The sequence below is a fragment of the Pseudomonas sp. FG86 genome, assembly GCF_057808775.1.
In genome coordinates this window covers 230,687-272,629 of sequence record NZ_JBMDIS010000001.1, presented here as the reverse complement: position 1 = coordinate 272,629, position 41,943 = coordinate 230,687, and the positions used below count along the sequence as shown (strand labels likewise).

Below are 41,943 nucleotides of genomic sequence, written 5' to 3'. Positions count from 1 at the left end.
GCTGGTTTTGCAGCAGTGGCTTTAACAGCTGGCTTAGCGGCTGGTTTTGCAGCAGTGGCTTTAACAGCTGGCTTGGCGGCTGGTTTTGCAGCAACGGTTTTGGCAGCTGGCTTGGCGGCTGGTTTTGCAGCAGTGGCTTTAACAGCTGGCTTAGCGGCTGGTTTTGCAGCAGCGGTTTTAGCAGCTGGCTTGGCGGCTGGTTTTGCAGCAGCAGTTTTAGCAGCTGGCTTGGCGGCTGGTTTTACAGCAGCGGTTTTAGCCACTGGCTTGGCAGCCCCTTTAGTCGGCGCCTTCGCTGCAACAGCTTTGCTCGCCGGTTTTTTCGCCGCGCTGGTCGCTACAGCTTTTGCAGGGGTACGAGCGCCGAGCACTTTAGATACAGCTTCCTTCACACGACCAACGCCCTGGGCCAATTTCAGGCTTTCTTGAGCATCTTTTTTGAGTTGGGAAATGTAGGTGCGGGTTTCGGCTTGGCGATCCTTGAGGGCGTCCAGCAGGTCCTCAAGTTCTTTGACAGCGTCTTTGGCTTTGGCTTGTGCCTTGGCCTTGCCGGCAGTGGCGGCGTCTTGCAGTTTGGTGCGGGATTTGTGCAGCTTCTCTTGCGCTTTACCGCGTTGTTTTTCCAGTTTGGCGAGCAGTTTTTCTGCATCGGCCAACGCTTGGGAACATGCGCTTTCCAGATGTTCGAGCAGGCTGCCCGAAAGTTGTTGGAGTAAATGCAACGGGGTATTTACAGGCTTCTGTTTGGCCGACATGGTTTACCTCCTGGCTGACGTGGGTGCGGCTCATACTAGCCCTCTGCTCTTACCGCCGCTAGGGCATGTTGACAGTATCCTTTGCCTTGCGTTGCACCGTGCGAAAATTCTTATCGATATAACGAAAGACCACGCCACTTTTTACCTCATCACACTGGCATAATCCGTCGCACTTTCGGCGGGAGACATGCGTATGTCGCGTTACCTTTTTCTTGTGCTTGGCTTGGTGCTTGGCGGGGCCAATGCAAGCGAGCAGTCGCCGCCCAAAACCTCACCCCAGGACCAGCACGACCTCGCGTACAGCCTGGGCGCCAGCCTCGGCGAACGGCTGCGCCAGGAGGTCCCCGACCTGCAGATCCAGGCGCTGGTCGAGGGCCTCAAGCAAGCGTATCAAGGCAAGCCACTGGCACTGGATAACGCACGCATCGAACAGATTCTGGCCCAGCACGAAGAACAGAGTGAAGCCGACACACAGGTTCCAAAAAGTGAAAAGGCGCTGGCGGCGGAACAGCAATTTTTAACCAAGGAAAAATCGGCAACCGGTGTGCGCGAATTGGCGGATGGCATCCTGCTCACAGAGCTGACGCCCGGCAATGGCAACAAACCATTGGCCAGCGATGAGGTGCAAGTGAAATACGTGGGGCGTTTACCCGATGGTACGGTGTTCGATCAGAGCACCCAGCCTCAATGGTTCCGCCTGGACAGTGTGATCGACGGCTGGCGCAGTGCGTTGCAACAGATGCCTATCGGCGCGAAATGGCGACTGGTGATCCCCTCGGCACAAGCGTATGGCGCCGACGGGGCCGGCGAATTGATCCCGCCTTACACACCGTTGGTATTCGAGATCGAGTTGCTCGGTACTCGCCACTGACCCAATAAAAAACGGTGCGCCATGCGCACCGTTTTTTTATCTCGCCAGCAAAGGTCAGGCCTGGGTGGCCGTCTCTTCCTTATGGGCGTTGTGGAGTACTTCGATCAGGCAATCTTCCAGTTCGAAACGTTCATGGAGCAGGCCACCCAACTCCTTGAATTTCTCGGCAACACATTGGCCGGCATCACACAGATCGGTGAACGCCAGCAATTTCTCAGTGATGACATCAATGCGCGGGTAAAGAGTCTCGGCCAGTTCCAGCCCACGCTGATCATCGAAGGCTTCCGCCTCTTTGGTCAGCTGCTCATAGACACCGAAATGGCCAGCCGACGCGTAGTCCACCAACACGCCACAGAATTCCTGCAACGGCTTGCGATTCTCAGCCAGAGACTCAGGCTTGGCGCCAAGAGCATCAAAGGCCCGAACCAGTTCGTGACGTGCTTTCAACCAGCTGTCGATCAGCTTGTGCACCCCACCCCAGCGTTCCTGAGCATTCTGACAACTTTCCAGCATGATGATCTCTCTTCCCTATTGGGGGCGCTGCCGCGCTGTGCCCGCGCAACACTTCAAGGATAAAGCGGCGGCCGGACAAGGCAGCATCTGGCTAACAGTTTCATAACGCCTGCGGGCCAGATTATGCCCGCATGACTATGGCTTCAAGGTACGCAGGAGAGAAAGTTCATACAAGTGTTTAATCCCGTCCTACAGCTTTTGAGCTGTTTTCAGTGCCTTGCCAAGCTTAAACGCTGACTGAACAACAGCCGCGAAAACTGCACGCCTCCCAGGATCAGCATCGCCACGAAGAACAACAGGCTCCACTCCGGAAGGCTTAGGTCGAACAGGGTCCAGTTTATCTCCATGCAATCGACGGTGCCTTTGAACACCGAGCGCACCGCATCCTCAAGCGACAGGTTTTCAATCATGTCCTGTGCGCTGGGCCAACAATCGGGGGCTTGATCCGGCACGCTGTTCTGCAGCAGCACCTGGCGTACGGCGGCAGTCGCGCCGAGCACGGCACAGCTCATGCTTGCCAACCCGTAAAGGAAGACGCCAGAGCGCTTGGGGTTATGAATGGCAGCACTCAGGTTGATCAGCGTAAAGACCGCTAAAAATAGCCGCTGCACCTGGCACAGGAAGCAGGGCCGAAGCAGCGCGCCATATTCCAGATAGAACGATGCGCTCAACGTCAGCGCACCTGCCATGAACGCCAGCAAAAACAGGGAGCGTGAGGGGGCCAAAGACATTGTCGATCCGTAACGCAAGAGATAGGCCGTTACGGTAGAGGAAAGGCCCGAGCCCTTTCAATACACGCTAGAGCAGACGATTCCGCGAAAACGTAGGGACATCCCGTCAGAACGCGAAGGGCATCACCTAGGAATACGTAGGAACACATTACGAGCCCCATTAAACCGAGGCCATTGGCAAAATTGAAGCGTTGGCTACCAGACAATTCCGAGCCAACGCTCACTCTTTTTCCTACCTCAAACCCGCGCCGGTACCGGCAATGGAGAGGCCAGCAGGCGACTGTCCAGCAGACCCAGGCCTTCCTGGAACAGCTGGTTGCTGCGCTCAGTGTCGCCTAATTGGGCCAGCAGTCGCGCCAACTCGGCGCAGGCTTCGGGATTGCGCTGCACCTGCAGGCTGCCTTCCAGGTAGTCCCGTGCCTTGCCCCACAGGCTGTTCTGCAAGCACAGGCGACCCAGGGTCAACAGCAGGCTGGCGTCACCGGAGTGGTCCTTGAGCCAGCCTTCGGCAAACTTCAGTTGCCGCGCCGGGTCACTGCCTCGCAGCAGGCCGTATAACCGAATCAGATGGCTATCGTAGCTGCGCTTGATCGCACCCCGCAGCACTTCCTCGGCCTTGGCATCCGCGCCTAACTGACGCAGTTGCTCAGCGTAGGCCAACACCAGCTGCGGCTCCTGACGCTGGGCAGAGGTCAGTTGCTGCCAGGCCCGTTCAAGGGACTGCAAACCGGCTTCGCCCTGCTCTTCCCGCTGGGCCGCCAGGCTCAGGTTTTCACCCCAGGCGCGACGCTCCAGCTCGGCCAGTTCACCAGGGGGCAAGACTTTGTCTTTGCGCAACTCGGGCAATAGTCGAATGACCGACGACCAGTCGCCCCGCTGCTGATGCAGGCGCTGCAATTGACGCAGTACCTGGGCGTTATGGGGATGGCGCTCATGCATCGCCTGCAGGGTCACCAGGGCGCCCTCGGTATCGCCGCGGTCCGTCTGCAATTGCGCATGGCTCAAGGCAACCGCCAACTCGGCTTGAGGCTGACGCTCCAGGGCGCGCTCGAGCAAGCTGTCCGACTCTTCGTAGCGCCCCTGCTCATTGGCCGCACGGGCCGCGCCGAGGTAATACAGCAACGGTTGACGCTCGGCTTCGGCAGCCCGGTGCAGGTGGCGCTCGGCACTGGCCCAGCGCCCTTCGGCGAGGTCCATCTGGCCCTGTTCGATCGCAATTTGTACGCGACGGCTGCGGTTACGGCGCGACCATGGGTTGACCACGCCCCCGGAGGTGGTCACCAGGCTCAGCAACACGCGGAGCAGGTAGATCGCCAGGACGATGACAAACACCGCCACCAGGGTGGCCCACAGGCTCGATTCGTAATGCAGCACATGGGGATAGGTAATCAGCACGTAGCCAGTATGTTTCGAGATGCCCACGGCCAGTGCCAGGGCGATCGCAATCGCCAGCACCAGGATCACATAGAAACGCTTCATCGGCTCTACTCCTGGGTCGCCGGCGTGCCAGCCGAAGCCTTGGCTTCGTCAGCAGACAGATGACGACGCTCGAGATACGCCTGCACGGCCGCCAGGCTCGCGGCCAGGTCCGGTGTCACCACCGAGACGGCCTTGGGCTCAAGCTCGGCGATCCGTGCCAGCATCGCCTTGCTCTGGGGGTTGTCCTGGTTGAAGTTGTCCTGCAACACGCTACGCGCTTCACCCAGCGAACGGCTGTACACCGCCGACTCGCCATTGAGCGCGGCCCATTGAGCTTGCTCCAGGGCCAGGCTCAGGGCCAGACGCACCTGGTTCAAGCCTTGGCCGGCCAGCAGCGGGCGAATGTTGTCATCGGGGTTGAAATCGATGCGGAAGTAACGGGAAATCTGTTCCCACCATTGGCTCCAACGGTTGTCAGTGTCCGTGGTTGGACGCCCTTGGGAAGCCGGCTCCGTAAGCTGGTATTCCGGCGCAATCGCCGCCAGCTGCACGACCTGATCGCGCAACGCCGCCAATTGCAGATACAACCCGGTACGGTCCGGCTGCTCGGTGCTGCGCAGCGCGGCCAGGCTCTTGGCCAGTTGCTCGCGGGCAGCGTAGGACCCCGGATCATTCTGCTCGCGCAGGATCTCATCGGCGCCCTGGACCAGCGACTGAGCACTGTTGATATCCTGCAAGGCCGACAGTCGCAAACTCGCCAGACGGATCAGATGCTCGGCTTCAGCCAGGCGCCAGTCCTTGCGGCTGGCCCCCAGCACGGTTTCCAGGCGTTGGTTCAGGCGCTGCTGATCACCTTGCAACTGGGCCACCAGGCGGCGACGCTCCTCCAGCTCATCAGCGCCCGGCAACTGTGCCAGGCGTGCCGCCAACTGTTGCTGGCCTTGCTTGAGAGACTGGGACTGGTCATCAAGGGTCTGCACCTGGCCCAATTGATGCTGGCTGCTGGCTTGCAGGGCACGGACCTGCCAGATCCCCCAACCGCCAGCGGCAACACCCGCGGCGCCCAGCAGCAGGGCAACGATTGCCAGGCCATTGCCACGGCGTGGCGCGGCGACCGGTGTCTCGACCGGCGCATCAAGCGCGGGCTGAGTTTCATCTTTAGGCAAGGCTGTATCGCTCACGTATCCGTCCTTTGCGTATCAGAGAGTGGGGGCGGGATGTTTTTATAAGACAAAGCCGCCTAACGCCACTAACAAAGCCGCAGCACTCGCGCCGCGACAATCCACAACATTTTCTGCCCCAGCGTCCCGCGCCATCTCATAGACTCGCGGGCTGGGTACGAACAACGGCAGTCGGGCCACCTGCGGCCAATCGGGTCCGGCCAGGGCTTGCAGATGCAAGAAACCCTGCCCACTGCTGACCACCAGGCCGTTCAAGCGTTCCAACTGGATGCGCTGCATCAGTACCCCGGCGTCGTAGGCCGGCAGGAAGCGGCGATACAACTCCAGATAGTCGACACTAGCACCTTGCTCGCGCAAACGCTCAGCCAGCAGTTCTCGACCGCCCTCCCCCCGCAGGATCAACACCCGTGCCCCAGGCCGTGCAATAGCCTCGCGCAAGGCGGGTAAGGCGAGCAAGGCTTCGCTGTCATCACCGGTGGGCGGATAGTGAACGTCAAGGCCCTGGTCAGCCAGCACCTGGGCGGTCGCCGCGCCAACGCTGAACCACGGTAATTGCGGCCAGCGTCGCTCCAGCTGTTGCAAACCCAGGCGCGCAGCCGGTTTGCTCACCACGATCACTGCGCAATAACGGCCCAGGTCGCGGAAAACCGCCTGTTGTGCGGGCGTGACCGGCAACGCCTCGATCTCCAGCAAGGGCAGGCTGCTGCTGAAAATGCCGGCTTCGGACAACGACGCCGCCAGGGCCTTCGACTCCTCGACAGGCCGCGTCAGCAGCACACGCCAGCCGGTCACTGCGGACCGGCCTCGCCATAGACTTTTTGCAGAATGGCGCCAGCGCCTTTTTCCAGCAGCTCTTCAGCCACCTGGATACCCAGGGCGCTCGCATCACGCCGTGGCCCGCGCATCTCGGCGGTGAGCAGGGTGCCACCGGCCGGATCCCCAACCAGGCCACGCAGCCACAGAGTGTCACCTTCGAGCACGGCGTAGCAGGCGATCGGCACCTGACAGCCACCGTTGAGGTGCTTGTTCAGGGCGCGCTCGGCCGTGACGCGCACTTCGGTGTCGTGGTGATCGAGGGGTTTGAGCAACGCGTGGATTTCGCTGTCTGCCGTGCGGCACTCAATACCTACCGCACCCTGGCCGCCAGCGGGCAAGCTGTCTTCAACGCTGATCGTTGACGTAATACGGTCTTCGAAGCCAAGGCGGATAAGCCCGGCCGCAGCGAGGATAATCGCGTCATATTCGCCGGCATCCAGCTTGGCCAGGCGCGTGTTGACGTTGCCGCGCAGAAAGCGGATCTGCAGGTCTGGACGACGGGTCAACAACTGCGCCTGGCGACGCAGGCTCGAAGTGCCGACGATGCTGCCCAAAGGCAGCTCATCCAGAGATGCATAGGTATTGGAAACGAACGCATCGCGCGGGTCTTCGCGCTCGCAGATGCAAAAAAGGCCCAGGCCTTCGGGGAAGTCCATGGGCACATCTTTCATCGAATGCACGGCGATGTCGGCTTCATTTTCCAGCAGCGCGGTCTCCAGCTCCTTGACGAACAGGCCCTTACCGCCAATCTTCGACAGCGGCGAGTCCAGCAGCTTGTCGCCGCGACTCACCATGGGCACCAAGGATACCTTGAGACCTGAATGGGCCTCTTCAAGGCGAGCTTTGACGTATTCGGCCTGCCACAAGGCCAGGGCGCTTTTACGAGTGGCGATGCGGATTTCGCGAGAGGACATGGATCAATCCGTACTGAATAGATACGGCAGATAATAACAGCTCAAGCAAATACGCTTTGATTTGAATCAGCAAGTGCGGGGCCTCCCTGGCCGCATCACACCGGGATAAGCACTGCAGTCCACGCTACAGCCCTTGGGCTAAAGCTGCTGCATCATCTTGCGCACGCCGGCGACATGGCGTCGGCTGACGATCAAGGCATCGCCATTGAGCCCTTTCAGGAACAGCTGGAAGTGCCCCAGGGGCGTACGTTGCAGGCGCTCGATTCGTTCGCGGGCCACCAACGCATTGCGGTGGATTCGCACAAAGCGGTCGCCAAACTCATCTTCAAGAGCCTTGAGCGGCTCATCGAGCAGGACTTCACCGGCTTCATGGCGCAGCGTCACGTACTTGTGATCGGCAATGAAGTACACCACCTGGCTCAGGGGGATCAGCTCGATACCCTTGCGCGTACGCGCACTGATATGGCTGCGCGGCCCGTTGCCACTCTGGGCGGCAGGTTGAGTCAGGGCAGCGAGTTGGACCCGGTTAGGGCGCTCGGCCTTTTTCAATGCCTTGAGCAACGCGTCGCCAGTCGCCGGCTTGACCAGGAAACTGACACCACTGGCTTCCAACGCTTCCGCGGAAAACTCTTCCTGGGCAGCGCACAACACCACCGACGGAGGTGATTCTCTCTCACTCAGGCGGGCGGCGACCTGCAGGCCATCAAGGCCGGGCATGCGGATATCGAGCAGCACCACATCCGGCTTGAGGCTATCGATCAACGTCAACGCCTCCTCCCCGTTGGTGGCGCTCGGTTCAAGGACTGTATAACCCTCGAGTTCACTGACCAGGCGGCTCAGTCGCTCGCGGGCTTGGGGTTCGTCATCAACGATCAGGACATTCATATTGCGCTGGATTCCTGCGTGAGTCTCGCACAAGGATAGCGTAGACAGGTGCGGTGACTTGCGTCACAGCGATCCACGCTAAGACTAGCGCGAGCGGCAAAAAGTGCCCTGAGAGCGGCACGCATATTTACCCGGACCTGTTCAATAGCGCCCAAAACCTGCTGCCCTTGGGCATAGTCGTAGGGTTTGCTGATACACAATCCGAATACCCCCCTTTTTAATGGATAGTCTGGGTTATGACCGCATCACCCGACTTTGGTGCATTCACACACTATCAGTCCAACTGTAGACGCTCGCTGAGACGACATTACTCAATCGTCAAATATCGTTTCAACAAGCACCTGGCCCCAGTCTCTTCCCGGACGCGCTCGGCGGCAAGGCACTTAGCCATCCTTCGCGCAAATAAAAATGCCGGCCACCCACAGCACCGCCTCCACGAGCAACCCTGTTATTATCGGCGGCACACCTCCACGCCTCTTTTAAGCAGATCACGAGCGAATCCATGAGCACCGACAAGACCAACCAGTCCTGGGGCGGCCGCTTCAGTGAACCCGTCGACGCCTTCGTCGCCCGCTTCACCGCCTCCGTCACCTTCGACCAGCGCCTGTACCGCCACGACATCATGGGCTCGATCGCCCACGCCACGATGCTGGCCAAGGTCGGCGTGCTGACCGACGCCGAGCGCGACAGCATCATCGACGGCCTGACCACCATTCGCGGTGAGATCGAAGCCGGTACGTTCGACTGGCGCGTCGACCTGGAAGACGTGCACATGAATATCGAGGCCCGCCTCACCGACCGCATCGGCGTGACCGGCAAGAAACTGCACACCGGGCGCAGCCGCAATGACCAGGTGGCCACCGATATCCGCCTGTGGCTGCGCGATGAAATCGACCTGATCCTGGCCGAAATAACTCGCCTGCAGAAAGGCTTGCTGGAACAGGCCGAGCGCGAATCGGACACCATCATGCCCGGTTTCACCCACCTGCAAACCGCCCAGCCTGTCACCTTCGGCCACCACTTGCTGGCCTGGTTCGAAATGCTCAGCCGCGACTACGAGCGCCTGGTGGATTGCCGCAAGCGCGCCAACCGCATGCCCTTGGGTAGCGCCGCGCTGGCCGGCACCACCTACCCGATCGACCGCGAATACACCGCACAACTGCTGGGCTTCGATGCCGTGGGCGGCAACTCCCTGGACGGCGTGTCGGACCGCGATTTCGCCATCGAATTCTGCGCCGCCGCCAGTATCGCGATGATGCACCTGTCGCGTTTCTCCGAAGAACTGGTGTTGTGGACCAGCGCGCAATTCCAGTTCATCGACCTGCCGGATCGCTTCTGCACCGGTAGCTCGATCATGCCGCAAAAGAAAAACCCCGACGTGCCCGAGCTGGTGCGTGGCAAGAGCGGCCGCGTATTCGGCGCACTGATGGGCCTGCTGACCCTGATGAAAGGCCAGCCCTTGGCCTACAACAAGGACAACCAGGAAGACAAGGAACCGCTGTTCGACGCCGCCGACACCCTACGTGATTCGCTGCGTGCCTTTGCCGACATGATCCCCGCGATCAAGCCCAAGCACGCGATCATGCGTGAAGCGGCCCTGCGTGGGTTCTCCACCGCGACGGACCTGGCGGACTACCTGGTACGCCGTGGCCTGCCGTTCCGCGACTGCCACGAAATCGTCGGCCATGCCGTGAAATACGGCGTGGACACCGGCAAGGACCTGGCGGAAATGAGCCTGGAAGAACTGCGCCAGTTCAGCGACCAGATCGAGCAGGACGTGTTTGCCGTGCTGACCCTGGAAGGCTCGGTGAATGCCCGTAACCACGTGGGCGGCACCGCACCGGCGCAGGTGAAGGCAGCCGTCGCGCGCGGCCAGGCCCTCCTCGCCAGCCGCTGAAAAATGAGGGAGGGGGCAACCCCCTCCCACACTGGATCACTTTTTGGCCGCAACCATCGCCATGAACGCCGGCATCGCGGCTTCCCTGTCCGCCGCCACCTTCTGCGCATTGGGCATGGCATGCAGCCGCTCCAGCAACACTTTGGCCGCCGGGAGTTCAGCCAACAGGTCCAGGCCAAACAACTTCTCGCCCACGGCACAGGCGAGGTTCACGCTATACATGAAATACAGATCCGCAATCGTAAAGCTCTCCCCTGCCACATAAGGCGCGAACTTGCCGTGCCGACCTAAAGAACCGATCCCCAGCAGCAACTCAGCCTTGGATTTCTCCTTGATAGCGTCCGGCACCTGCATGCCGAAAAACGCCTCGGCGAAACACGCGCGGGCGGGCAGTTCGATGTACAGCTCGATTTCCCGGCACAACGCCAGCACCTGGGCACGCTGAAAAGGATCAGCAGGCAGCAGCGAACGGCCCTCCTGGGTTTGCTCGATGTATTCGAGGATCACGCTGGTTTCATTGACGAAACCCTGCTTCACCCCCAGTACCGGCACCTTGCCTCGCGGACTGACGGCAAGCGCCTCAGGGGTTTGCCCGGCGTAAAAAGGCACCTCTTCGAACGGTAGCCCCTTCTCCAGCAGCGCCAGTTTCACCATGTTGTAGTAGTTACTGACCGAAAATCCGTAAAGCTTGAGCATCGCAAAGCCTCCAGGCCGTGTGCGGGGTTGGCCGCAAGAGTTATAGATGCCCGGGCCCGCCCTGACCAGCAGCATCACCGGCCTGAATGGAGTTAGACTGGCGCCCTTTCCTTGAGGAGCCTGCCATGAGCGAGCCGACCGATATCGACAGCGACGAAGAAGCGTTCACCGAAAGTACACTGATCGAAGCCATCGAGAATCAGATCGAAAGCGACACTCCGCCTGCCGCCAAGGCCACGTTCAACAAGCTGACCCTGGTAGGTTACGAGCGCGAGGAGATTCTGAATCTCATGGCCCATGTGCTGGCGGTTGAAATCGACCAGATGCTCGACGAAGACCGTGCATTCGATACCCAATGGTATGAGACAGCCCTGCGGGCGCTGCCGGAATTGCCGCCGGAAAACGACTGAAGCCCCCCTCTGCGTGGCCGGGAAGCCTGCTTCCTCGCCACAAATCTGCGGCATATCAATACCCATGACTTTCTCACTGGACAGCCTGCCAAAGTGCGTTCACCTTATGGCCTGCTAGCCTCTAATAAATTCTTAGAAAGTCTGGAGTCCTTATGTCGTATACCCCTGAGTTGGTTGCCGAACTGGAAATCCTTGCACTCTTCAACCTGGGCAGCTCCCAGGAAGGTCTGAAAGTCCACCAGACTGCCGCTCCCACTGCCATCGCCGCGGCCAAACGCCTGTTCGAGAAAAAGCTGATCGACCAGCCGGACGGAGGCTATCTGACCAGCCTTGGCCGAGACGCCGCCGAGCAAGCGCAAACCCTGCTGACGATCTTGAGCACCGCGACAAGCAAAGAAGCCGCCTGACACCTGATACCGCCCATGGAGTCCGCCCCTTGCGGATTCCGAGGGCGCTGCTGTGGACGCGAGAAAATTCTGACGTCAAAAAACATTTCCCTCTAAACCTCCTACGCTTCTGACTGTAAACTCCTACACGGCCGCCCATGTTGGGCCTTGCGAGCCACCGAGTTTGACATGACCCGCACCCATGAAATCCGCCCCGACCTGGACGAAGGCATCGACCGCAAGGTGCTGGCTCAGCTGCGCGCGCGCTTCATGGCCCTCAACGAAGGCCGCATGGCCCGCGCCATCGAGGGGCTAACGCCGCGCCAGCAAAGCGTACTGACACTGTTGCCGCTGTTTTTCCACGTCAATCACCCGCTCCTGCCAGGCTATGTGTCGGGCAGTACACCGGCCGGGCTGTCGAACTTCGAGCCTGATGCCCAGGCCCTGACCGAAGCCCAGCGCCTGACCCGTTCATTCTCCTACAAGCCGCGCCATGGCAACCCGCCCCGTCCGATCCATGGCCTGTTCCTGATGGGCAGCCTCGGCACCCTGGCCCAGGCAGACCAGAGCGATATGGATGTGTGGGTGTGCCACGCCGCCGACCTGGACGAAAGCGAACTGGCCGAGCTGCGCAAGAAATGCCAGTTGCTGGAGGCCTGGGCCTTGAGCATGGGCGCCGAGGCACATTTTTTCCTGATTGAGCCGACGCGCTTCGTACTGGGTGAGCGCGACACCCAACTGAGCTCCGACGACTGCGGCACCACCCAGCATTACCTGCTGCTGGACGAGTTCTACCGCACCGCCATCTGGCTGGCTGGCCGTACACCGATCTGGTGGCTGGTGCCCGTCTACGAAGAAAACCGCTACGCCGAATTCACCCACACGCTGATCTCCAAGCGCTTTATACGCGCCGATGAAACCCTTGACCTAGGCCACCTGGCACGCATCCCTCCGGGCGAATTCATCGGCGCCGGGTTGTGGCAGCTGTTCAAAGGCATCGAGTCGCCCTACAAGTCAGTGCTCAAGCTGCTGCTGACCGAGGTTTATGCCAGCGAGCACCCAAACGTGCAGTGCCTGAGCCTGCGCTTCAAGCAGGCGGTGTTCGCCAACCAGATGGATCTGGATGAGCTGGACCCTTACATCGTGGTCTATCGCCGCATCGAGGAATACCTCAAGGTCCGCAACGAACCGGAGCGCCTGGAGCTGGTAAGGCGAGCGCTGTATTTAAAGGTCAACCGCAAGCTCAGCGCTGGCCAGCGTAGCTCTAGCTGGCAGCACCTGTTGCTGGAGCGCCTGGCCCAGGAGTGGGGCTGGAACCCGCGCCAATTGGCCCTGCTGGACAGCCGCAGCCAATGGAAAGTGCGCCAGGTCGCTTCCGAGCGTCGCGCATTGGTCAGTGAGCTGAACTACAGCTATCGCTTCCTGACGCAATTCGCCCGCAGCGAACAGACAGTCAGCCTGATCAATAAGCGTGACCTCAATGTGCTCGGCCGCCGCCTATATGCTGCGTTCGAGCGTAAAGCCGGCAAAGTCGAGTTCATCAACCCCGGCATCGCCCCGGACCTGGCCGAAGACACCCTGACCCTGGTGCAATCGCCCAACCGCAAAGAGCCGGGCCAGCACCATTGGGGGCTGTACAACGGCAACCTCACCGCCCTGGAATGGGAGCACTTTGCGCCGATCAAGCGCAGCCGCGATTTGCTGGAAATGCTGACCTGGTGCCACCGCAACGGCGTGATCGACAGCAGCACTCGCCTGGCGCTGCACCCGGGCACCAGCGACATGACCGAGTTCGAGCTATTCAACCTGCTGGGCAGCCTGCAGCAGAGCATTGCCCTGCCCTTGCCCAGCGTCGCTGAAGAACGCCTGTTACGCTCAGCGGTGCCCGAAGAGGTATTGCTGTTGATCAACGTCGGCGTCGACCCGCTCAAGCATCACCGCGACCTGAATATCCTGATGACCACCGAGCGCACCGACTCCCTGAGCTACGCCGGTGTGCGCGACAACCTGGTGCTGACCCTCGACCAGGTCACCCTCAATAGCTGGAACGAGGTGATGGTCAGCCGCTACGACGGCCCCCATGCTCTGCTCGATTGCCTGCGCGACTACCTCAACCAGCTGCCATCGGATCACCTGCCGCGGCTACGGGTGCGCTGCTTCTGTCACAACCGTGCGCAGTTCATTGCCCAGCGCGTAGAAGAAATCTTCGACACGGCGCAGAACCTGCTGCTGGGGCAGGGCAATCACCGCTACTTGCTCCAGGTGCAACAGCACTATCACGTGATGGAGTTGATGCCCGGCCAGGCCACCCACGTATCACTGGCGACCCAGGATGCACTGATCGCCTACCTCAGCGAAGAACTGGCCAGCTACAGCCCGCTGCACCTGGATGCCATGGCCCTGGAGGACCACGACCTGGCGCTGCTTTTGCCCATGGGTATGGCCGATTGCGTGCAAGTGTTCTACCGGGTCAATGAAGGCTTCGCCGAGCTGTATGTGCTGGATGAGTTCAACGCGCTCTGGCAGCAGCGCCTGCCGTTTCATGACGAGCAGAGCCTGTTGGCACCGCTGCAGCGCTTCCTGCAATCGATCATCTATCGCCGGGACGCGCTGTCGCCGCTGGACCCACAGGAGCCGCTGGGCGCGGTGCAAACCCTGTACTACCAACTATTACCGTCAGGCAATAACCGTGCACGCGGCATAGAGCCTCGGCCACCACCACAAAATCCGGCCAACAAGCCGTTTTATGACGTGCAGGCGATTATCGGCAAGGCGGCGCCGGGCCAAGTGGGGATTACCCTGTACTGCAATCAGCGGGAGTTTTCCGAACTGGAATTTGGCGACCAGCTGTTTGCAGTGGTCGCCCAGGAGATCGTCGGGCAGCGTCGCGAAACCGAGCGCTACCGCTGCTATATCACTGATCTGGACCTGTCGGGTCTGATCGGTGATGTGCAAAGCCCGAGCAATTTGTACCTGCGCTACAAGGCCGAGCTGGAGCAAGCGCTCAATGAAGCACTGAACCAGATTTAAAGCGAGAAAGCGCCGCCGTCTTTGGGCTGGCCTTCCACTTTGAGCAACTTGAGCTTGAGAGTCTTGCCGCCGGGAGCCGGCCAGTCGATATGCTGGCCCACTTGCAAGCCAAGCAACGCACTGCCTACCGGTGCCAGGATCGAAATCTTGCCTTCGTCGGCGTTGGCATCCTTGGGGTAAACCAGAGTCAGGTGATAGTCCTTTCCGCTGCTTTGCTCGCGGCAATGCACGCTGGAGTTCATGGTCACGACATTCGCAGGCACTTCATCGTGGCCAACCACTTCTTCGGCGCGGTCGAGTTCGTGTTGAAGGGCTTCGACACCCGGCGAGTCCTCGCCTACACGGTCGATCAGTTGCTCAAGACGCTGCACGTCGAGACGGGTAAGAATGATGGAAGGTGCGGTCATGATTCAGGCAGACTCCTTTTTTCTGCACAAAAAAGCAAAACCCCGCCAGGAAAAGGCGGGGTTCTCACGGACCTCGATGAGTTGAGGTGTACCCGGACACTACCACAGCACCGTAAATAAACAAGACGGGGTCAAGGCGCTGCCTTGCGCTGCTCGGCCTGGGCCACGATCACCCGCCGCCGCTGATCGTCGGCAGAGCGCCATTCACGGATGTCTTCCACATGGCGGAAACAGCCAAGGCAAACTTTCTCCTCGTCCAGCCGACACAAACTGATACAAGGTGACGGCACGGCCGGGCTCACATTGCTGAACAGCGGCTTCGGCGGACGTACAGGTGCAGGCTCGGTCACGATCAGTTCTCGTCGGGGTTCAGCTCATCGAAACTCAACTCGATGCCCGCCTGCTCCTGCGTGAGGCGCGCAAGCATTTCGCTGAGCAGCTCATCGCTGGTATCGCACTGCCAATTGCGGTCTTCTTCGTTGTACTCGAAGTGAAAACCACCGGAACGCGCCGCCAGCCACAGTTGGCGCAACGGTTCCTGGCGACTGAAGATCAGTTGAGTGCCGTTCTCGAACTTGACGGTCAGCACCCCGGCCGAGTTTTCCAGGTCCACATCCAGGCCGCTGTCGTCGAAAATATCTTCCAGCGCCTGCTGGGTCGAATCCACCAGGTCGTGAAAACGGGCTTCGGTCAAACTCATTGTGGCAACCTCAAAAGTGTCTGGTTTTGCTCGAGCGGCGCACGATACGGGCGAGCCCCGCCGATTGCAAAGGATACCGATTTCATCACAACTGACGGCATGAAATATCCCCCGCCAGCGTAGCCCGTTTCTCAACCCACTCAGCAAAGCCCCGCCGGACGGGTATTCCAGCGCATAGGCAAGCTGGCAGGTGGTCGGTATACTCGGGCGCAATTAATGCATATTCAAGGATTTCGCCATGAAGCGCCTGATCTCTTCCCTTGCTGCGCTCGTCGCGGTCGCCTGCCTCGTTAGTGCCTGTGGTCAAAAAGGCCCGCTGTACCTGCCTGATGACAGCAAAGACCCGAATGAACAGGCGCAATCGTCGCAAAAAGCGCACAAGCACGACACTTACTAAGGGTAAATCATGGACGCTTTTAACTACCGGGACGGCGAGCTGTTCGCGGAGGGCGTGGCGCTGTCCGCGATTGCCGAACGCTTTGGCACCCCGACCTATGTGTACTCGCGCGCGCACATCGAAGCGCAATACCGCTCGTTCACCGATCCGCTGGACGGCGTGCCGCACTTGGTGTGCTATGCGGTGAAGGCCAACTCCAACCTCGGTGTACTCAATGTCCTGGCGCGCCTGGGCGCTGGTTTCGACATCGTGTCCCGTGGCGAATTGGAACGTGTTCTGGCCGCAGGCGGCCAGGCTGACAAGATTGTGTTCTCCGGCGTCGGCAAGAGCCGCGAAGACATGCGTCGTGCCCTGGAAGTCGGCGTGCATTGCTTCAACGTCGAATCCACCGACGAGCTGGAGCGCCTGCAGGTCGTCGCCGCCGAAATGGGCGTTCGCGCGCCGATCTCACTGCGCGTCAACCCGGACGTCGATGCCGGCACCCACCCGTACATTTCCACCGGTCTCAAAGAGAACAAGTTCGGCATCGCCATCGCCGACGCCGAGGACGTGTACATCCGTGCCGCCCAACTGCCGAACCTGGAAGTACTGGGCGTCGACTGCCATATCGGCTCGCAACTGACCAGCCTGCCCCCGTTCCTTGATGCCCTGGACCGCCTGCTGGCGCTGACCGATCGCCTGGCCGAGTGCGGCATCTACCTGCGCCACATCGACCTCGGTGGCGGCGTGGGTGTGCGTTATCGCGATGAAGAGCCTCCGCTGATTGCCGACTACATTGCCGCCGTGCGTGAACATATCGGCGGCCGCGACCTGGCGCTGTTGTTCGAACCAGGCCGCTATATCGTGGCCAACGCCGGCGTGCTGCTGACCCAGGTCGAGTACCTCAAGCACACCGAGCACAAGGATTTTGCGATCGTCGATGCCGCGATGAACGACCTGATCCGCCCGGCGCTGTACCAGGCCTGGATGGATGTCACCGCCGTAACGCCTCGCGACAGTGAAGCCCGCGCCTATGACATCGTCGGCCCGATCTGCGAAACCGGCGACTTCCTGGCCAAGGATCGTCAACTGGCCCTGGAAGAAGGCGACCTGCTGGCCATTCATTCGGCCGGTGCCTACGGGTTTGTCATGAGTTCCAACTACAACACCCGCGGGCGTACCGCCGAGGTGCTGGTGGACGGTGATCAAGCGTTTGAAGTGCGTCGCCGCGAGACGGTAGCCGAGTTGTATGCTGGCGAAAGCCTGCTGCCGGAGTAAGCCATGCTGCTGCGTTTTACCAAGATGCACGGACTGGGCAATGACTTCATGGTCCTTGACCTGGTCAGCCAGCACGCGCACATCCTGCCCAAGCACGCTAAACAGTGGGGCGACCGTCATACCGGCATCGGCTTCGACCAGTTGCTGATCGTTGAGGCGCCGAGCAACCCGGAGGTGGATTTCCGTTACCGGATCTTTAACTCCGACGGCTCCGAGGTGGAACAATGCGGTAACGGCGCCCGCTGCTTCGCGCGCTTTGTGCTGGACAAGCGCCTGACCGCCAAGCGGCAGATTCGCGTCGAGACCAAGAGCGGCGTGATCGAACTGGATGTCCGCAGCGACGGCCAGATCAGCGTCAACATGGGTGCACCGCGCCTGGTGCCGGCGGACATTCCGTTCCAGGCCAGCGAGCAGGCTACGAGTTACACGCTGGACGTTGAAGGCAAGGCCGTCGACATCGCCGCAGTGTCCATGGGCAACCCCCATGCAGTACTGCGGGTCAACGACATCAACAATGCCCCCGTGCATGAACTGGGGCCGAAGATCGAACACCACCCGCGCTTTCCGGCACGGGTCAATGTGGGCTTCCTGCAGGTGATCGACCGTTCCCGCGCGCAATTGCGTGTGTGGGAACGCGGCGCCGGCGAAACCCAGGCCTGCGGCACCGGCGCCTGCGCCGCTGCCGTAGCCGCAATCAGCCAGGGGTGGATGGATTCGCCGCTGCTGATCGACCTGCCAGGTGGACGCCTGTCCATCGAATGGGCAGGTCCCGGCCACCCGGTGATGATGACCGGGCCGGCCACGCGCGTATACGAAGGACAGGTCCGTCTATGAGTGAGCCAAGCAAATGACCGATAAGCCTCAAGTACCCGCACAAGCATCCCCGAGCGAAAGCCTGGAGGCCGCCGCTGTCGCGGCGTACCTTGAGGCTCATCCGGACTTCTTCGTTGAGCATGAAGAACTGTTGCCGGCCTTGCGCATCCCCCACCAGCGCGGCGATACCGTGTCACTGGTGGAGCGGCAGATGAAGATCCTGCGCGAGCGCAACATAGAAATGCGCCATCGGCTCTCGCACCTGATGGACGTGGCCCGCGATAACGACCGCCTGTTCGACAAGACCCGCCGCCTGATCCTGACCCTGATGGACGCCACCAGCCTGGAAGAAACGGTGATCGCCGTGGAAGACAGCCTGCGCCAGGATTTCCAGGTGCCCTTTGTCAGCTTGATCCTCTTCAGCGACAACCCGATGCCGGTGGGACGCTGGGTCAGCGGCAGCGAAGCACAGACCGCGATCGGCGGCCTGCTCTCCGAAGGCAAGACCATCAGCGGCACCTTGCGCGAGCACGAACTGGACTTCCTGTTTGGCGCTGAACAACGCCAACAGATCGGCTCCACCGCCGTCGTGGCCCTCAGCCACCAGGGCCTGCACGGCGTACTGGCCATCGCCAGCCGTGATCCTGCGCACTACAAGAGCTCGGTGGGCACCCTGTTCCTGACCTACATCGCCGAAGTCCTGGGCCGCGTGTTGCCGCGTTTCACTACCGCCCTGCGCGCGGTGCGCTAGCCATGGAACGGCAACTGGACGCCTACTGCGCTCACCTGCGCAGCGAGCGCCAGGTGTCGCCCCACACCCTGGAAGCCTACCGACGGGACCTGAACAAGGTCCTGGCCTACTGCGAGAAACACCAGATCGCCAGCTGGAAAGCCCTGGATATCCAGGGCCTGCGCAGCCTGATCGCGCGCCTGCACCAGCAAGGCCAATCCTCACGCAGCCTGGCCCGGTTGCTGTCGGCGGTGCGCGGCCTCTACCACTACCTCAACCGCGAAGGCCTGTGCGATCACGACCCAGCCAACGGCCTGGCCCCACCCAAGGGCGAGCGGCGCCTGCCCAAGACCCTCGACACCGACCGAGCCCTGCAACTGCTCGACGGCGCGGTCGAGGACGACTTCCTGGCCCATCGCGACCAGGCGATCCTCGAACTGTTCTATTCTTCGGGCCTGCGCCTATCGGAGCTGACGGGGCTGAACCTCAACCAACTGGACCTGGCGGACGGCCTCGTGCAAGTGCTCGGCAAAGGCAGCAAGACCCGCGTGTTGCCAGTGGGCAGGAAGGCCCGGGAAGCCCTGCAACTGTGGTTGCCGCTGCGCGCCCTCACCAACCCGGCCGATGATGCGGTGTTTGTCAGCCAGCAAGGTCGGCGCCTGGGGCCACGGGCCATCCAGGTACGGGTCAAGGCGGCGGGCGAACGCGAACTGGGGCAAAACCTGCACCCGCATATGCTGCGGCACTCCTTCGCCAGCCATCTGCTGGAATCATCCCAGGACCTGCGCGCAGTACAGGAACTGCTCGGCCACTCCGATATCAAGACCACGCAGATCTACACCCACCTGGACTTCCAACACCTGGCAACGGTGTATGACAGTGCCCATCCACGGGCCAAACGTATCAAGGGCGGCGACTCATGAGTATCAAGCTGATCACTTTCGACCTGGACGACACCCTCTGGGACAACGTCCCCGTCATCGTCAGCGCCGAGGCGTCAATGCGCGAATGGCTGGCCACCCATGCCTCCAAGGTCGGCGACTTGCCCCTGGAGCACTTCGCCAGCCTGCGCCAGCAAGTGCTGCAACGTCATCCCGAACTCAAGCACCGCATCAGCGTCCTGCGCCATCGAGTGTTGATGCATGCGTTTGAAGAGGCCGGTTATCCACAGCCTCAGGCCACCGAAATGGCCGATGTGTGTTTCGAAGCGTTCATTCACGCCCGCCATCAGCTCACGCCCTTCCCCGAAGCCGAGCCGATGCTGCAAGCGCTGCGCCAGCACTTTCTGCTGGGTGTGATCACTAATGGCAATGCCGATGTGCAGCGTGTGGGCCTGGCGGACTACTTCCACTTTGCGCTGCGTGCCGAAGATATTGGGATCGCCAAGCCGGATGCGCGCTTGTTTCAGGAAGCGCTGCAGCGCGGCGGAGTGGATGCCAGTGCGGCGGTGCATGTTGGCGATCACCCCGGGGACGACATTGCCGGGGCGCAGCAGGCGGGGCTGCGGGCGGTGTGGTTCAACCCCAACGCCAAGGCATGGGAAGCAGATAAACGCCCCGACGCGGAGATTCGTAGCCTCACGGAGCTGCCGGAATTACTCCGCAAGTGGCAGTAGCACTGGAGATCCAAATGTGGGAGGGGCAAGCCCCCTCCCACATTTGGATCTCCACAAAGCTCAAATAAATCAGCAAGCATGAAAAAGCCCGCAGCGACGGCGGGCTTTTTCATACAGGCATGCGGCGGGCCTTAGATAGGCCGGCTGCCATACTTGTTGTCAGGCTTCTTGGGCGGATCTGCAACCACGTTGGGCTCGACTTCAACCACCTTGCCGCCTTTAGCGAGGAACTCTTCCATCGCGCGGGCCAGCGCATCGCGTTCTTTGTTCTTGGCTTCAACGCTCGGCAATTCGTCTACCGAAACAGCAGCCTTCGCCTTGCCCTTGGCAGCCGGAACAGGAACATCGTCACCGCCATCGTCGTCGGCAACGTCTTCCGCCGCCGCTTCAAGGCCTTCTTCGGTGTCGTCTTCGTCACCTACTTCCAGTTCGTCGTTTTCCAGATCATCGTCGCTCATGTTCTACCTCATGACTTGCGAAAAGCAGATTAGTTATAGCCCAGCCTCACCCTCTGTCGAGGTCGCCGGAAAAAAATCAACATCCACCGGATAACCAGTGGCTTATGCCCCATCACCGTGCAAGGTGGCGAGGACTTTACGAGCACCACCATGATCACGGTGCTCGCCCAGATAAACACCTTGCCAGGTCCCCATCGCCAAGCGGCCGGCCTTGACCGGCAAACTCAGCTGGCAGCCCAGGAGACTGGCCTTGAAGTGCGCCGGCAGATCGTCCGGGCCTTCGTCGTTGTGTTCAAACCCCGCACGCCCTTGCGGCACCAGCGAGTTGAAGAAACGCTCGAAGTCACGACGAACCGCCGGATCGGCATTCTCGTTGATGGTCAACGAAGCCGAGGTATGCTGCAGCCACAGGTGCAACAGGCCCACGCGGCATGCCTTCAACTCAGGCAAGCCGGCAAGCAACTCATCGGTTACCAGGTGAAAACCCCGGGGCTTGGCCCGCAAGGTAATCAGGGTCTGTTGCCACATACAGTTCTCCGCCCATCGGCGCGCATTCTAGCGCGCTCTGGGAAAAAACAAAGTGCCGAATACGCCTACATGGCTGTAAGACATTCGCACGCTTACAAGTACCGTGTGCGCGCCATCACAAACTTTGCGCTAAAACCGGTACAGCTTGTTATGACTGACAAACACCAGGCAAAAAAATGCCCGGCAAGCCGGGCATCTTTTTTTTGCGTACTTACAAGTTGTAGCCGCGTTCGTTGTGTTGCGCCAAGTCGAGGCCGACAGCCTCTTCTTCTTCGGTAACCCGCAGGCCCATGACCATGTCCAGCACCTTGAGGATGATGAAGGTCACAATAGCCGTATAGATCACGGTGAAGCCGACGCCTTTGCACTGAATCCAGACTTGGGCCGCCACATCAGTCACGGTGCCGAAGCCACCCAGTGCCGGCGCTGCAAACACACCGGTGAGGATTGCGCCGAGGATACCGCCGATACCGTGAACACCGAAGGCGTCCAGGGAATCGTCGTAGCCCAGTTTGCGTTTCAGGGTCGTCGCGCAGAAGAAGCACACCACACCCGCCGCCAGGCCGATGATCAGCGCGCCCATCGGGCCCACAGTGCCGGCTGCCGGCGTAATTGCCACAAGGCCCGCCACCACACCCGAGGCGATGCCCAGGGCACTTGGCTTACCGTGGGTGAGCCACTCGGCGAACATCCAGCCCAGCGCAGCGGCAGCAGTAGCGATCTGGGTCACCAGCATTGCCATACCGGCAGTACCGTTGGCCGCAGCAGCGGAACCGGCGTTGAAGCCGAACCAGCCCACCCACAGCATGGCCGCACCCACCAGGGTGTAACCCAGGTTGTGTGGCGCCATTGGCGTGGTTGGGAAACCTTTACGCTTGCCGAGGACCAGGCACGCGACCAGACCGGCCACACCGGCGTTGATGTGCACCACGGTACCGCCAGCGAAGTCCAGCACGCCCCAGTCACCCAGCAACGAACCCGGACCGCCCCAGACCATGTGGGCAATCGGTGCGTAGACCAGGGTGAACCAGACGCCCATGAAGATCAGCATCGCGGAGAACTTCATACGCTCGGCGAAGGCGCCGACGATGAGCGCCGGAGTGATGATCGCAAAGGTCATCTGGAAGGTGACGAACACCGCCTCAGGGAACAGCGCCGCCGGGCCGGTGATGCTGGCAGGGGTCACACCCGACAGGAACAGCTTGGACAAGCCGCCCACAAAGGAGTTGAAGTTGACGACGCCTGCTTCCATACCCGTGGTGTCGAACGCCATGCTGTAGCCGTAGACGAACCACAGGATGGTGATCAAGCCGGTAATGGCGAAGCACTGCATCATCACGGAAAGAATGTTCTTGGAGCGCACCATGCCGCCGTAGAACAAGGCCAGGCCGGGAATGGTCATGAACAGCACCAGCGCGGTGGATGTGAGCATCCACGCCGTGTCGCCGGAATTGAGGACTGGAGCCGCCACTTCGTCTGCCGCCATGGCCAGGCTTGGCATTACGATGGACAACAGGGCTCCGAGCCCTGCGAATTTACGCAGAGTCATATTGTTTTCTCCTGGGGCGTTGGGGTTTGGCGGCTTAGATTGCGTCGGTATCGGTTTCGCCGGTACGGATGCGAATAGCCTGTTCCAGATTGACCACGAAGATCTTGCCGTCACCAATCTTGCCGGTGTTGGCGGCCTTGGTTATCGCCTCGATAACCCGGTCAAGATCCTTGTCGTCAATGGCGACATCAATCTTCACCTTCGGCAGGAAATCGACCACGTATTCCGCGCCGCGATACAGCTCGGTGTGACCCTTCTGCCGACCGAAGCCTTTGACCTCAGTAACGGTAATGCCCTGCACGCCGATCTCGGACAACGACTCGCGTACATCGTCCAACTTGAACGGCTTGATGATGGCAGTGACTAGCTTCATGAAAACTCTCTCCCGAATTGGTGGACTTGCCCCAGGAAAACAAACCCGTCTCAAGTCTAAGCGCAGTGCCTGGCTTTGTAACGCGTCGTCGCAAGAGCAGTTGCCGTTGCAACGCCAGCGAACCACTGGTGACGAAACCTGTACCCCTGATCCGTCGGCGCACTGCATTCGTCACAGCGACTGCATCAGTGCATGGGTCATGATCGTCTAAGCAGAAACCTTGCCAGCTCCGTAAAAATCACTGAAATCAGTCCTTTGCTCCGCTACGCCCACCTGCGAGGCTTTTTGGCGGTGCCATTGCGCACGAAAACAGTGCGCAGACGCCCGCCCCCATGCGCGAAAAGCGTGCGCCTGCGGCCGTGGAAATGACTATAGACGCTGCGTGATACACTGCCCGCCAACAGTTTTCCGGAATATTTCCCATGCTCGCGCCCAAAGACCTCCTCGACGCCCTGAGCGGCCACGCCTCTCGCCTGTTCAGCGGCGACACCCCGCTGCCCCGCAATGAAATCGAAAGCCAGTTCAAGGCGTTGCTGCAAAGCGGCTTCAGCAAGCTGGACCTGGTGAGCCGGGAAGAATTCGATAGCCAGATGGTCGTACTTGCCCGCACCCGTGCGCGCTTGGAGAGCCTGGAGGCGAAAGTTGCAGAGCTGGAAGCGCGGTTGAACCCTCCTGCGGAATAAATGCGATCAGTGTGGGAAGGGGCTTGCTCCCTCCCACATTTGCTCTACCTTTTGTTCTGGATACGTTCTGTAAAACCTCCCCGCCTCGCTCTTCCCCACCTCGTCTACCCTTGAAAAACCGCAGGAAGCGGCCACCTCTTTCAAGGAACGAGCATGTCCCTCGCCATCGTCCACAGCCGCGCCCAGGTCGGCGTCGAAGCCCCTGCCGTCACCGTCGAAGTGCATATGGCCAACGGGTTGCCGTCGCTCACCCTGGTGGGGCTGCCAGAAACCGCGGTCAAGGAAAGCAAGGATCGCGTACGCAGTGCCATCCTCAACTCAGCGCTGCAATATCCTTCCCGCCGTATCACCCTCAACCTCGCGCCCGCCGACCTGCCCAAGGACGGTGGGCGCTTTGATCTGGCGATCGCCCTGGGGATCCTGGCGGCGAGTGTGCAGGTGCCGGCGTTGATGCTGGATGACGTGGAGTGCCTGGGGGAGTTGGCGTTGTCCGGCGAGGTGCGGGCGGTAAAAGGCGTATTGCCCGCCGCATTGGCGGCGCGCAAGGCCGGGCGCACCGTGATAGTGCCGCGGGCGAATGCCGAGGAAGCGTGCCTGGCATCCGGGCTGAAGGTCATTGCCGTGGATCACCTGCTGCAGGTGGTGGCACACCTGAATGGGCATGCACCGATTGAGCCCTACAAGTCTGACGGGTTGCTGTATTCGAACAAACCCTACCCGGACCTGAGTGAAGTTCAGGGCCAGCTGTCAGCCAAGCGCGCACTGCTGATTGCAGCAGCGGGCGCACATAACCTGCTGTTCAGCGGGCCACCAGGTACCGGCAAGACCTTGCTCGCCAGCCGCCTGCCCGGGTTGCTGCCGCCATTGAGTGAACAGGAAGCACTGGAAGTGGCGGCGATTCAATCCGTGGTCAGCCTGGCACCGCTGAGCCATTGGCCCCACCGGCCGTTTCGCCAGCCACACCATTCAGCCTCCAGTCCGGCACTGGTGGGCGGCGGATCGAAACCGCAGCCGGGGGAAATCACCCTGGCCCATCATGGAGTGCTGTTCCTGGATGAACTCCCGGAGTTTGATCGCAAGGTGCTGGAGGTCTTGCGCGAGCCACTGGAGTCGGGGCACATCGTGATTTCCCGCGCCCGTGACCGAGTGCGCTTCCCCGCGCGCTTCCAACTGGTGGCGGCGATGAACCCCTGCCCCTGCGGTTATATGGGCGCGCCCTGCAACCGATGCCGTTGCACGCCCGAGCAAATCCAACGCTATCGCAACAAACTCTCCGGGCCCTTGCTGGACCGGATCGACCTGCACTTGACGGTCGCCCGCGAAATCACCGCGCTGAACCCGACCCCACAGCCCGGCGGCGACACATCCACCGCCTCCGCGCTGGTCGCCCAGGCTCGAGAGCATCAACAGCAGCGCCAGGGTTGCGCCAATGCGTTCCTAGATCTCTCTGGGTTGCGCCAGCATTGCGCGCTGTCCAAGCCGGATGAAGCCTGGCTGGAAAGCGCCTGCGAGCGCTTGACCCTGTCCCTTCGAGCCGCCCACCGCCTGCTCAAGGTCGCCCGTACCCTGGCGGACCTGGAGCGCGCAGACACTATCGGCCGCAACCACATTGCCGAAGCACTGCAATACCGGCCCTCGGCCTCCAGCCAAGTCGACGGCGCAAACGGCTAGAAACACCCCTCGGCGATACACCGGGCGACGGCGGCACAGCGCAACCACGCGCTCACGCACCTGTAGGTCGTTAACGGCTGATTGGCGCGCATCATTGGGCCGCTCCCTTCGCCGTCACCACCGCCTCGGAGACCGGCGCCACAGTCGCCCGGCGACGGGGCAAGCGGCCGTTCAGCAGCACATACGCGGCCAATCCGATCAACAACCCCCAAAACGCTCCACCGATCCCCAGCAGGGTGATGTTTGCGGCGCAGGCCAGAAAGGTGATCAGCGCAGCTTCACGGGATCGGGTGTCCGCCATGGCGTTGGCCAGGCTGGTGCCAATGGTGCCCAACAGCGCCAAGCCGGCCAACGTGGTGATAAACGCCGACGGGAACGCCATGAATACGGCGGCCAACGTCACCCCGAACACCCCTACAAGGATATAGAACACCCCAGCGGCAACACCCGCGAGCCAACGTTTGGACGGGTCTTCCGAGGCTTCCTTGCCCGTGCAGATGGCCGCCGTGATGGCCGCGATGTTGAACGCGTGCGAGCCGAATGGCGCCATCAACAGCGAGCCCAGCCCGGTCACTGCCAGGATGGGGTTGGCGCTGGTCTTGAAGCCATCATTGCGCAACACCAGCATGCCCGGCATGTACTGGCCCGTGAGGGTGATCAGGAACAGCGGCAATGCCACACTGAGCAGCGCATTGACGGAGAATTCAGGCTGGGTGAAAACCGGCGCGGCCCATTGCAGGGACAATCCCGATAGATCCACTCGCCCTTGCACCAGCAGCAATACCAGCCCGAGCACCAGAATTCCGACGACCGCGTAGCGCGCGGTAAACCGCTTGAACCCAACGTAAGCGGCAATCAGCAACCCCACCAGGGCAGGGTCCAGGCTCATGCCACTGAATGCGCCGATCCCGAACTGCAGCAGAATGCCGGCCAGCATGGCGGCCGCAATGCCTGGCGGAATCAACCGAATGACTTTTTCAAAGCAGCCGGACAACCCGAGCAGCACAAATGCCACGGCCGAAATGATGTACGCACCGACCGCCTCGGCATAAGGCGTGGTCGACAATGCGACGATCAGAAACGCCGCCGCGGGAGTCGACCACGCGGTGATGATCGGCTCACGACTCACCCAACTGAGAGCCAGCCCCGTCACCCCAACACCGATCGACACCGACCAGACCCACGAAGCGGTCAGCTCCGCGCTGAGCCCGGCCACCTTGGCGGCCTGGAACACCAGGATGAACGTACCGCCATAATTGACGATGACTGAAATCAGACCGGCTACCAGGGGGTGAAACAGGTCGCGTGGGCGCAGCGAAGACGACGATATCGAAGAAGACATGAGGGCATTGCTCCTTGCCATACGAGAAATTGAGCCTCACGCAGTGGGTTGTCCGCCAACGTGAAGGCTGTGGCTCGGGTCCAAGTCTACGGATAGACTGGCCTGCCATTACCGGCCAATTCTTCGAGGAAAGGCAGACCGCATGGCGAAAACGTTCGAGCTTGAAACCCTGAAAATGCGCCTTGACGATGTGCAGCTCCAGGGGTTGGGCCTGCACCAGCGAATTCAACGCGCGCTGCGGGCGTTGATCCTCGACGGGGCACTGGCGCCCGGCCTGAAGCTGCCCGCGACGCGGGTGTTGGCCAAGTCATTGGGGATCGCACGCGATACGGTGGAGAACGCCTACGTGCAGTTGCAGCGCGATGGCTTTATCGCGCGGCGCGAGGGCTCCGGCAGTTATGTGTGCGAGGCCCTCGGCACCGAATTGCGCGGCGGGTCCGGCCGCCGTATCAAGGCGCAGGCAGGCAAAAGCAGTCTCGCGCCCCTCGGCACCGGCTTGAGCCAGCGCGGACGGATGATCCTCGACAGCGGTGGCGTAAACGACCAGCAGGTGATCAAAGCCTTCGCCACGGGCCTGCCTGAAACCCGCTCCTTTCCCACCGACGTCTGGGAACGCCTGCAACGTCAGGTGATGAGGGACTCTCGCAGCAGCGTGCTGTTGCACGGCGACCCGCAAGGGGCCGAGCCGTTGCGCAAAGCCATCGCTACGTATTTGAACCTTGAACGCGGCGCCCAGTGTTCGCCCGACCAGATCCTGGTGCTGAGCAGCACGCGCCAGGCGCTTTTTCTATGCGCGCAGTTGCTGGTGGACGTCGGCCAGCCGATCCTGCTGGAAAACCCGGGCTACTACGGCGCCAGGAAGGCTTTTGAAACCGCCGAGGCCAAGGTCGTGCCCATCGATGTCGATGAATCGGGCATCCGCACCGACCTGCTGCACGCCGACCGCAGCGGCGCCCACTGCGTGTATGTCACGCCCTCCCATCAATACCCGACCGGCGCCACGCTGACACTGGAACGGCGGCTTGAGCTGATCAACTGGGCGGCGGAAAAAGGCAAATGGGTCATCGAAGATGACTACGACAGCGAGTTCCACTACGACGGCAAACCCACGGCCTGTGTACAGGGCTTGGACAAGTACCAGCGCACGCTTTACCTCGGTACCTTCAGCAAGACCCTCTTCCCCGGGCTGCGCATGGGCTACATGGTGCTGCCCCCTGCGCTGGTCAAAGCCTTCACCTATGCTCGCAGCATGATGGACGGCCACACGCCTCAACTCCTGCAATTGACCCTGGCGCGTTTTATGGAGGACGGTCATTACAACGCCCATGTGCGCGCAATGCGCAAACTCTACGCCGGGCGCCAAACCGTCATGCTCGATGCCATCGGCAAGCACCTGGGCGGCGTGGTCACGGCATGCCGCCCCCAAGGCGGGCTGCAAATTCCCTGCGTGCTCCATGAGGGTTGGTCGGAAGAAAAAACCATCCACAAGGCCGCCAGCGCGGGTGTGCAACTGTCCGGCCTGAGTCGGCTATACGCCGGCACCGCACAGAAACAGGGCTGGCTATTGGGCTACTCGTCCTTGACCGCCCATGAAATCGAAATCGCCATGCTGCGCCTGGCTAACGCGCTCAAGACCCGCTAGACACACGCCCTGGGCCGCCTTCAACGAAAACGATCCACCTCGTGCCGCAAGCTTGCCGCCAGCGTCTCCAGTTCCTTGGCGGTAATGGCCAGGTTGGACACCACCTCACGCTGCTCGCTGTTGGCCAGCGCAATGCTCTGCAAGTTGCTGCTCAGCAAGGTCGCCGTGCTGCTCTGTTCCTGGGTGGCGGTGGTGATCGCAGCAAACTGCTGACCGGCCGAGCGGCTTTGCTCGTCGATCCGCGCCAGCGCCGAAGCCACGTCGGCATTACGCGCCAGGCCTTCCTGCATCAGTGCATTGCCGTGTTCCATGGTGCTGATGGCGTTGCCGGTTTCCTGCTGGATGCTCTGGATCATCCCGGAAATTTCGTCGGTCGCCTGGCGGGTGCGCGACGCCAGGTTGCGCACTTCATCGGCCACCACCGCAAAGCCACGGCCTTGTTCACCGGCGCGGGCGGCTTCAATGGCGGCGTTCAGTGCCAGCAGGTTGGTCTGTTCGGCAATCGCGGTGATCACCCCGACGATGCCGCCAATTTCCTGGGAGCGCTGGCCCAGGGTGTTGATGACGGTGGCAGTGCTGTTCAGCGCGGTCGCGATATGCTCCAGGGACGACGACGCCTCTTGCATGGACGTGCGCCCGATACGGGTCTGCTGGGCATTTTCCTGGGCCAGGCGTTCGGTATTGCCCATGTTGTCAGCGATATTCAGTGAGGTGGCGCTGAACTCTTCGACCGCGCCGGCCATGCTGGTGATCTCGCCAGACTGCTGCTCCATGCCTTCATAGGCGCCGCCGGATAACCCGGACAGTGCCTGGGCACGGCCGTTGACCTCTTCAGCCGCCTTGCGGATATGCGAAACCATGGTCGACAGCGCTTCCCCCATCTGGTTGAAGCTGCGTGCCAGTTGGCCGATCTCGTCATGGCTGGACACATTGAGGCGTACGCTCAAGTCACCCGCGCCCAGGGCTTCGGCCTGGCGTACCAGGTCACTCAAGGGGGCCAGCTTGCTGCGCAACAACCAGACCGTTGCCCCCACCGCCAGCAGCATCGCCAGCACACTGCCGATCACCAGGCGAATACCGACGCCCCAGGTCACCGAGCGAATCTCGGCCTTGGGCATGCTCGCAACCACCGACCACGGGCCGCCCTCGAACGGCACCGAGACGCTGTAGAAATCTTCGTTCTTGTCGCTCCAGAAGCGGCCCTTGCCTGGGGTCTTGGCCAGGTCCAGCATCACCGGAACCGCTTGATCCAGCGCCTGCACGCCAGCGGGTGGCACCAGCCAGCGTTTCTGTTCATCCAACAGGGCCAGTGAACCGGTCTGGCCGATGCGGAAGCGCTTGAGGTTGTCGAACTGCGCGTTCTGCGCGTCGGTGTAGTCGAAGCCGACAAACAACACCGCGATAACTTTGCCAGCCGCGTCACGCACGGGCGTGTACTGGGTCATGTAGGAACGTTCGAACAACACGGCGCGGCCGACATAACTCTGCCCCGCGAGCAGTCGCTGATAGGCCGGGTGCTGGTGGTCCAGGGCCGTACCGATGGCGCGGCTGCCATCCTGTTTGGTCAGGGAGGTGCTGATGCGGATAAAGTCTTCGCCGCTGCGCACAAACACGGTGGCCACGCCGCCGGAGGTGTCCTTGAATTCATCGACCTCATCGAAATCATTGTTCAACAGGTCACTGCCCAGGTAGAGGGCCGGGGTCTGTACGCCAGCCACAGCCATCTGCTGATCACCGTGCACGCTCAAACCCGCGCCGAAACGCTTTTCAAACAGCCCGCTCAAACGCTGAGTGCTCTCGCGCAAGGTGCTGTGAAAGGTATTGAGTTGGTCGGCAAGCAAGCGCGCCTCGCTGGCCAAGTGCTCCTCGCGGGTGTCGAGGTTGGCGGAGTCAAGGGAACGCAAGGCGAAAACAGTGCTGCCGCTGATAACGACAGCCAGAATCACGGCTAATGCAAGACCTAACTGGGAAGCGATCCGGGCACGAGGTTGAGACATGACAGCTCCTGGCCGAGGCCAGGATCATCCTGATCTCATAGCGCTGCTCGGCGAATTATCTGGTGGGTAACGTTGGTGCACGATAGTTCCAACACCCCTACTTCGGCGGGCTTGGGCAATACTTGAGCTATTCACAGGGGTATCACGCAAACGGTTGCGAGAAAGCGCTGAAGCGATTCAATCGAGACGCTCGACTGCTGGCAGCACCATCGCCTGCACTTCGCCCTGCAGAAACTCCGCCAGCCGACGCAAGCGCTCGCCACCCGGGCGGGTTTTCGGCCACACCAGATAGTAACTTTCACCACTGGCGACAGCCGTTGGCCACGGCAGGCTCAGCCGTCCCTGGGCGACGTCCTCGGCCACCATCAGTAAATCGCCCATGGACACCCCGTAGCCGCGCGCGGCGGCGATCATGCCCAGTTCCAGGGTATCGAACACCTGCCCACCCTTGAGCGACACCTGGGAAGCCAGGCCCATGCGCTCCAGCCAACTGCGCCAGTCCCGACGGTCGGGCGTGGGGTGCAGCAACTCGGCGGTGGCCAGGCGGTTCACATCCCAGGGACCGTCACTCAACAGGTTCGGCGCACCCACCGGAATCAATAACTCCGGGAACAGGTAGCTGGCCTCCCAATCCGCCGGAAAATGCCCATCGCTCAACAACACCGCGCAATCGAATGGCTCCTGATTGAAGTCCACTTCATCCACGCTCATCCATGCGCTGGTCAGTTGCACCTCGTTGCCCGGCTGCAAATGCCGGAAGCGACTCAGGCGCGCCAGCAGCCAGCGCATGGTCAAGGTGGACGGCGCTTTCATACGCAGGATGTCGTCTTCGGCATTGAGGGTATGACAGGCCCGTTCCAGCGCGGCAAATCCCTCGCGCACACCAGGCAACAGCAGGCGCGCGGCTTCGGTGAGCTGCAGGTTACGGCCGCTGCGCTGGAACAGGCGGCAGGCGAAGTGCTCTTCCAGGGTGCGGATGTGCCGGCTCACTGCGCTTTGCGTAATCGACAGTTCTTCAGCGGCGCGGGTGAAGGAGTTGTGCCGCGATGCGGCTTCAAAGGCCCGCAAGGCATACAGCGGAGGAAGACGACGAGACATAGGGAAAGCTCCGACAGCGCAATGGGCAAACCCTACCAGAATCAATCAGGCATGAGTTTTAATCATGCAAACGATCGCTTTTATCCCTTTGTGCAATGGGCTGAGAGCGCCGAGAATCAACCCCTCCCCAATTCTCTGACTTTCTGAGCGTGATGATCATGCGGCATCCGGCACGTACCGAACTCTGGGCCATTCTGCGGTTGTCAGGGCCGTTGATTGCCTCCCAGTTGGCGCACATGCTGATGGTGCTGACCGACACCCTGATGATGGCGCGCCTGAGCCCTGAAGCCCTGGCCGGCGGCGGCCTCGGCGCGGCGACGTATTCGTTCGTAGCGATTTTTTGCATCGGCGTGATTGCCGCCGTGGGCACCCTGGTTGCCATCCGCCACGGCGCGGGCGATATCGAAGGCGCCACGCGCCTGACCCAGGCCGGGCTATGGCTCGCGTGGCTGATGGCGCTGGTGGCGGCCTTGCTGCTGTGGAACCTCAAGCCGGTGCTGTTGATGTTCGGCCAAACCGAAACCAACGTGCATTCGGCGGGGCAATTCCTGACGATCCTACCGTTCGCCCTGCCCGGCTACCTGAGTTTCATGGCGCTGCGCGGTTTTACCAGCGCCATCGGCAAGGCCACACCGGTCATGGTGATCAGCCTCGGCGGCACGGTGGTCAACTACTTGCTCAACCATGCCTTGATCGAAGGCATGTTCGGCTTGCCGAAACTTGGCTTGATGGGCATCGGCCTGGTCACGGCGATCGTCGCCAACAGCATGGCACTGGCGCTGATGTGGTACATCCGCAGCAACCGGGCGTATGCGGCCTACCCGCTAAGCAGCGGCCTGCTGCGTCTCAACACTCAATACCTGCGCGAGCTGTGGCGCCTGGGCCTGCCGATTGGCGGTACTTATGCAGTGGAAGTCGGGCTGTTTGCCTTCGCCGCACTGTGCATGGGCACCATGGGCAGTACGCAATTGGCGGCGCATCAGATTGCCCTGCAGATAGTTTCGGTGGCATTCATGGTTCCGGCGGGGTTGTCCTACGCGGTGACCATGCGCATCGGCCAGCATTATGGCGCCGCCCAACTGCTGCAGGCGCGCATGGCTGGCCGAGTCGGCATCGGCTTTGGCGCAGTGGTGATGCTGGGGTTTGCCCTGGTGTTTTGGCTGTTTTCAGACCCGCTGATCGGACTGTTCCTCGACCATAACGACCCGGCGTTTCACGATGTCATCGTGCTGGCTGTCAGCCTGCTGGCCGTCGCCGCCTGGTTCGAGCTGTTCGACGGCGTGCAGACCATCGCCATGGGCTGTATCCGCGGGCTCAAAGACGCCAAGACCACGTTCCTGGTGGGGCTTGGCTGCTACTGGTTGATCGGCGCGCCCTCCGCCTGGTTGATGGCCTTCACCTTGGGCTGGGGGCCGACTGGCGTATGGTGGGGCTTGGCGCTGGGCCTGGCCTGCGCGGCCGTCAGCCTGACGTGGGCGTTTGAGGCAAAAATGAAACGCATGATTCGCCAGGAGCCTGAAACACAGCCAGCATTTCAGACCGTACAGACAGAATAAAAACCCTGCTCAACCCAGCAACGCCTGCTGGCTTTTCCCGAACGTCAGGTATTCCACCAACTCGGGCAACGGCAGCGGCTTGCTGATCAGGTAACCCTGGGCCTGATCGCAACCGAACAAGCGCAAGAGCGCAAGCTGTTCCGGGGTTTCGACACCTTCGGCCACCACTTCAAGATTCAGGTTGTGCGCCAGGTTGATCATCGCGTGCACCAGCTTGCGGTTCTCTTCCCGCTCCTCCATTCCACCGACAAAGCTCTTGTCGATCTTCAACAAGGCAATCGGCAGGCTGTTGAGGTGCACGAACGACGAAAAGCCGGTGCCGAAGTCATCCAGGGAAAACCGCACACCGAGGCGGCCAAGGGCATCCATGGTCTGCTTGACCAGGTCACTGCGCCGCATGACAGCGGTTTCCGTCAGTTCGAATTCAAGCCATTGCGCATCCACACCGCACTCCGCAATCAGTCGGCTCAGGGTCGAGAGCAACTGACTGTCCTGGAACTGGCGAAACGACAGATTGACCGCCATGTGCAATGCCGGCAGGCCACGTTCGCGCAGGTCTTGCATGTCACGCAGGGCACGGGCGATCACCCAGTAGCCCAGCGGTACGATCAGGCCACTCTGTTCGGCCAAGGGCACGAACTCGCTGGGCGGCAACAGGCCGCGCTCACCGTGGCGCCAGCGCACCAAGGCTTCCAGGCCGACGATATGCCCGTCGTCCAGGTCCAGGCGCGGCTGGTAGTGCAGCTCCAGCTCGTCACGGCGCAAGGCGCGCCGCAGTTCGCTTTCCAGGTCGGCCAGGCTGCGGGCGTTGCGGTTGATACGTTCGTTGAAGATATGAAACGTGCAGCCCTGGGTACTCTTGGCCTGCTGCATGGCGATGTGGGCATGCCACATCAGCGGGTCGGCGCCCGCGCGAGCACGGGCGTGCGCCACGCCCAGGCTGCAACCGATCAGCAGGCTTTCGCCGTCCACCCAATAAGGCTCGGCCATGACTTCGGTGATGCGTTCGGCCATCCATTCGGCACGCTGAGGAGCGCGACGGGTGTCGATCAGCAACGCGAACTCGTCGCTGCCCAGGCGCGCCAGTTGGTCGCCGGCCTCAAGCTGGCTCTTGAGCCGCGAGACCACTTGCAGGATCAGTCGGTCGCCGGCCTGGTGACCGAGGGCATCGTTGGCATGGCGGAAGTTATCGAGGTCCAAATGACCGAGGGCCAGGCCGCGGCCGTCGTTCTCAGCCAGGCGCGCAGCCAGCAGGGTCTGGAAACCCTGGCGGTTGGCGATGCCTGTGAGCGGGTCCTGTTCGGCCAGGCGTTGCAGGGTGTTTTCCAACAGGCCACGCTCGCGCACATGGCGCAGGCAGCGGCGCAGGGTGTCGGCGTCCAGGGCATGACGGACCAGCCAGTCACTGACCCCCAGTGGCGCAACCAGAGGCTCCTCCTCCAGCAACAACACGCACGGCAGGCTGCAACGCCCAGGGCCGGGTTGCAGGCAGGGCGTGGTCAACAGCACGGCAGTGTGGTCGTCATCGAATAGACGACTCACCGAGTCCCAGTTGGGTGCGCTGATCAGCACAGCCCCATCGCCCATCGGCGCCAGGCACTCGCGCAACAACGCTGCCCACGCTGGCTCATCGGCCAGTAGCAGCAAACGCAAGGGTTCGACAGGCGTAGACAAGCTAGCTCCCTAGACTCTGCAAAATATCGATGGCGGTGGGCATTATGACGTGCGGTCTGATAATCACCAACGATAGGGGTTATCAAATGCGCAGACTGTAAACATTCGTATAAATACACACACATCCTGCGGCAAAGTATCAAAACCGGCAAATTTAGATCGAGTGGTACGTCACACCGTCGATCCAGGGCAGCAGAATCTTGCCAGCCTGTTAAAATGCCCGCCCTTTTGAACAACGACTCCTGAAATTCCGTATGTCCCGACTCAATCCCCGGCAGCAAGAAGCCGTGAACTACGTCGGCGGCCCTCTATTGGTGCTCGCCGGTGCAGGCTCCGGCAAGACCAGCGTGATCACCCGCAAGATCGCGCACCTGATCCAGCAGTGCGGCATCCGCGCCCAGTACATCGTCGCCATGACCTTTACCAACAAGGCGGCGCGGGAAATGAAAGAGCGTGTCGGCACCCTGCTAAAGGGTGGCGAAGGCCGTGGCCTCACCGTGTGCACCTTCCACAACCTGGGCCTGAACATCATCCGCAAGGAGCATGTGCGGCTGGGCTACAAACCGGGCTTTTCGATCTTTGACGAGACCGACGTCAAAGCCCTGATGACCGACATCATGCAGAAGGAATACGCGGGCGACGACGGCGTCGACGAGATCAAGAACATGATCGGCGCCTGGAAAAACGACCTGATCCTGCCCGCCGAAGCCCTGGAAAACGCGCGCAACCCCAAGGAGCAGACTGCCGCCATCGTCTACACCCACTACCAGCGCACGCTCAAGGCGTTCAACGCCGTGGACTTCGACGACCTGATCCTGTTGCCGGTCAAGCTGTTCCAGGAACACGCCGACATCCTCGAAAAGTGGCAGAACAAGGTGCGCTACCTGCTGGTGGACGAATACCAGGACACCAACGCCAGCCAGTACCTGCTGGTGAAGTTGCTGATCGGCACGCGCAACCAGTTCACCGTGGTCGGCGACGACGACCAGTCGATCTACGCCTGGCGCGGTGCCCGCCCGGAAAACCTGATGCTGCTCAAGGACGACTACCCGTCCCTGAAAGTGGTGATGCTGGAGCAGAACTATCGCTCCACCAGCCGAATCCTGCGTTGCGCCAACGTGCTGATCTCCAACAACCCCCACGAGTTTGAAAAACAACTGTGGAGCGAGATGGGCCACGGCGACGAGATCCGCGTGATCCGCTGCCGCAACGAGGACGCCGAAGCCGAGCGCGTGGCCGTGGAGATCCTCAGCCTGCACCTGCGCACCGACCGGCCCTACAGCGATTTCGCGATCCTCTATCGCGGCAACTACCAGGCCAAGCTGATCGAACTGAAATTGCAGCACCACCAGGTGCCGTATCGCCTGTCGGGCGGCAACAGCTTTTTCGGACGCCAGGAAGTCAAGGACCTGATGGCCTACTTCCGCCTGATCGTGAACCCGGACGACGACAATGCTTTCCTGCGCGTCATCAACGTGCCGCGCCGCGAGATTGGTTCCACCACCCTGGAAAAGCTCGGCAACTACGCCACCGAACGCAAGATCTCGATGTACGCCGCCACCGACGAAATCGGCCTGGGCGAACACCTGGACACGCGCTTCACCGATCGCCTGTCGCGCTTCAAGCGCTTCATGGACAAAGTGCGCGAACAGTGCGCCGGCGAAGACCCGATCAGCGCCCTGCGCAGCATGGTCATGGACATCGACTATGAAAACTGGCTGCGCACCAACAGCTCCAGCGACAAGGCCGCGGATTACCGCATGGGCAACGTCTGGTTCCTGATCGAAGCGCTGAAGAACACCCTGGAAAAAGACGAAGACGGCGAAATGACCGTCGAAGACGCCATCGGCAAGCTGGTGCTGCGCGACATGCTCGAACGCCAGCAGGAAGAGGAAGACGGCGCCGAAGGGGTACAGATGATGACCTTGCATGCATCCAAGGGCCTGGAATTCCCCTACGTGTTCATCATGGGCATGGAAGAGGAAATCCTCCCCCATCGCTCCAGCATCGAAGCCGACACCATCGAGGAAGAACGACGCCTGGCCTACGTGGGCATTACGCGCGCGCGTCAGACCCTGGCCTTCACCTTTGCCGCCAAGCGCAAGCAATACGGCGAAATCATCGATTGTGCCCCCAGCCGGTTCCTGGATGAACTGCCGCCGGACGACCTGGCCTGGGAAGGCAATGACGACACCCCGACCGAGGTGAAGGCCGTTCGCGGCAACACCGCCCTGGCGGATATACGCGCGATGTTAAAGCGCTAGAATCGACTACTTTTCAATCTACTTTCGGCGCACAACGCGCCATTAGAGGAAGCTTTCCGTGGAAGCACTGCACAAGAAAATTCGCGAAGAAGGCATCGTGCTTTCCGATCAGGTACTCAAGGTCGACGCCTTTCTGAACCACCAGATCGACCCCGCGCTGATGAAGCTGATCGGCGATGAGTTCGCCGCGTTGTTCAAGGACTCGGGCATCACCAAGATCGTCACCATCGAAGCATCAGGGATTGCCCCAGCGATCATGACCGGCCTGAACCTCGGCGTGCCGGTGATTTTCGCCCGTAAGCAGCAATCCCTGACCCTCACCGAAAACCTGCTGTCGGCAACGGTGTATTCCTTCACCAAAAAAGTAGAAAGCACCGTGGCAATCTCGCCACGCCACCTGACCAGCAGTGACCGCGTGCTGATCATCGATGACTTCCTGGCCAACGGTAAGGCCTCCCAGGCCCTGATCTCGATCATCAAGCAGGCCGGCGCGACCGTTGCGGGCTTGGGGATTGTGATCGAGAAATCGTTCCAAGGCGGTCGGGCGGAGCTGGATGCGCAGGGTTATCGGGTTGAGTCGCTGGCGCGTGTGCAGTCGCTGGAAGGTGGCGTCGTTACCTTCATCGAGTAATTTGCTACACAGCAAATGCCAGGTGAGCACAGATCAAAATGTGGGAGGGGGCTTGCCCCCGATAGCAGTGGGTCAGCCAACACATTTGGTGACTGATACACCGCTATCGGGGGCAAGCCCCCTCCCACATTTGGTTTTGTGTTGGTTTTTAGTGCGCGGTAGCCTGGAGGCCGGCAAGCAACAAACGCTGGTAGAGGTCCTCCTTCAAACCCTCCGGCTTATCCAACCGCATCCGCACCAGATGTTCAGGAAACGCCTCCGGCTCCGGTGCATCCAGCGCCGCCTTGCCCAACTCCAGAATCTCCGTCAGTTTGAATTTGCTCTTGAGCCAGTTCAACGCGCGCAACAGATCCCGCTCCTCATCGGTGAAATCAGTACCCAGCGGATATTCCGGAAACAGTCGGCGATGCCGCGCCTGGATACCTTGGAGCCGCTCCGGCGTGTTGTCGCTGAAGCGTGGGTCCAGTTGGAAATCCTTGGGCAACTTGCCGGCCTTTTGCGCCTGCTCGATCAAGTCGGCCTGGAAGCGTGAGTCGGTAACGTTGAGCAACGCCTCGATCACCTTGGCATCGGTCTGCCCACGCAGGTCGGCAATGCCGTATTCAGTGATGACGATATCCCGCAGGTGCCGTGGGATGGTGCAATGGCCGTACTCCCAGACAATATTGGAACTGACCTCGCCCCCCGCCTCGCGCCAACTGCGCAGGATCAGGATCGATCGCGCGCCTTCCAGCGCATGGCCCTGGGCAACAAAGTTGTACTGCCCGCCCACGCCGCTGAGCACGTGACCACCTTCCAGTTGGTCGGCAACCCCGGCACCGAGCAATGTCACCGCAATCGCGCTGTTGATAAACCGCGCATCCAGGCGCTGTAAACGCTTGAGCTCTTCCTGCCCGTACAGCTCGTTGATGTAGCTGATGCGGGTCATGTTGAATGCCTGGCGCTTGGCGTAGGTCATCTCCTGCAAGCGCTGGTAAAAACTGCGCGGCCCGAGGAAGAAGCCGCCGTGGATCGAGACACCGTCGGGTTGTGCCGCGTCGTCAAGGAGCCCGGCATTGGCTTGTGCCTGGGTTGCCACATCGGGGTAGACCTTGCGTCGCACAATTCCCGCATCCGCCAGCACCAGCAGACCGTTGACGAACATTTCGCTACAGCCGTAAAGACCGCGGGCGAAGGGATCGACACCCCCCTCACGACTGATCAGTGGCGCCCACTGGTACACATCCAGGTCCGTCAGCAGCAAGCGATAGGCTTCGTTGTCGGCCTGGCGCGCCAATAGCGCGGCCGTCAGCGCATCGCCCATCGAGCCGATGCCGATCTGCAAGGTTCCCCCATCACGCACCAGGGTGCTGGCGTGCAGGCCGATAAAGTGATCCTGGAACCCCACGGGCATGTTCGGCGTGGAGAATAAGGTGGTGCTGTCCTTTTCATCGAGCAGGTAGTCGAACTCGTCCATGCCCAGCTCGGCATCGCCAGGCATGTAGGGCAAATCGCTGTGGACCTGGCCAACCACCAGAATGGTTTCCCCTGCGGCGCGACGCTTGGCGATCATCGGCAACAGGTCGAGGGTGATGTCGGGGTTGCAGCTCAGGCTCAGGCGATCGGGGTGTTCGGCGCTGCTGGCCACCAACTGCGCCACCAGGTTGAGGCCGGCGGCATTGATGTCGCGTGCGGCATGGCTGTAGTTGCTACTCACGTAATCCTGCTGCGCCGAGGTGCTGTGGAGCAAGCTGCCAGGCTGCATGAAAAACTGCTGCACGTGGATATTCGCCGGCAGACTGTCCTTGTGCAGGTCGGCGAGAAAATCCAGCTCGGGGTAATCGCCAAACACCCGCTCGATAAAGGGTTCGAGAAAGCGCTTCTGCAAGCCATCGCCCAAGGCCGGACGGCCCAGGCTCAGCGCGGTGTAGATCGTCAGCGCCCGCTCCGGCAGCTTGGCGATACGCCGGTACAGCGCATTGGCGAACAGGTTCGGCTTGCCCAGTCCCAAGGGCATGCCCATGTGGATATGCGCCGGCAAGCGTGCCAGTACGTCGTCAACTGCTTGCTCGATTGAACACAACTGCACCATCCGACCCTCCTGAACATTCCGTTATTAGGGGTTTGACCGAGCTTGCAGGGTCTTTGCTGCAAAGAACAGCCTCGAAACACACATTACGGGCACAAAAAAGCCGCTCGTAAGCGGCATTTTTGACGAAGATCGGCTGATTACAGACCGGACATCTTCTTGATCGCACCTTCAAGGTCTTCGAGGCTGCAATCAGCACACGTCCCCATCGGAGGCATGGCGTTCAAGCCATGCTTGGCGACCTGGGCCAACCCCTTGGTGCCTTTCTGCGGGTCCTCGATCTTGAGTTCCGCCAATACAGTATCCAGATGACCTACCCGCTCTTTCCAGGCAGCGGTATCACCGATCTTCGGAGCATTCAGCAGGCCGGTGCCGTGGCATGCGTTGCAGTGCTTGGCGATCACATCATCAGGCGTTTTAGCTGCGCCCCCGCCACCAGCAGCCACAGCCACCTCCATCCCCTTGCATTCCTGCCCCTGGACGCAAACCTGGCCTACAGGCTCCAGGCGCTTGGCAATGTCATCATTGGTCGCAGCTTGAGCGCTGACAGCCCATAGGGCCAGTACGGTTGCTGGTGCAGCCAGCATTTTCATAATTAGGTTCACGCGTTCACCCTCAATGGTGGCTATTCACGCCTGCGGCCACGGTTTCGCAGGCGGCGAAAGTATAACGGTTAGCCCGCCTGGCTGAAACAACCCCATTAAATAAAGGGAGATTCAGCCTGGCGGAATACGGCTGCGGGAACCTCTGCAACGCTGGCAGGGCGCCTCTGTTGTTAAAAGTTCGCGGGTGTGGCTGCGCTGATTAGTCGCGCCGGCACGTCGAACGGATTGCGAAAACGATGGGGCTTGGTGCTTTCAAAGTAGTAGCTATCGCCGGCTTCGAGCACAAAAGTTTCAAGACCGACAACCAACTCCAGTCGACCTTCCACCAGAATCCCGGTTTCTTCGCCTTCGTGGGTGAGCATTTCTTCGCCGGTGTCGGCGCCTGGCGGGTAGATTTCATTGAGAAATGCGATGGCCCGGCTCGGGTGCGCCCGGCCCACCAGTTTCATGGTGACGGCACCGTCGGAGATGTCGATCAGCTCATTGGCTTTATAGACGATCTGTGTCGGTATTTCCTGGAGGATCTCTTCAGAAAAAAACTCGACCATCGACATAGGGATGCCGCCCAGCACCTTGCGCAAGGAACTGATGGAAGGGCTGACACTGTTTTTTTCGATCATCGAAATGGTGCTGTTGGTGACACCCGCGCGCTTGGCGAGCTCGCGCTGGGAAAGACCCTTCAGTTTACGGATGGATTGCAGTCGTTCGCCGACGTCCAATGCGGGAGCCTCCTAGGATTCAGGCTTTGTTGTAATTGAGCGTTATCATGGCGACAGCGTTCAGTATTTACAACACTTGGGCCTAAATCCTGGCCCGCTCCGTTCGTCGAGGCCGATCAAGTCCCGGAATAGAGCCTTGGCACACGGCGAAGGTTGCAGAAGATCTGGTAAGGAATGGTCTCGGCGGCGACCGCAACATCACTGGCAAGAATATTCTTGCCCCACAGTTCCACAGTGGAACCGAGTCCGGCCTGGGGCACATCGGTGAGGTCGACGCATAGCATGTCCATGGACACACGCCCCAGCAACTGGCTGCGCTGCCCCGCCACCAGCACCGGCGTGCCCGTTGGCGCATGGCGTGGGTAGCCGTCCGCGTACCCCATAGCGACCACGCCAATGCGCATCGGTTTTGGCGTGATGAACTTGGCGCCGTAGCCCACCGGCTCGCCGGCCGGTAGTTCACGCACGCAGATGACTTTCGACTCCAGGGTCATCACCGGCTGCAAACGCGCGGCGACGGCCTGGTCTTCGCCAAACGGCGTCGCACCGTACAGCATGATGCCTGGCCGAACCCAATCGCTGGATACATTTGGCCAGCCCATCACCGAAGGCGAGTTACGCAGGCTGACCTCGGCTGACAAGCCCTGGCGCGCGGCCTCAAA

At 61.0% G+C, this 41,943-nt stretch carries 41 protein-coding genes (1 of these 41 running past the window's edge); 17 read left to right on the top strand and 24 right to left on the bottom strand.

Annotated elements, in window-relative coordinates:
* Nucleotides 1-755, bottom strand: a 755-nt coding sequence (locus tag ACODSV_RS01220; protein ID WP_489045229.1) for an AlgP family protein, incomplete at its 3' end; no start/stop codon positions are given.
* A gap of 193 nt (nt 756-948) precedes the next feature.
* Between ACODSV_RS01220 and ACODSV_RS01215 the strand changes: the two genes are divergently transcribed.
* Nucleotides 949-1,626 (top strand): FKBP-type peptidyl-prolyl cis-trans isomerase, encoded by a 678-nt coding sequence (locus tag ACODSV_RS01215; RefSeq protein ID WP_150054178.1) that lies wholly within the window; start codon nt 949-951, stop codon nt 1,624-1,626.
* A gap of 54 nt (nt 1,627-1,680) precedes the next feature.
* On the opposite strand, the gene ACODSV_RS01210 is transcribed toward ACODSV_RS01215, so the two are convergent.
* The 7 genes from ACODSV_RS01210 to ACODSV_RS01180 form a co-directional block, all read right to left on the bottom strand.
* Entirely contained in the window at nt 1,681-2,139 is a 459-nt protein-coding gene (locus tag ACODSV_RS01210) for an Rsd/AlgQ family anti-sigma factor (RefSeq protein ID WP_024078049.1), read from the bottom strand.
* A gap of 209 nt (nt 2,140-2,348) precedes the next feature.
* The gene (locus ACODSV_RS01205; RefSeq protein ID WP_024078050.1) at nt 2,349-2,870 is read right to left on the bottom strand and encodes a disulfide bond formation protein B; all 522 of its coding nucleotides are present in this window, start codon (nt 2,868-2,870) and stop codon (nt 2,349-2,351) included.
* Between the two features lie 237 nt (nt 2,871-3,107).
* The gene (locus ACODSV_RS01200; RefSeq protein ID WP_024078051.1) at nt 3,108-4,349 is read right to left on the bottom strand and encodes a heme biosynthesis protein HemY; all 1,242 of its coding nucleotides are present in this window, start codon (nt 4,347-4,349) and stop codon (nt 3,108-3,110) included.
* A gap of 5 nt (nt 4,350-4,354) precedes the next feature.
* Nucleotides 4,355-5,470, bottom strand: a complete 1,116-nt coding sequence (locus ACODSV_RS01195; RefSeq protein ID WP_024078052.1) for a uroporphyrinogen-III C-methyltransferase — start codon at nt 5,468-5,470, stop codon at nt 4,355-4,357.
* A gap of 42 nt (nt 5,471-5,512) precedes the next feature.
* Nucleotides 5,513-6,262: a uroporphyrinogen-III synthase gene (locus tag ACODSV_RS01190; protein WP_150095168.1), complete on the bottom strand. Its 750-nt coding sequence runs from the start codon at nt 6,260-6,262 to the stop codon at nt 5,513-5,515.
* On the bottom strand, nt 6,259-7,200 hold the full coding sequence (gene hemC / locus ACODSV_RS01185) for a hydroxymethylbilane synthase (protein ID WP_150054179.1): 942 nt from the start codon (nt 7,198-7,200) through the stop codon (nt 6,259-6,261). The genes ACODSV_RS01190 and hemC overlap by 4 nt, the downstream gene beginning before the upstream one ends.
* Before the next feature lie 138 nt (nt 7,201-7,338).
* Complete coding sequence (locus tag ACODSV_RS01180) at nt 7,339-8,085, bottom strand: LytR/AlgR family response regulator transcription factor (RefSeq protein ID WP_024078055.1); 747 nt, start codon at nt 8,083-8,085, stop codon at nt 7,339-7,341.
* Nucleotides 8,086-8,587: 502 nt separating this feature from the next.
* Between ACODSV_RS01180 and argH the strand changes: the two genes are divergently transcribed.
* On the top strand, nt 8,588-9,982 hold the full coding sequence (gene argH, locus ACODSV_RS01175) for an argininosuccinate lyase (protein ID WP_073636689.1): 1,395 nt from the start codon (nt 8,588-8,590) through the stop codon (nt 9,980-9,982).
* A 36-nt stretch (nt 9,983-10,018) separates the two neighbouring features.
* Here argH and ACODSV_RS01170 read toward each other — a convergent pair whose 3' ends face one another.
* Nucleotides 10,019-10,678, bottom strand: coding sequence for a glutathione S-transferase family protein (locus ACODSV_RS01170; RefSeq protein ID WP_024078057.1), 660 nt, complete (start codon nt 10,676-10,678; stop codon nt 10,019-10,021).
* Between the two features lie 125 nt (nt 10,679-10,803).
* Here ACODSV_RS01170 and ACODSV_RS01165 point away from each other — a divergent pair, with 125 nt between their 5' ends.
* The 3 genes from ACODSV_RS01165 (at nt 10,804) to ACODSV_RS01155 (ending at nt 14,504) form a co-directional block, all read left to right on the top strand.
* The gene (locus ACODSV_RS01165; protein ID WP_024078058.1) at nt 10,804-11,088 is read left to right on the top strand and encodes a hypothetical protein; all 285 of its coding nucleotides are present in this window, start codon (nt 10,804-10,806) and stop codon (nt 11,086-11,088) included.
* A 152-nt stretch (nt 11,089-11,240) separates the two neighbouring features.
* Entirely contained in the window at nt 11,241-11,495 is a 255-nt protein-coding gene (locus ACODSV_RS01160) for a TIGR02647 family protein (protein WP_024078059.1), read from the top strand.
* A gap of 168 nt (nt 11,496-11,663) precedes the next feature.
* Nucleotides 11,664-14,504 (top strand): class I adenylate cyclase, encoded by a 2,841-nt coding sequence (locus ACODSV_RS01155; protein WP_150054180.1) that lies wholly within the window; start codon nt 11,664-11,666, stop codon nt 14,502-14,504.
* Here the strand turns inward: ACODSV_RS01155 and rnk are convergent.
* The 3 genes from rnk to cyaY all read right to left on the bottom strand — a co-directional run bounded on the left by rnk (nt 14,501) and on the right by cyaY (nt 15,611).
* Complete coding sequence (gene rnk / locus ACODSV_RS01150) at nt 14,501-14,911, bottom strand: nucleoside diphosphate kinase regulator (protein WP_024078061.1); 411 nt, start codon at nt 14,909-14,911, stop codon at nt 14,501-14,503. The genes ACODSV_RS01155 and rnk overlap by 4 nt on opposite strands.
* 131 nt (nt 14,912-15,042) lie before the next feature.
* The gene (locus ACODSV_RS01145; RefSeq protein WP_024078062.1) at nt 15,043-15,261 is read right to left on the bottom strand and encodes a DUF1289 domain-containing protein; all 219 of its coding nucleotides are present in this window, start codon (nt 15,259-15,261) and stop codon (nt 15,043-15,045) included.
* Between the two features lie 2 nt (nt 15,262-15,263).
* Nucleotides 15,264-15,611 (bottom strand): iron donor protein CyaY, encoded by a 348-nt coding sequence (cyaY, locus tag ACODSV_RS01140; RefSeq protein ID WP_150054181.1) that lies wholly within the window; start codon nt 15,609-15,611, stop codon nt 15,264-15,266.
* Nucleotides 15,612-15,849: 238 nt separating this feature from the next.
* Here cyaY and lptM point away from each other — a divergent pair, with 238 nt between their 5' ends.
* From lptM to ACODSV_RS01110, 6 genes are read left to right on the top strand one after another with little or no spacing between them, the layout of a single operon-like run.
* The gene (gene lptM / locus ACODSV_RS01135; RefSeq protein ID WP_024078064.1) at nt 15,850-16,008 is read left to right on the top strand and encodes an LPS translocon maturation chaperone LptM; all 159 of its coding nucleotides are present in this window, start codon (nt 15,850-15,852) and stop codon (nt 16,006-16,008) included.
* 9 nt (nt 16,009-16,017) lie between these two features.
* On the top strand, nt 16,018-17,265 hold the full coding sequence (gene lysA / locus ACODSV_RS01130; protein WP_024078065.1) for a diaminopimelate decarboxylase: 1,248 nt from the start codon (nt 16,018-16,020) through the stop codon (nt 17,263-17,265).
* Nucleotides 17,266-17,268: 3 nt separating this feature from the next.
* Entirely contained in the window at nt 17,269-18,099 is an 831-nt protein-coding gene (gene dapF / locus ACODSV_RS01125; protein ID WP_024078066.1) for a diaminopimelate epimerase, read from the top strand.
* Between the two features lie 13 nt (nt 18,100-18,112).
* Nucleotides 18,113-18,829, top strand: a complete 717-nt coding sequence (locus ACODSV_RS01120; protein ID WP_024078067.1) for a DUF484 family protein — start codon at nt 18,113-18,115, stop codon at nt 18,827-18,829.
* Between the two features lie 2 nt (nt 18,830-18,831).
* Nucleotides 18,832-19,731 carry a tyrosine recombinase XerC gene (gene xerC, locus ACODSV_RS01115; RefSeq protein ID WP_150054182.1) on the top strand — a complete coding sequence of 300 codons (900 nt, stop codon included), beginning with the start codon at nt 18,832-18,834 and terminating at the stop codon, nt 19,729-19,731.
* Nucleotides 19,728-20,423: an HAD family hydrolase gene (locus ACODSV_RS01110; RefSeq protein ID WP_069077279.1), complete on the top strand. Its 696-nt coding sequence runs from the start codon at nt 19,728-19,730 to the stop codon at nt 20,421-20,423. The genes xerC and ACODSV_RS01110 overlap by 4 nt, the downstream gene beginning before the upstream one ends.
* 131 nt (nt 20,424-20,554) lie before the next feature.
* Here ACODSV_RS01110 and sutA read toward each other — a convergent pair whose 3' ends face one another.
* The 4 genes from sutA to glnK all read right to left on the bottom strand — a co-directional run bounded on the left by sutA (nt 20,555) and on the right by glnK (nt 23,331).
* A complete protein-coding gene (gene sutA / locus ACODSV_RS01105; protein WP_010567186.1) occupies nt 20,555-20,881 on the bottom strand; it encodes a transcriptional regulator SutA in 327 nt (108 codons plus the stop codon).
* A gap of 102 nt (nt 20,882-20,983) precedes the next feature.
* Nucleotides 20,984-21,409 (bottom strand): secondary thiamine-phosphate synthase enzyme YjbQ, encoded by a 426-nt coding sequence (locus tag ACODSV_RS01100; RefSeq protein ID WP_017845176.1) that lies wholly within the window; start codon nt 21,407-21,409, stop codon nt 20,984-20,986.
* Between the two features lie 211 nt (nt 21,410-21,620).
* Nucleotides 21,621-22,958 carry an ammonium transporter gene (locus ACODSV_RS01095; protein WP_024078070.1) on the bottom strand — a complete coding sequence of 446 codons (1,338 nt, stop codon included), beginning with the start codon at nt 22,956-22,958 and terminating at the stop codon, nt 21,621-21,623.
* A gap of 34 nt (nt 22,959-22,992) precedes the next feature.
* Nucleotides 22,993-23,331 carry a P-II family nitrogen regulator gene (gene glnK, locus ACODSV_RS01090; RefSeq protein WP_002555808.1) on the bottom strand — a complete coding sequence of 113 codons (339 nt, stop codon included), beginning with the start codon at nt 23,329-23,331 and terminating at the stop codon, nt 22,993-22,995.
* A gap of 422 nt (nt 23,332-23,753) precedes the next feature.
* Between glnK and ACODSV_RS01085 the strand changes: the two genes are divergently transcribed.
* A complete protein-coding gene (locus tag ACODSV_RS01085; protein WP_010567183.1) occupies nt 23,754-24,014 on the top strand; it encodes an accessory factor UbiK family protein in 261 nt (86 codons plus the stop codon).
* Nucleotides 24,015-24,167: 153 nt separating this feature from the next.
* The gene (locus tag ACODSV_RS01080) at nt 24,168-25,685 is read left to right on the top strand and encodes a YifB family Mg chelatase-like AAA ATPase (RefSeq protein WP_150054427.1); all 1,518 of its coding nucleotides are present in this window, start codon (nt 24,168-24,170) and stop codon (nt 25,683-25,685) included.
* A 91-nt stretch (nt 25,686-25,776) separates the two neighbouring features.
* Here the strand turns inward: ACODSV_RS01080 and ACODSV_RS01075 are convergent, their stop codons facing one another.
* Nucleotides 25,777-27,027 (bottom strand): benzoate/H(+) symporter BenE family transporter, encoded by a 1,251-nt coding sequence (locus ACODSV_RS01075; protein ID WP_150054426.1) that lies wholly within the window; start codon nt 27,025-27,027, stop codon nt 25,777-25,779.
* A gap of 142 nt (nt 27,028-27,169) precedes the next feature.
* On the opposite strand from ACODSV_RS01075, the gene pdxR reads away from it, so the two are divergent.
* Complete coding sequence (gene pdxR / locus ACODSV_RS01070) at nt 27,170-28,669, top strand: MocR-like pyridoxine biosynthesis transcription factor PdxR (protein ID WP_150054425.1); 1,500 nt, start codon at nt 27,170-27,172, stop codon at nt 28,667-28,669.
* A 20-nt stretch (nt 28,670-28,689) separates the two neighbouring features.
* On the opposite strand, the gene ACODSV_RS01065 is transcribed toward pdxR, so the two are convergent.
* Together ACODSV_RS01065 and ACODSV_RS01060 are read right to left on the bottom strand one after the other, a co-directional pair.
* Nucleotides 28,690-30,666, bottom strand: a complete 1,977-nt coding sequence (locus tag ACODSV_RS01065) for a methyl-accepting chemotaxis protein (RefSeq protein ID WP_024078074.1) — start codon at nt 30,664-30,666, stop codon at nt 28,690-28,692.
* Nucleotides 30,667-30,843: 177 nt separating this feature from the next.
* The gene (locus ACODSV_RS01060) at nt 30,844-31,764 is read right to left on the bottom strand and encodes a LysR substrate-binding domain-containing protein (protein WP_150054424.1); all 921 of its coding nucleotides are present in this window, start codon (nt 31,762-31,764) and stop codon (nt 30,844-30,846) included.
* Between the two features lie 152 nt (nt 31,765-31,916).
* On the opposite strand from ACODSV_RS01060, the gene ACODSV_RS01055 reads away from it, so the two are divergent.
* Nucleotides 31,917-33,320 (top strand): NorM family multidrug efflux MATE transporter, encoded by a 1,404-nt coding sequence (locus ACODSV_RS01055; protein ID WP_150054423.1) that lies wholly within the window; start codon nt 31,917-31,919, stop codon nt 33,318-33,320.
* Between the two features lie 9 nt (nt 33,321-33,329).
* On the opposite strand, the gene ACODSV_RS01050 is transcribed toward ACODSV_RS01055, so the two are convergent.
* On the bottom strand, nt 33,330-34,994 hold the full coding sequence (locus tag ACODSV_RS01050) for a putative bifunctional diguanylate cyclase/phosphodiesterase (RefSeq protein ID WP_024078077.1): 1,665 nt from the start codon (nt 34,992-34,994) through the stop codon (nt 33,330-33,332).
* Between the two features lie 254 nt (nt 34,995-35,248).
* Here ACODSV_RS01050 and rep point away from each other — a divergent pair, with 254 nt between their 5' ends.
* Nucleotides 35,249-37,258 carry a DNA helicase Rep gene (rep, locus tag ACODSV_RS01045; protein ID WP_024078078.1) on the top strand — a complete coding sequence of 670 codons (2,010 nt, stop codon included), beginning with the start codon at nt 35,249-35,251 and terminating at the stop codon, nt 37,256-37,258.
* Between the two features lie 58 nt (nt 37,259-37,316).
* On the top strand, nt 37,317-37,889 hold the full coding sequence (locus tag ACODSV_RS01040; protein WP_024078079.1) for a xanthine phosphoribosyltransferase: 573 nt from the start codon (nt 37,317-37,319) through the stop codon (nt 37,887-37,889).
* A gap of 148 nt (nt 37,890-38,037) precedes the next feature.
* On the opposite strand, the gene ACODSV_RS01035 is transcribed toward ACODSV_RS01040, so the two are convergent.
* The 4 genes from ACODSV_RS01035 to alr form a co-directional block, all read right to left on the bottom strand.
* Entirely contained in the window at nt 38,038-39,960 is a 1,923-nt protein-coding gene (locus tag ACODSV_RS01035; RefSeq protein ID WP_150055497.1) for an acetyl-CoA hydrolase/transferase C-terminal domain-containing protein, read from the bottom strand.
* 137 nt (nt 39,961-40,097) lie between these two features.
* The gene (locus ACODSV_RS01030; RefSeq protein ID WP_172831364.1) at nt 40,098-40,562 is read right to left on the bottom strand and encodes a c-type cytochrome; all 465 of its coding nucleotides are present in this window, start codon (nt 40,560-40,562) and stop codon (nt 40,098-40,100) included.
* A 170-nt stretch (nt 40,563-40,732) separates the two neighbouring features.
* Nucleotides 40,733-41,281, bottom strand: coding sequence for a cupin domain-containing protein (locus ACODSV_RS01025; protein ID WP_003176893.1), 549 nt, complete (start codon nt 41,279-41,281; stop codon nt 40,733-40,735).
* Between the two features lie 116 nt (nt 41,282-41,397).
* Nucleotides 41,398-41,943 carry the 3' portion of an alanine racemase gene (gene alr, locus ACODSV_RS01020; RefSeq protein WP_150055499.1) on the bottom strand. The gene runs 528 nt beyond the window's last position, so 546 of the gene's 1,074 nt are visible here — the last part of the coding sequence; the start codon falls outside the window, past its right edge; its stop codon occupies nt 41,398-41,400.

Excerpts from the sequence above, each read along its gene's own strand:
- ACODSV_RS01215 (WP_150054178.1), top strand. The coding sequence starts at position 949 with ATGTCGCGTTACCTTTTTCTTGTGCTTGGCTTGGTGCTTGGCGGGGCC.
- ACODSV_RS01210 (WP_024078049.1), bottom strand. The coding sequence starts at position 2,139 with ATGCTGGAAAGTTGTCAGAATGCTCAGGAACGCTGGGGTGGGGTGCAC.
- ACODSV_RS01205 (WP_024078050.1), bottom strand. The coding sequence starts at position 2,870 with ATGTCTTTGGCCCCCTCACGCTCCCTGTTTTTGCTGGCGTTCATGGCA.
- ACODSV_RS01200 (WP_024078051.1), bottom strand. The coding sequence starts at position 4,349 with ATGAAGCGTTTCTATGTGATCCTGGTGCTGGCGATTGCGATCGCCCTG.
- hemC (WP_150054179.1), bottom strand. The coding sequence starts at position 7,200 with ATGTCCTCTCGCGAAATCCGCATCGCCACTCGTAAAAGCGCCCTGGCC.
- ACODSV_RS01180 (WP_024078055.1), bottom strand. The coding sequence starts at position 8,085 with ATGAATGTCCTGATCGTTGATGACGAACCCCAAGCCCGCGAGCGACTG.
- argH (WP_073636689.1), top strand. The coding sequence starts at position 8,588 with ATGAGCACCGACAAGACCAACCAGTCCTGGGGCGGCCGCTTCAGTGAA.
- ACODSV_RS01170 (WP_024078057.1), bottom strand. The coding sequence starts at position 10,678 with ATGCTCAAGCTTTACGGATTTTCGGTCAGTAACTACTACAACATGGTG.
- ACODSV_RS01165 (WP_024078058.1), top strand. The coding sequence starts at position 10,804 with ATGAGCGAGCCGACCGATATCGACAGCGACGAAGAAGCGTTCACCGAA.
- ACODSV_RS01160 (WP_024078059.1), top strand. The coding sequence starts at position 11,241 with ATGTCGTATACCCCTGAGTTGGTTGCCGAACTGGAAATCCTTGCACTC.
- ACODSV_RS01155 (WP_150054180.1), top strand. The coding sequence starts at position 11,664 with ATGACCCGCACCCATGAAATCCGCCCCGACCTGGACGAAGGCATCGAC.
- rnk (WP_024078061.1), bottom strand. The coding sequence starts at position 14,911 with ATGACCGCACCTTCCATCATTCTTACCCGTCTCGACGTGCAGCGTCTT.
- cyaY (WP_150054181.1), bottom strand. The coding sequence starts at position 15,611 with ATGAGTTTGACCGAAGCCCGTTTTCACGACCTGGTGGATTCGACCCAG.
- lptM (WP_024078064.1), top strand. The coding sequence starts at position 15,850 with ATGAAGCGCCTGATCTCTTCCCTTGCTGCGCTCGTCGCGGTCGCCTGC.
- lysA (WP_024078065.1), top strand. The coding sequence starts at position 16,018 with ATGGACGCTTTTAACTACCGGGACGGCGAGCTGTTCGCGGAGGGCGTG.
- dapF (WP_024078066.1), top strand. The coding sequence starts at position 17,269 with ATGCTGCTGCGTTTTACCAAGATGCACGGACTGGGCAATGACTTCATG.
- ACODSV_RS01120 (WP_024078067.1), top strand. The coding sequence starts at position 18,113 with ATGACCGATAAGCCTCAAGTACCCGCACAAGCATCCCCGAGCGAAAGC.
- xerC (WP_150054182.1), top strand. The coding sequence starts at position 18,832 with ATGGAACGGCAACTGGACGCCTACTGCGCTCACCTGCGCAGCGAGCGC.
- ACODSV_RS01110 (WP_069077279.1), top strand. The coding sequence starts at position 19,728 with ATGAGTATCAAGCTGATCACTTTCGACCTGGACGACACCCTCTGGGAC.
- sutA (WP_010567186.1), bottom strand. The coding sequence starts at position 20,881 with ATGAGCGACGATGATCTGGAAAACGACGAACTGGAAGTAGGTGACGAA.
- ACODSV_RS01100 (WP_017845176.1), bottom strand. The coding sequence starts at position 21,409 with ATGTGGCAACAGACCCTGATTACCTTGCGGGCCAAGCCCCGGGGTTTT.
- ACODSV_RS01095 (WP_024078070.1), bottom strand. The coding sequence starts at position 22,958 with ATGACTCTGCGTAAATTCGCAGGGCTCGGAGCCCTGTTGTCCATCGTA.
- glnK (WP_002555808.1), bottom strand. The coding sequence starts at position 23,331 with ATGAAGCTAGTCACTGCCATCATCAAGCCGTTCAAGTTGGACGATGTA.
- ACODSV_RS01085 (WP_010567183.1), top strand. The coding sequence starts at position 23,754 with ATGCTCGCGCCCAAAGACCTCCTCGACGCCCTGAGCGGCCACGCCTCT.
- ACODSV_RS01080 (WP_150054427.1), top strand. The coding sequence starts at position 24,168 with ATGTCCCTCGCCATCGTCCACAGCCGCGCCCAGGTCGGCGTCGAAGCC.
- ACODSV_RS01075 (WP_150054426.1), bottom strand. The coding sequence starts at position 27,027 with ATGTCTTCTTCGATATCGTCGTCTTCGCTGCGCCCACGCGACCTGTTT.
- pdxR (WP_150054425.1), top strand. The coding sequence starts at position 27,170 with ATGGCGAAAACGTTCGAGCTTGAAACCCTGAAAATGCGCCTTGACGAT.
- ACODSV_RS01065 (WP_024078074.1), bottom strand. The coding sequence starts at position 30,666 with ATGTCTCAACCTCGTGCCCGGATCGCTTCCCAGTTAGGTCTTGCATTA.
- ACODSV_RS01060 (WP_150054424.1), bottom strand. The coding sequence starts at position 31,764 with ATGTCTCGTCGTCTTCCTCCGCTGTATGCCTTGCGGGCCTTTGAAGCC.
- ACODSV_RS01055 (WP_150054423.1), top strand. The coding sequence starts at position 31,917 with ATGATCATGCGGCATCCGGCACGTACCGAACTCTGGGCCATTCTGCGG.
- rep (WP_024078078.1), top strand. The coding sequence starts at position 35,249 with ATGTCCCGACTCAATCCCCGGCAGCAAGAAGCCGTGAACTACGTCGGC.
- ACODSV_RS01035 (WP_150055497.1), bottom strand. The coding sequence starts at position 39,960 with ATGGTGCAGTTGTGTTCAATCGAGCAAGCAGTTGACGACGTACTGGCA.